The sequence below is a fragment of the Sinosporangium siamense genome (assembly GCF_016863435.1).
Classification (GTDB): domain Bacteria; phylum Actinomycetota; class Actinomycetes; order Streptosporangiales; family Streptosporangiaceae; genus Sinosporangium; species Sinosporangium siamense.
In genome coordinates this window covers 1-57,068 of sequence record NZ_BOOW01000023.1, presented here as the reverse complement: position 1 = coordinate 57,068, position 57,068 = coordinate 1, and the positions used below count along the sequence as shown (strand labels likewise).

Below are 57,068 nucleotides of genomic sequence, written 5' to 3'. Positions count from 1 at the left end.
CCTGCTGGCAGCGCTTGCCGAAACCGAATTCCATGATGCCGTAGGTCTTGTTACGAGCGCCTTGCCCGAGGAGACCGGCTTCCAATCGGTTGTAGAAACGGCCGAGGGTGCCATAGGCCGACCCGTGTGAGCAGCCGTTGTCGTAAGGGTCCCAGGAGATCCAGTCGACATACGCGTCGCCCGGATAGGACTCGGTGTAAATCAGATCGTCATTGGCGAAGCCACCCACCACATAGTTCCACGTGACGTTTGTGACTCCCTCCTTGACAAAAAGATCATGGATGTGTCGCCACATCGCCCGGTAACCCGCCAGCCACTCCTTTCTGAGCGGGGTGTTCCCCATCCATTCGACCTGGCTATCGATTTCGCTGGAAATGTCCAGGATGAGGGGGCTCGGGAATGCTTTGATCTTTTTCGCGATGGCCCGCAGCAGAGGGTCGAACCGGCCCGAGGCGACGTCGCGGGGGTGGAACCACTCACCGGTGAAATCCGTGGGAACGTTCGAGCCCGTGAACTTGACAGGCTTCGGCAGCGCGATGCCGTTGAACGAGGTGGGGCACTTGCCGAAGCATCCGCTGTCGAAAAGCAGGAAGAGGTCCCGGTCGCGGGCGAGTTCGGCGTCGCGCTTACTCGGCCAGCTCACCGTCTGGTTCGGCGGGGTGCCGATGATCTGGGAGAAGCTGTAGTAGCGCCGGAAGGCGTCGAACCGTCGCGGCACGGTGGTGGAGTTGAGTCGCGTGCCTTCGTGGACCGTGATGTCGGCGTTGCCCGACCGGTAGAGCCCCCAGAGTGCGCCGTCGCCGGGGCCGGGGGTGGGTCCGGCGGTGGGTTTACCCGTGGGCTGCGTGGTGGGCTTTGTGGTCGGCCCGGGAGTCGGGACGGTGGGTTTGGGGGTCGGCCCGGGGGTGGGCACGGTGCCGCCACCGCAGTCGGTCTTGTAGTTGATCGCGAGTTGGGGCGGCCGGTTGACCTGGCGGTTCTCCCGCGAGGCGAAGTCGAGGTGGGAGGTGCCCTGGTGGGTCACGGTGAAGGAGACCTCACCGTTGGCCCGGACGGCCTGGGAGACGTCGAACGCCGCCCAGGTGTTGCTCTGCAGCCCTTGGGCCGTGTCGAGTGCCTGTCCCACTGTGGGCCTGCTCGCCCACAGTGTGCCTTCGTTCCAGCTTCCCTGGCCCACCCGGCTGACCGTGGTGACCTCGTTGCCCGCGGTCGCTCTTCGCGGCCACAGGCGAAGCTGGGCGGTGATGTCACATGCCGCCGGTGGGAGGTTGGACACGGCGAACTTCAGCAGCGTACGGCGCTGCCCGCTCGACGTGCCCGTGCGTAAGTGCCACTCCTTTCCCTTGGCGACACGCTGATCGTGAGTGGTGACGTAGGTGTCCTCGCTCGCCGCTACCGTGAAGCCGGGTGCGGCCACGCGTTGTTCGGCTTTGGCTTCGCCCTCGGCGACCACTAGGGCCGCGACGTTGACGAGAGCCGTTGCGGTGACGCCCACGATGAGAAGACTGCGGCTGGCTCGCATTGCGCTCATCATCCTCACCTAGAGACTCATCGTGTAACTCCTTCGGGGCTAAGCATGGCGCACTACGTAGATCTCCACCTGTCAAGTGATGAAATGTCACGGCATTGGCCACATGTGGACGTTTGGAGACTCTTTACACCAAAGTCATGATCATTCTAGGCTCACGAAATAGGTCTGACAGGTTCGCGTTTGCGGGACAACCCGATGGGCGGATGGGGCGTCTGTTAGGCGTGGGGTGGGAGATCTTGATCGCGAGGCGAGGATGACCGCTGTTGCCGACGGAGAATTCCGTACGGATGTGTCCCGCGCGCCCTGGGACCACAATGAGTGGGAGCAGGGCTACGTGCTCAGTGCCGTTCTGGGCGATTTCGCCTGCTCAGTAGTGGCATTTGGTGGTCTCATAGCGATTCGCATGCTTACGTCCGTTTTCTACTGGCCGGAGCTGCCGCTAGGAGTCCTGCTTATTCTGTTCTGGCCGCTGGCGGTAGCCTTCGCCGGCGGCTACGAGTCGCACCGCGTCGGGGACGGCCCCGACGAATACCGCTCCGTGCTACGAGCGGCGGCCGCGATGGCGTCGCTCGTCGCCATCGCCGCCTATGTCACGCAGACGCCGGTCGCACGCAGCTACGTGATGATCGGCTTCCCGCTGCTCGCGCTCGTCGGCCTGCTCTTCAGGTACGGCTTGCGCAAGCGTCTCCATCGCCGCCGGGCCAAGGGCGAGTGCCTGCGGCGCGTGGTGGCCGTCGGCCACGCCGGCAGCGTCGCCGATCTCGTGCGCCAGTTGCGCCGAGAGCGCTACCACGGCATGCAGGTCGTGGCCGTCTGCCTGCCCAGGCTTCCGCTCGACTCGGAGGAGGGGATGGTCGACGGTGTCCCGGTCTACGGCGACTTCAGCGACGTCGCCGAGGTCGTGACGAAGGTGTCGGGCGACGCGGTGGCCGTGCTCGCCTGCCCGGAGCTCGACGGGATCGCGCTGCGGCGCATGGCGTGGCGGCTGGCCGAGACCGACACCGATCTATTCATGGCGTCGGCGCTCACGGACGTCGCCGGTCCCCGCACAAGTGTGCGCCCGGTGGCGGGGCTGCCCCTCCTGCACGTGGAGCACCCCGATCTGTCGGGCACCCGGCAGAACATCAAGGGTGCCTTCGACAGGTGTGTGGCGAGCCTGGCTCTTCTTCTGCTCTCCCCGCTTTTATGTGCGATCGTGCTTATGATTCGGCGCACGAGCCCGGGTCCGGCGCTTTTCACCCAGATTCGAGTGGGCAAGAACGGGCGCGAGTTCACGGTGTTCAAATTCCGCACCATGGTCGTGGACGCCGAACGTGTCAAACGTGATCTCGCGGCGCTGGACGAGGGCAATGGCGTGCTCTTCAAGATGAGGAACGATCCACGGATCACCGGGGTAGGTTCGTGGCTCCGGCGTTATTCTCTCGACGAACTCCCCCAGCTTCTCAATGTGGTGCGCGGGGATATGTCGCTGGTCGGGCCGCGTCCGCCGCTCCCGGCGGAGGTCGCGCAATACGGCACCGATGTGCACCGCCGCCTGGTGGTTAAGCCGGGCATGACGGGACTGTGGCAGGTCAGTGGGCGTTCGGACCTGTCCTGGGAGGAGTCGGTGCGGCTGGATCTGCGCTACGTCGAGAACTGGTCCCTCACGCTCGACCTGCAGATCCTGTGGAAGACATGGGCCGCGGTGATCCGCGGCACCGGGGCGTACTGAGGCTTATCAACCTCTTCGATGGCGCAATGGCGTTGGCGGCCCTTGGGGGCTCCGCCGCCCTTGCGCCATCGCTGTCCCTTTCCTCCTGGTCGGCCGTACGCATCACCCGTGGAAAGCGGCACCGTGGGTGAAAGATGCCCATAAAGGAGAAAGTGGTTGGCTTAAATTCAGTTACCTACTATGAAGTAGCTGAAATCACGCTATGCCCAAAGTTGGGTGATTATTCTAGGGATGCCGGTTACACGGGTGTCACAACCAGATGGTGGGACCTTCTTGCGATCGATGAGTGACGACGGCCAGGTGCCTGCGGCCGAGGCGAGTGAAGCACTGCGCGCACTGATGGGCCAGCTCTGGCTCCCCCCGGAACCCTCGGGCGAATGGCCGGTCCGGGTGGCCTTCGACCACGTGCCGCCCGATTACCGGGCCGTCGAGCGTTACGGCGTCACCCCCGACCCGGCACGGGCGAGGTTTCTGGTGCCCGTGGCCGGCAGCACGTCGGCCGCGGCCTCCGTGAGCCGCTACAACGGGCTACGCCCCCCCAAACTACGACTCTCCCGGGCACTGCTCGGGGCCGGATATCGCACCGGGCTCGCCCAGCTGCTCCTGCGCCGCCGCCTCGTGGTCTCCCTCCACGCGGACTTGCCAAACCGCCGCATCCCCGAGTTCGTCCCCACGGCTCACCTGGGCGGCATCCTCGGCGGGGCCCTGGTCGCCGGCATCAGCGTGCGCGAGCCCGACCCCAACCTCAAGCCGATCCTCCAGCTCTTCCACCGCGCCGACGGCAAACCCGCGGGTTTCGCCAAGGTCGGCTGGAACGACGCCACACGCACCCTCGTCACCCGCGAGGCGACATCGATGAACCTGGTCGGCGACGCCGTTCCCGTGCGGGTCCCGCGCGTGCTGCACCACGGCCCCTGGCAGGGCCGGATGATCACGGTCGTCGAGCCGCTGCCCCAGGGAGTGCGCCGCCACCCGGACCCCGACCAGCCGCTCGACCCGAGCATCCCCCTCGGCATCGCCGAGAGCACCGGCACCTTCACCAAGGAACTCGCCGACTCCACCTACTGGCACGAGCTCACCGACCAGGCCGCGGCGATGGCCTCCTCCGGCGCTCTCGGCGAGGACGTGCGCGCCACCGCGAAGGCGATCACGGCCGCGATGGACCGGATCGAGGCCGACCACGGCGTCACCCCGCTGCGGTTCGGCCGCTGGCACGGCGACTGGGCGCCCTGGAACGTCGGCCGGCACGGCTCCGACCTCTGGGTGTGGGACTGGGAACACAGTGCTCCCGCCGTACCAATCGGCTTCGACCTGATCAACTGGCGCTTCCAGGTGGCGGTCGCGATGCGCGGCCTCGAACTCGGCCAGGGCGTCGCCGACGCCTTCAGAGCCGCTCGCGAGGAACTGCCCGGCGTGGGTGTGCCGCCCGAGGCGAGAGAGCTCGTGGCCTGGCTCTACCTCTGTGAGATGTTCGTGCGCATCTGCCGCCTCCGGGCCGGCGGCGGTGGATGGCACGCCCGGATCTTCCCTGAGTCGATGCTCGGGGTTCTTGCTGGACTGCGTGCTTCGGCGTGAGACCGCGCCGGGAGAAGGTGGCCTCGTGAAAGTGCTTTTCGTCTGCTCGGGTGGTGGCCACCTCGGGCAGCTCTACCGCCTGCGTTCGTGGTGGCAGGGGGAGGATCGCCACTGGGTGACCTTCAAGCAGACCGACGCGCTCTCCCTGCTCGCCGAGGAGAAGGTGACGTGGGCCTACCACCCCACCACCCGCAACATCCCCAACTTATTACGCAACCTGTTCCTCGCCGTACGGCTCCTGCCGACCTATCGCCCCGACGTGATCGTGAGCACCGGCGCCGGCGTGGCCTACCCGTTCTTCCTGCTGGCCAAGCTGTTCGGCAGCCGCACCGTCTACCTTGAGGTCTACGACCGCATCGACACCCAGACCCTCACCGGCAAACTCTGCTATCCGCTGTCCGATCTGTTCCTGCTGCAGTGGCCGGAACAGCGGGAGATCTACCCCAAGGGCGTCGTCGTCGGGCAGGTGATGTGACCCATGCCCGCATCCGCCTTAGTGCTGGTCACGGTCGGCACCGACCACCACCCCTTCACCCGGCTCATGGACTGGATCGAACGCTGGCTCGACGGCATGCCGGGAGAGGTGCGCTGCGTGGTGCAGCACGGCACCTCCCGCCCGCCGCGCGGCGCCGAATGCCACGACATGCTGCCTTACGACAAGCTGCAGGCCCTCCTGCGCGAGGCGACGGCGGTCGTCTGCCAAGGTGGTCCCGGCGGCATCGTGGAGTGCCGGCAGGCCGGGTTGCTGCCGATCGTCGTGCCGCGTACGGCGAAGCACGGTGAGCACGTCGACGACCACCAGGTGAGGTTCACCCAGGTGATCGCGGCCCGCCACCACATCGCGCTCGCCACCGGCGAGGACGAACTCGTCGCCCACCTCAACGCCGCCCTGGCCGACCCCTCCCGCTACCGCGCCGAGCACGACGAGAGCGCCACCGAGGCGACAGCCGTACGCTTCGGCGAACTCGTCTGCGCACTCGTCGCCCGCCAGAAGCGAGGCCCCTTCCGCAGATGACACCGCCCCTTCGGGGAGAACGCGGAGAAGCCCCCGAGGTGAACACCTCGGGGGCTCCCTTGTAGTCGAGGAGGCGCTACGGCAGCGTCGCGTTGATGTTCATCGCGAAACTCAGGTCGACACTCCACTGGTTGTTCTGGTGCATCTCCACCGCGATCGTGTTGTTCCCGGCGACCAGCGCGGAGGCCGGCACCGTGAAGCGCACGGGGGTGCGTTCGTCGGCGTTGGAGGAGTAACCCACCAATGCAGGGGTGTTGTGAGCGATGGGACCTGCCGGGAGGTTCGTCCGGCCCACCTCGACCCCGTTGATGTAGACGACCGCGCCGTCGTCGCGGATGAGGTCGATCAGCAGCTCTTCATACTGCGCGGGGTCGGCGACGTTCAGCGTGGTGCGGAAGTAGGCGGTCCAGTGCCGCGGCGTGGTGCCCTCGGGCAGCGTGGTCGCCTCGTCGCCGTCGCCGTAGCCGAGCTCGCCGGGGCCGGACGCCCAGCCCGAGTCGTCGAACGAGGTGCCGGTCCAGGCGGTGCCCAGGTCGACCCCGTCGTAGACCCACTTCCAGCTCGCGCCGTTCTGCATCAGGTTGGCGGTGGCCTGAACCTTGAGGACGGGGGAGCTCGCCGACCGGTTGCCGGCGTCGTCGATGGCCCTGACCCAGTATTTGTGGGTGCCCAGCGGGTCGCTGTCGGTCCAGCTCGTGCCGCCGGTCCTGGCGATGACGCGGTCGTCGCGCAGGATCTCGTAGTCCGGCGCGCCCGAGGAGTCGTTCGCGGCGTTCCAGGCGAGCTGGTTGCCGCCGGAGGTGCCGGTCAGGCGGAAGTTGCCTGGTGTGGTCGGCGCGGTGCTGTCGGTGCCGCAGAGCCGGCCGAAGCCGCCGAGCCACTGGTAGCCACCGGACCCGCTGTCCCAAGAGCCGCGGTTCATGTCGCCGCCGAACCAGAGGCAGCCGTTGTCGTCCTTCAGCAGCTCCCAGGGGCCGTCGCCGCGGCGGGAGTCGATCGACGGGGCGAAGTTCGGGAGGTACTTACCGGTCTGCGCGTCCCAGGCGCCGATCCAGAGGATCTGGTGGGCGTTGGACCAGCCGGTGGTGTTGTCCCAGCTTGAGGCGTCGTTGAAGACGAACTCGGGGCAGTGGCAGGCGCCGTAGATGATGCCGTTGATCTCCTCGGACGCCTGCAGGTCGCCGCCCTGCCTGGTGATGTGGCCGGCGACACGCGTGAGGTTGTCACGGGTGTAGACCTGGAAGTCGTGCTCGGCGCCGCCCATCCAGACCTTGTCGCCCACCTCGCGGACGGTCTGGCGATAGTCGCGCGCCTGCGCCGCCGTGCTGGGCAGCCAGTTGCCGAGCCCGGGGACCAGCGCCGCGGGGGTGGCGGTGCTGATGACGGCGAAGCTGTTGGCGGGCTGGCCGTTGACGTTGGAGAAGCGTCCGCCGAAGTAGACCCGGTCGCCCTGCGAGCTGGCGTCGAGTTCGATGACGTTGGCGTCGAAGTGGGGGGTCCAGTTGGCGTCGGGGCGCCCGTCGGAGACCCTGACCCGCGCGGCCGCGACCGCCCAGACGGGGCTGCTCAGCGGGTTGCCGCCGCTCACGTGGTTGAACCCGCCGCCGATGTAGATCCAGTCGCCTTGGCGGTCGAGGGCCTTGACCTTGACGGGCAGTCCGCCGGCCCTGGTGAAGGTGGTGCGCCAGCCGGGCACGACCGCGCCGGTGGCCGGGTCGAGCGCCGCCATGCCGGCGGTGTTGGGCTCGCCGTTGACGTTGGTGAACTCACCGGCGATGACGACCTTGTCGTCGAGTGCCTGGATGTCCCAGACCTGTCCGTCGAGCTGCGGGAGGAAGCCGGACCGCCACTCACCGGTGGCGAGGTCGAAGGCCGCGAGGTATTGCTGGTTCACCTTGTCGGCTGGGGCGGGATTCGGGCCCTTTTGCACGTGGGAGAACTTGCCGCCGACGTAGATCGTGTTGCCGAGGATGCCGAGCGACTGAACCTCGAGGTTCTCCTCGCCGACGCCGCCGCCGACCACACCGGTCACGCCCCAGGAAAGGGGGGTGGTGGCGTTGCTGACCACCGGGGGCACCGTCGTCGCCGCCGTGCCGGTCTCGGGGATCGCGTCGTAGGTCGCGCTGGTGATGCGGGGGCGGATCCACACCTGGGTGAAGGGGATCGGGTGCCCCTCGGTGGTGTTCTGCCACAGGTAGCTGGTCGCCGAGGTGGAGGCGCCCGCCATGGTGGAGCCGTAGCTGAAGCCCTTCTTCCACCCGTGGTTGTTCCACTCGTAGGTGAAGATCCGCAGCGGGCCGTTCTGGAAACTCCAGTCGCGCGTGTTGCCCGCGCCGTAGTTTACCCCGTTGACGGTGACGGAGCTGAGCCCGTGCCGGGGGTTGGCGTCGAAGGTCCACGACCAGGCGTCGCGGTTGGCGAACCGCCAGCGGACCTCCTGCCAGGAGGTGCCGGTGTTGTTGGCGGCGCGGCGCAGCCGCACGCCGTCCTGCAGCGCGTCCACCCGGGTGCCGCCGAGCAGGGCGTCGACGGTGTCACCTGGCAGGGCCGCCGGAGCGAAGGCGCCGGTTCCCGAGGGGGAGTTGCGGATGACGCCGGGAGTGCGCTGCCCCGGGTAGTAGAACGTCCAGCCCTCGCGGCCACGGCCGAGCAGAACCCAGCCACCGCCGTCGGTGGTCATGTCGCAATAGAACTGCTGCGGGGCGATGAGCTTGGGCGTCTGGAGCCAGTAGACGCCGTCCGTGCTCGTGGGAAAGTCCTGCTTGATGGCCCAGCACGACAGGCCGGCCTTGTCGCTGGAGGTTCCGTCGCGGGCGACGGCGGCCTGTGCGGGTGCGGGTGGGGTGGCGACAATTGCCACACTGCTCAATAAGACGGATAAAGCTAGAGCAATGACGGCACGTCGAAGGGCGGACATGTGCTTCCCCCCAGGGAAAAAGGTGAATAGGGCCGATTGCCCGGATCAGATGCCGTGCACGGGCGTAGGGCCCCCCGATCTAAGTGAGGCAAAAGCTAACGTATGTTTAGTGCTTCCGTCAATGTGCCTCGGGGGATTTACTTCCTCTTGTGAGGAAACTGTCAGGATTCCCAGGGAAATGTCTGTTCGAGGAGCTCCGACAGCGCCCGGTTGTGCGGCCGGTAAAACTCGGTGAGCTCGGCTTTGGTTTCGGGATTCATGGGCGGGGCGGGGATGTAGTTATGCCGCTCCGCCTTCGGAAGCTCCCAGGCCGGCAGGCCGAGAAAATCGATCACGCGGGAAAAGGTCGCACGCTCGTCACGGTAAAGGTCCTCGGCTGCGATAATCAGGATGTTCTCACGCGGGAAAAGGCCGAGCCAGCGCTCGACCTGGGGAAGGTAGACGCCCCGGTCGCGATAACTGTGATAATCGTGGGCCTCGCTATAATAATACGGATCGGCAGCCATTTTCTCGTGTTCGCCGAGCATCCGGTCCGCCTCCGCGGCGAGCGCCTCGTCGAAGGTCAGCGGCTCGCCGCCTTGGTTCGCCCGCTCCCAGTAGTGCGAGTAGGCACGCTTCACCGGGTCCCGCAGTGTCATGATGATCTTCGTGTTGGGCATGCGGTCGAGCACCCGCTGCGCCACCGGCGGATAATACATGTAATACGGGCACGCCTCACCGGTCAACGGGCGCACACCGTATTTTTTCTCAAGTCTGTCGAGCTGCGCCTCTGTCGCGAAATGTGAGCGATACCACGCATCGCCCTTGGCGTAGTTCACGTAAAAGTACCAAGGGCTTTTGATCTCCCGGGACTCCGGATACATCGGCATGACCATCGGGTGCTGCACCAGATAGTTCCACAGGGAGGTGGTGCCCCCGCGCTTGGTGCCGATGATCAGAAAATCCGGTAGATGCCGCTGGCTAGCGGTTTGTACGGCATAAGCCCGCGTGGCCGCGTTGGCCATATCCTTGGCCCAGCGCGGGGACACATCCTTCACGCGGGCGCCCAGCCTCCGTGACATCATCACTCCTAGTCAGGTTTCCCGAAATGACGATTGCTTTATCCGCTTTACTTCCGCTTGCGGATGGCTTGAAGAAGTTCGTCGACGTGCAAGGATCTCCGGCCACGCCACAACGTCAGCCCGAATCCCGCACAAGCGACCACGAGATATGCGGCGAAAGCCCCTCCGGTCGGCTCGGCCGTGATCCGGAAGACGACCCCCACCACGCCGAACCAGAAGACAGCTCCCAGCGCCGGAAGCGCGAAGGTCCGCAGGCCGAGACGCAGGCGCAAGCCGTACCTCACCTGGACGGCCGCGGCGAGCGTGTCCACCAGATAGGCGGCGGCCCAGGCCACCGCCGCGCCCTCGATGCCGTAGACCGGCACGAGCAGCACGTTGAGCACGACGTTGACCGCCAGCGCCGCGATCTTGTTGTAGAGGCTCCACGAGCTCTTGCCGCCCATGAGCAGCACCGTCTGCACGTTGCCCGCCGCCAGCACGATCAGCATCGCGAGCGCCAGGATGGCGAGCGCGCCGTCGCCGCCGGTGAAGTCCTCGCCGAACAGCGTGAGCACCACCGGGCCGAAACACGCCAGGGCGAGATAGAGCGGCCACGAGGCTGCCACGACCCACCCGGTCGCGACGGCGTTGAGCCGTTCGGCGACCTTGTAGTCCTTTGTGGCCAGCAGCGCCGCGATCTGCGGCGCCACCGCGATGCGGGTCGCCGCCAGCACCAGGGTGCCCGAGGTGATGAAGCGGCTGGCGGTCGCGTAGACCCCCGCGTCGTGGTTGGAGACCATGGCGCCGACTACAAGCACGTTCAGCCACACGATGGCGATCTCGATCGTGGCCGCCACGCCGCGCGCCGCGGAGAACCCCCAGAACTCCCGCAGCACCGGCCGCTCACCGGGCTCGGCGGGAGGGTCGGGCGGCGCGCCGGCCTCCGCGCGGCGGAGCAGCCGCCAGAGCACGAACACCGCCGCGAGGAACGTGAGGCCCACCGGCACCGACCACGCGAGCATCACCGCGCCCGAGCCGAGGCCCAGCGCGAACACCGCGAGCGCCAGCACCGGCCTGGCCACCGGCATGGCCACGTTGATGACCGTGTAGGCGGTCAGATCGCCGAGACCGCGTGTGCCCGACAGCGCCACCTGCCGTCCCGCCGACACCGCGAGGAACGGCGCCGCGCAGTAGAGGAACAACACCGCCACGTCGTGGTAGCGGGGTTCGGCGAACAGCGAGGCGAGCCAGGGGGCGAGCGCGACGACCGCGGCCGCGGTGAGGGCGCTCAGCAGCAGCACCGGCACCATCGCCGACACCACGACCTTGCGCAGGGCGGAGATCCGGCCGAGCGCCTTGAGCCGCGCGGCGGTCCTGACCAGCCCGGTGTCCGCCCCGAGTTCGGTGATCTCGCTGAGGATCATGAAGATCGCGACGACGATGAAGAAGACCCCGGCCTCGGCCGCGCCGAGCGTGCGGGCCACCACCAGGGTGATCGCGAACCCGGCGGCGGCCGACAGGATCGACCCGGCCAGGGTGACGAGACCCGTCTTGGCGAAGGTCTTCAGTTCTTTGCCGCTCCCCTCCTCGGAGGCCGGCGCGGCTGTGGGCGTCGTCTCGGGCGCGGTCACCGCTGGCTCACCTTTGCGGAGGGGGATAAGGAGGAATGTCGTATCTCACGCAGGGCAAGAGCGCCGGCCAGGAAGATGATGACGAGCTGCGTGCTGTCCAGGCCGTAGTAGAAGATCATGAACGTCGCCATGGCCGGCACGACGTGCAGCCAGATCAGCCCGAGCTCCACCCTCCTCGTGCGCCACGCGAGCAGCACCAGGAAGGACGTGTAAAGGATCAGTGCCGGGAAGCCGAACGAGAACATGATGTTCCAGAACTGTCCCTGCGTGCCCACGGAGACGCCGATGGTCAGCGAGGGGCGTGGAGCGCCCCACCCGAGCAGCGGAGACTCAAGGGTCCGGGTGAACGCCTCGGTGTAGATGCCGACCCTGTCGTCGTTCGACCCGCTGACCTCGGTGCGCGAGGCGATGGAGTCGACGACTCCGGTCAGATAGGCCACGACCCCGCCCACAGCCATCACCCCGGAGATGGCGATGAGCCCGCCGATCTGTCCCCTGGCGGCGTATCGCAGCGCGGCGTAGAGCAGGCCGACCCCGACGGCGACCAGCATGCCCCGGTTAAGGGTGGCGAAGGCCGGGACGAACGAGGCGGCGCCCAGCACCGCGAGCACGACCCGCTGCTTCGGGGAGGCGCCGATCCGCATATAGAGCAGCACCAGCGGCACCATCAGCGCGTAGTGGCTGCCCCAGGCGTTGGTGTAGGGGAAAGGCGCGCTCGGCCGTACGAACGGCTGATCGGCCCCCCAGATCTCCTGCACCTCGGCGAACTTCGGGAAGAGCAGTGACGAGACCAGCTCGTTGGAGGTGATCGACCCCGGCAGCAGCCGCCCGATCGGGGTGGTGAAGGAACCCTCGGGGAACAACACGCCGAGATAGCCGCCGACGATGACGAAGGCCCAGAACACCACGACGAAGCCGGTCATCCTGCTCACCGGCAGCCGCTCGCGCGAGCTGTTGTAGACGTAGACGAACACGATGGTGGCGCTCGCGTACGCCATGATGCGGAACACGGCTCCGATGAGCCGCGGCGCGCTGTCGAGCTGCGTGCTGGCGAGGATCATGGCGAACATGAACAGCAGCCACAACCCGAAGCCGCGGGGCACGACGGTGTGCCCCCGCCGCGAGAGATAGCGAACCATGGGAACGGAGACCATGGCGCCCACAAACGGCGCCAGGCCGATCACCCACCACAACGGATACAGCACGAAGAGGGCCTGCAACGGCCACACCGGCAGTTCCCGTTGCCGCGCCGCCGGCGCGGGGGAGTTCTTCCCTTGACCCTCGGCTGAGGGCGCTATCTGCACTGCGTTCACGCTCGAGGTCTCAGATTCCTCTTCCGCGTGCGTTCAGGGCGCTGAGCACCCGTTGCCCGCTCGTCAGCCGCCCGGCGATCAGGAACGCGAGATAGGCGCGCCGTTCGCGGGGGTTGTGCTTGACCGCGCGCCAGCCCCACTCCCGGGCGTCGGCGTAGTTGCCGGCCGCCGCCTGGTAGAAGGCGATCTGGCCCTCGATGCGGGCCAGTCCGTGCGGTTCGGTGGCGAACTCGGGGTGTTTGTCCAGCAGGTGGGTGAGCGCGTCGGCGATCATCGGGAAGCGGCGGGAGAAGAAGGACCCCTGCCAGTTGATCGCCACCAGGGGTTCCCGCACGCAGTGGATCGGGCCCAGCTTGGCGATGCGCAGCAGCAGGTCGTAGTCCTCGGCGTAACTCCCCGGCAGGTCTTCGTCGACCGGCCCGACCTGGTCGACCAGCACGTCGCGCTTGATGATCAAAGTGGAGCCGTTGAGGGCGAACACACGATCCTTGAGCAGGTCCTGGAAGGTGACGGGCCGCTCGGGCCCGTAACGGGGGCTGGACGTGCCCTTGCAGCGGATCTCGATGCCGGTCCCGGCGGCGACGCCGCCCGCGGTGGCGAGGAGTTCGACCTGTGCCCGCAGTTTGCCGGGTAGCCATTCGTCGTCGTCATCGCAGAAGGCCACAAACTCGCTCTCTGCCATGGCCACACCCGTGTTGCGCGAGCCCGCGAGCCCCGGGGTGTTGGCGTTGACGGTGGTCTCATATGTACGGCCGGGCCGGGTGGCGAGGCCGAGTTCCACCGGCTCAGACTGGTCAAAAACGACAATTACCCGTATATCGCCGTCATATTCTTGATCAAGTATTGCGGTGACGGCTCTGCGGAGAAGTTCAAGGCGATCCCGGGTGGCGACCACGACCGTGACGGAGGGTGTGGAGGATTGGGGGGAGAAAGACCCGTTCAGTGCGTTGCTCCTTTCTGGGAGACCGCGCCGCTCTAGGCTAGGCTCGCTGGCCAGTTGTGGTTTTTCGCCCCCCTCTGGTAGGGGTAGCGATCAAACTTCATCATTATCCGCGACGAGGACGATAGGTGGTCTTTCGGTGCGTGGAGGCAGGATCCTCGTATCCTCACTTTCCTTAGGTTGTGTTCTATCGCTTTGCTCACTTCTCCCATTCGCCGCAGTCGCTCACGCCTCCCCGGTCACCGGGACGGAGCCGCCAGAGCGTCTCTTCGACATGGCGGACGACCGCATCGCTGAGGCCAGCGGGCTGGTGGTGAGCGGGGACGGTGAGCGTTTCTACACCATCCCTGACGCGGGAGGAGCCGCCGAGGTGTACGCGTTTGACGATAAAGGTGAAACTGTTGCGACACTTCGGCTACCCAGACGCGAGCTAAACGAGGACTGGGAGGACATTGCCCTGGTGAGAAACGACACCGGACCAGGGCATCTATACCTTGCCGACACCGGCGACGCCTGGTTTGTCCGCCGAGACCGAAACATGCCTTATCGCACGAAATTTCGTATGATTCGTATCCCGGAGCCGGCTTCCTCGGTGCGCGGGGAAACCCGGGTCACCCAGGTCACGACCTATCCTCTTGTGTACGCCGACGGCGAGTCGCACAATGTCGAGGCCCTGGCCATTCACCCCCGCACAGGCCAGGCGATCGCGATTGAGAAGACCGAAAAGCAGGCGAGCCCCGCCCCGGTCTGGATCGCACCCACGTCGCTGAGCACAAGCCAGGACAACGTGCTGCGCAAAGTCATCGACAACGTTCCTGTGCCGGGGGCGTCCGGGGCGGGTTTCTCCCCCACAGGCGACCGCCTCGTCGTGCGCAACGCCACCCACGCCTATGTCTGGTGGATCCGGAACAACGACGTGGTGGCCTCCCTCAGAGGCACCCCCGTCACGATCCAGCTGCCCGAGCAGCGGCAGGGGGAGGGCGTCACCTTCAGCCCCCACGGCGACGCGCTGCTCGTCAACTCCGAAGGGCCGCGGCAGCCGGTGTGGAAGGTGCCGCTCCCGGAGGACGCCGACGTCGACGACGCCGTGCCCGCGGGCATCTCACCCAGCCTCGCCGAGGGGACACAGCCCGTGAACGACAACGACACGCTGATGATCGTCATCGCCGCCGGCGCCGGGGGGAGCGGCCTCATGCTGCTGACCTACCGCGTCATCCGGGCACGCCGCACCTCACTCAGCCTGATGAGCAGAAGCGACCGCTGACCTCACTCGCGCCTGGCCTGGATCCGCCCGGCGACCCGCCCCACGACCGTCTGCGCGAAGCCGATGTGCGGCTCAAGCATGATGCGTCTGCCGTGGGCGATGGGCGTGGCACGGGTGTTCCAGCCGAACTCCGTGGTCAGGCCATGCGCGTAGCCCGCCCTCTCGGCGGCGTCGCGCGTGGCCTCGCTCACCGCGTCGGACTGGCCGAAGGGATAGGCGACCACACGGATCGGCACGCCGAGCTCCCCCTCCAGCGTCTCACGCGACTGGCGGAGGTCCTCGAACTGCGCCTTCGGGGACTCCTGGGCGAGTGTGGCGTGCCGCATCGTGTGCGACCCCACTGAGAAACCACGACTGACCAGCTCTTTTGCATCGTTCCAATCCAGGAACAGGCCGGCGTCGCCTGGCTCGCCCTCGGCGGCGAGCCGGTCGACCAGGTCGGCCAGCGCCTCCTCCCGCTCCTCGGCCGCCATCGTGCGCAGGGTGTCGGCGGCTCTGCCGTAGCAGATCCTGCCTGCCTGGCCCCGGGTGAACAGCCGCATGCCGCGCCACTCGATGCGCTCCTTCGAGCTGCGCTCGAAGGCCCACCCCGCGACCTCCCACCAGGCCCGGCTCTCGCGCGACAGCAGGCCCGGCACGAGAAAGAACGTTCCAGGCAGACCTAGCTTCTCCAGGATGGGTACGGCGAGGCGGAGGTTGTCGACGTATCCGTCGTCCCAGCAGAGCGCGACCGCGCGGGGCGGCAGCGGCCGCCCCTCACGGAGCGAGTCGAGTGCCTCCTCAAGCGGCACCACATTGGCGAACTTGCGCAGCCGCCGCAGTTGTCCCTCAAGGCCGGCCGCACCCGAGCCCGTCACGGGGAAACACCAGGTCGATTCGACGTTGTGCCAGCCGAGGACCGTCAGATGAGAGGACATCAGCCACCAGCTCCAAAACCATATCTACGTACTCGGTTGATCGTGTCGCGGGTCTCTTTGGCGCGTCTGCGCAGTCCGGGATGGCGCTTGACGAACGAGCGCGCCGCGCGGGGTGGAGCGTGCCATAACCGGTAAACGGCGGAACGCACCGACGGTGAGGAGATCCATCCCTCTGCCAGCGGGATGTGCGAGCTGGCGAAGAACTCCTTGTAGGGCTCGTTGCCCTTGCCGAGGTCGATGGTGGTCAGCCCGTCGTCCGCGGCGGCCTGGGCGAACCTCAGCAGCATGACCAGGCCGGGGGAGTATTGCGGGAATCCGTCGGCGTCGTAGGCGCCGAACCACCGCTCGTAGACGGTTGCCGACCGCAGCCCGAACTCCACCGCCACCGGGGTGTCGCCCGCGTAGAGCACGCTGAGCAGCCCGCCGTAGTCCTTGCCGTCGGTGCCGTCCACGGCGAAGCTCTCCTCGACCAGCCGCCGCACCCACGGCCAGGCGAATCGGTCGGAGGCCCCCGTGCGCCGATAGTGCGCGGACTTCCACGCCATCATCAGCTCAAGCATGGCCGGATCACGCGAGCCGTACTCAAGCCGGAGCTCACCGCGCTCGCGGCCCAGTTTGCGGTCCTTGCGCTCGACCGAGCCGATGGCCGACCGGGTCAGCGCCCGGCGTGCGTCGCGGTAAGCCGCGTAACCCTCGCCGAGGTCCATCACCGGCGAACCCACCCGGACGGCGTCCCGATCCCCCGGCCGCACCTGCGCGGCGAGCAGGTGGTCGAACTCGAACACCGACAGGGACGCCGCCCGCAGCATGTCGGACGGCGTGAGGCGGACACCGGGGCGGGCCACCACCCCCTGGCAGTCGGAGACCGACAGGCCGACGGCCCGCGCCACCCCGGAGCCGTGCCGCTCGTAGGGGAGGAAGCCCGCGATGCCCTCGTCGTCCTCGAAGACGGCGACCTCGCAGTGGGGCCTTACCCGGGCGATCGCCAGGGCGAAATCCGGTGCCAGGAACGGGCTGGCGAGCCCCCGGCCGTCATGTTGCCATGCCCGCCAGAGAGCCAGTTCGCCCTCACCGAGATCGCCCGGGACCGCTGTGGTCGCTCGCATCCCGCTCCTCAAACTCTTAACGGCGTGATGATCCATAGGGAGATCCCAAAAGATCCCCAGAGTGTTATCGCGAATGATCTTCAAAAGGTGACAATCGGCGGGGTGACTTTGCGATCATCAGGCAAAGGATGGCGAAAGGGTATTCTGGGGTGGCATTCGCCGCTCACCGAGATCGCTACGCCGACCGTGCTCTCCGTTGGAGCATGGCTCCCCCCAGACCTACGGATGAAGGGTTCCAGGGAACCTGATGAGCACGACGCCCCGCGCGGAAGCCATGGAGATCGCCGATTACGCCTCTCTTTTACGACGGCGTTGGTGGGTCATGGTCGTGGGGGCGGCACTCGGAGTAGCGGCGGCGGCGCTGGGGGTGCTCTACCTCCCCGACGTCTACACGGCCAAGGCGACGGTGCTCGTCACCCCGCAGAACCCCGACAGCCGCAACGCCGAGGTCAACCTCGACACCGAGATGGGGCGGGTGCGCGGCGTCGAGGTGGTCAAAAGAGTCCAGCAGCTCCTCGGCACCACCGACGGCTTCGAGACGCTGATCGAGCGGGTCACCGTCACCGCGCCGCGCGACTCCGCGCTCCTCGCGATCAGCTATCAGGCGCCGACCCCCGCGCAGGCCCAGGAGGGCGCCAACGCCTTCGCCAACGCCTACCTCACCCAGCGCCGCACCCGCGCGGAGTCCCGGTTCAAGAAACAGGTCAGCGGCTTGCAGGACCAGGTCGACAAACTGCGCGACCAGCTCGACCGCACGCCGGAGAGCAACATCGACGAGCGCACCCTGATCAACGGGCAGCTCCAGGCATATTCCTCCCGCCTCGCCGACATCCGGATCGAGGCCGCCGACGTCGCGGTGGGCGAGATGCTCTCCCTCGCCGCGCTGCCGAAGAAGCCTTCGTTCCCCGACCCGATGATGTTCCTGCCCGCGGGCCTGCTCGCCGGTGTGCTGTTCGGCGCGGCAATCGCGCTCATGGTGGACCGCGCCGACAAGCGGGTGCGCGCCGCCTCCGACATGCGCCGGGTGCTCGGCGCGCAGGTGCTGCTCAACCTCCCGCGCGGGCGCAAGACCGCCGCCCTCGGCATCCAGTCGGCACGCAGCCGCGTCGGGCAGCGGTTCCACGAGCTCTGCCACGCGATCACCGCACGGCTGGGCGACGGGCCCGGCAACCAGGTCGTCCTGGTGACCGGCGCCAGCGAGGGCATCGGCGCCAACGTCGTCGCGGTCAACATCGCCGCCGCGCTCGCCCGCACGGGATCGGACGTCATGCTCGTCAACGCCGACCTCGAGTCGGGGGTGAGTAGCGCGCTGCTGGGCGTGGCCGACCGCAAGGGCCTGTCGGAGGTGCTGCTCGGCACCTCAACCCTGTCTGAGGTCGAGGCGCGGGCGGCCATGCCGCCGTCGCTGCGGGTGCTGCCGCGCGGGCATGAGACCGAGCTGGTGGTCGACATGTTGCAGGGTGAGCGCATGTCCCGGCTCATCGACTCTCTGCGTGACCGGTCGCGTTATGTGATCATCGAGGCGCCTTCCACGTCGATGGGCGCCGACGCGCAGGCACTCGCCCAACTGGCGGATCTCGTGCTGATGGTGGTCGAGGTGCCGAAGACCCGCTTCTCAGACATCCGCGATGGTCTGCGGCAGCTTGAGCAGGTGGGGGCTGAACTGCCCGGCGCCGTGGTCATCCCGTGGCAGTCCGACGACAGCGTGACCGTCCCCCCTCCGGCCAAGCCCGCCGCCGCAAAGGAGAAGAAGAGCAAGAAGGCCAAGACCGACCGCGTCGACCAGGCCGTCGCCAAGAAGGACGGCGAGGAGATCGCCAAGGGCGCCGTCGGCGCCGACGAGGACGGCCTCAGCACCACCACCTTCCCCGCCGTCCGCAACGGCGACGTGTCCACGATCAAGGACCACGTCAAGAGCTGAGCGGTACGGCGAAGCCGGCCGCCGGCCATGGCCGGGCCGGGGGTGGCCGGCCTTCCACGGGGCGAGCACAGAGGGCGTGTACCGCTCACACCCCGGACCGCCGGACTCCGCCAGGTCACGGCGACAACCGTCCGGCTGCGCCGTATGCCCACTGCCCGGCTCTGCCGTACCCCACTGTCGCTCGGCTCTGCCGTACGCCCGCCGTCTGGCTCTGCCGTACGGCCCACTATCCGGCTGAAAACGCTCGAGGTCCGGCATGCGCTACCCGCATGCCGGACCTCGGACGGTTGGCTAGCTGATGCGCCAGGTGTCGCCTGACATGAGCAGGTCGCTCAGCCGGCCCGCGCCGCGTTCGGTGGTGGCGCGGTCGACCTGGGCCGCCATCTCCTCGTCGTAGGACGGCCGCTGCACGCTCCGGAACACCCCGATCGGCACGTGGGCGAACCACGGCTCGTCGAGGCGGGACAGGGCGAAGGCGAGCGACGGGTCGGGGTTGTGCGCGTCGTGGACGACGATCTCCGACTCGTCGACCGAGGCGCGGTCGACCACCTCAAGGGTGCCGTCGGCCCGGCGCCGCACCGCCTTGATCGCCGAGACGATCGGCTGCCCGTGCTCCAGGCGCAACGTGATGTCGTCCCGGAGGGCGGGGTCCTTGAGCGGCTCGAAGGCGTTGTCGTTGAAGATGTTGCAGTTCTGGTAGATCTCCACCAGCGACGTGCCGCGGTGTGCCGCCGCCTCGCGCAGCACCGACTGGAGGTGCTTGCGGTCGGAGTCGATGGTGCGGCCCACGAAGGACGCCTCGGCCCCGATCGCCAGCGAGATCGGGTTGAACGGCTTGTCCAGCGACCCCATCGGCGTCGACTTGGTGATCTTGCCGACCTCGGAGGTGGGGGAGTACTGGCCCTTGGTCAACCCGTAGATCCGGTTGTTGAACAGCAGGACGTTGAGGTTGACGTTGCGGCGCAGCGCGTGGATCAGGTGGTTGCCGCCGATCGACAAGGCGTCGCCGTCACCGGTGATCACCCACACCGACAGATCGGGCCGGGAGGCGGCCAGACCTGTGGCGATGGCCGGGGCGCGGCCGTGGATCGAGTGGAACCCGTAGGTGTTGAGGTAGTACGGGAAGCGGGACGAGCACCCGATGCCCGAGACGAACACGATGTTCTCCCGGCGCAGGCCGAGCTCGGGCAGGAAGCTCTGCACCGCCGCCAGGATCGCGTAGTCACCGCAACCCGGGCACCAGCGCACCTCCTGGTCGGACTTGAAGTCCTTCAGCGTCTGCTTGGCGTCGGTCTTGGGGACGAGGGCCAGGCCCTTCCCGTTGAGGGTCTCAGTCACTGTCGATCACGTCCTGGATCACGCCGGCCAGCTCCTCCGCCTTGAACGGCAGGCCGCGCACGCGGTTATAACTGATCACGTCGACGAGGAAACGCGCCCGCAGCAGCAGCGCGAGCTGGCCGAGGTTGATCTCGGGCAGCAGCACCTTGTCGTAGGCCCGCAGCACGTCGCCGGTGTTGGCGGGCAGCGGGTTGAGGTGGCGAAGGTGGGCCTGGGCGACCTTCCCGCCCGCCTTGCGCACCCGGCGCACCGCGGCCGCGATCGGCCCGTAGGTCGAACCCCAGCCGAGCACGAGCACCCGGGCGTCGCCCGCCGGGTCGTCGACCTCGAGGTCGGGCACGTCGATGCCGTCCACCTTGGCCTGGCGGAGCCGCACCATGAGGTCGTGGTTGTTCGGGTCGTAGGAGATGTTGCCCGAGCCGTCGGCCTTCTCGATGCCGCCGATGCGGTGCTCGATGCCGGGCGTGCCGGGCACCGCCCAGGGGCGGGCCAGTGTCTCCGGGTCGCGCTTGTAGGGGAGGAAGGTCTTGCCGTCCTCACCGTTGGGCTCGGTCGCGAAGTCCACCGAGATGTCGGGCAGGTCGTCGATCTCGGGCAGCTTCCAGGGCTCCGACCCGTTCGCGAGGTAGCCGTCCGACAGGAGCATGACCGGCGTGCGGTACTTCAACGCGATCCGTGCAGCCTCGATCGCGGCGTGGAAGCAGTCGCTCGGGGTGGACGGGGCCACGATCGGCACCGGCGACTCGCCGTTGCGCCCGAACATCGCCATCAGCAGGTCGGTCTGCTCGGTCTTGGTCGGCATGCCCGTCGACGGGCCGGCCCGCTGCACATCCACCAGGATCAGCGGCAGCTCCGTCATCACCGCCAGGCCCACGGTCTCGGCCTTGAGCGCGACACCCGGGCCGCTGGTCGTGGTGACGCCGAGTGCCCCGCCGAAGGAGGCGCCGAGCGCCGCGCCCACTCCCGCGATCTCGTCCTCGGCCTGGAAGGTGCGCACGTCGAACCGCTTGTGCTTGGACAACTCGTGCAGGATGTCCGAGGCGGGGGTGATCGGGTAGGACCCCAAAAACAGCGGCAGCTTGGCCTGCACGGAGGCCGCGATCAGACCGTAGGCCAGCGCCTGGTTGCCCGCGATGTTGCGATAGACGCCGGGGGCCAGCTTCGCCGGCTTGATCTCGTAGGAAACCGAGAACGCCTCGGTCGTCTCCCCGTAGTTCCACCCCGCGTTGAAGGCCGCGATGTTCGCCTTGGCGATGTCGGGCTTCTTGGCGAACTTGCTCTCCAGGAACTTCACCGTCGCCTCGACCGGCCGGTGGTAAAGCCAGGACAGCAGGCCGAGCGCGAACATGTTCTTCGCCCGCTCGGCGTCCTTCTTGGAGATCTCGAAGTTCTCAAGCGCCTTGACCGTCAGCGAGGTCAGCGCCACCGGGTGCACCCGCCACTCGGCGAGGGCGTCGTTCTCCAGCGGGTTGGCGTCGTAGCCGACCTTCTGGAGGTTGCGCTTGGTGAACTCGTCGATGTTGGCGATGATGTCCGCGCCGCGCGGCAGGTCGCCGAGGTTGGCCTTGAGCGCCGCGGGGTTCATGGCGACGAGCACGTTGGGGGCGTCGCCAGGGGTGAGGATGTCGTGGTCGGCGAAGTGGAGCTGGAAACTCGACACGCCGGGCAGGGTGCCTGCGGGTGCGCGGATCTCCGCCGGGAAGTTGGGCAGCGTGGACAGGTCGTTACCGAACTCGGCCGTTTCCGCGGTGAAGCGGTCTCCGGTCAACTGCATGCCGTCGCCGGAGTCACCGGCGAATCGAATGATCACGCGGTCGAGTTGCTGAACCTGCTTTGTCACAGCTCGGTCCTCCTCGACGCGATAGGGCGCCGATTATCGTGGCACGTTCTTAGTTCCATGCTAGATCCCTTGGGTTACGCGCTTGCGGGTTCACATTCCACTCAGCCGAGAATGCGACGTGCGCCTAAAGCGAGACTCGGCTCTGAAGCCTCGCCGGCTGCCGGGCTTGGCCCCGACCGGCGTGGGGACGCCCGGCAGCGGGGCATAGGGGTGCGTGGGCGGATTCCTACCGCGTGCACCGGAGGAACCGGGGTCGATGTCAGACATCGTCGGTCTGCGATCGGCGGGGGCGTCAGCGCTCGGTCACGACCGGAAGTGATTGGCGCGACACAGTCCCGACGCGAGCCGGCACAGGTCAACGTGCAGCCGGGCGAAGAGGACAGTAGGGGTCACGCTGTCCAACTATATGTCCCCCTTCCACCTCGTGGTGCGGGGGTGGCGTAAAGACCTTCCGTGGCAGGTCACAGCAGGACACCCAGTCAGTGGTCGTGCGATGTCCGCTACATACCGGCATGTAACCGAATTATGTTTCAGTGGCCAATGTCGTGTGTCGTGACGTTCACGGTGATCAACGGCTCACCAGATCGATTGAGAATCGTCCTCCGTCGGCGGGCCCGCCTGGTAGACCTCCCCCGGCTCCATCGGGCGGGAGCCGTACAACTCGGGGATCGTCACGAACGTGAATCCGCGGTCCCGCAGCCTGCTCAGGATAGTGGGCAGCGCCTCCACACTCGGGCTGTAGACGTCGTGCATCGAGATGACGGCCCCGGGTCTCGCGCGCTCCACCACGTCGTCGGCGATGGCCGACGGGGTCGACTTCTCCAGGTCGACGTTGTGCAGGTCGCCCGACACAACTGCGAGGCCCTGGTCGCGCGCCGCGTCGACGACCTTGTCGCCGGTCGAGCCGTACGGCGCGCGCATGATCGTGGGGCGCCGGCCGATCGCCGCGGCCACCGCGTCCTGGGTGCGGTCCAGCTCGTCGGCGATCTTGCTCGGGCTCAGCGCGCTGAAGGTGCGGTGCGACCACGAGTGGTTGCCGATCAGGTGGCCTTCGTCGTGCATCCTGCGCAGCAGCTCCGGATAGGCCACGGCGCTCGCCCCGACCGTGAAGAAGGTCGCCCTGGCCTTGTGCTCGGCCAGCGTGTCCAGCAGGCGCCCGGTGTTTTCGCCGGGGCCGTCGTCGAAGGCCAGCGCCACACATTTGGCCTCGCGGCAGTCGACCGTGCCCGCCCGGTTGCTCACCGCCGGGGGGTGGTTGTGCTCGGCCGCCTTGACCGCCTCACTGAGCGAGGTGTACGGCAGGCTCGGCCGGGTCGCCGAGTCCCGCATCACGGCCTCCCTGGCCTGGTGCCCGGCGGGGGAGAGCAGGCTCTTGACCTTGTCGAAGGGGACGGCCGCCGCCACCCGGCCCATCGCCCCCGAGGCCACCTGGTAGTCGTCGAACTCCACCACGAGATCGCCCCGGTGGTTGAACGTCAGCGAGTCGAAGAGCGACTTGTCGGATGTGACCGCGTCGAGGTCCACATAGTCGGTGCGTGCCCCGAACGCCCCGCGCACGTGCTCGGCGAGTGCCCCGAGATCGGCGGATTCGGCGAGCAGGTCGGTCGAGTCGAGGGGGCGGCGTGAGGCACGGTCGTACCAGATCGTCCGGTAGGAGTTCGTCCAGCCCGATCCAGTGAACTCGCCTGTACGCAGCCGCACGCCGACGACGGCGGCGGAGAAGGCGGCGAACCGCCAGTCCACGTTGAACTCGGGGTAGGGGATCCGGTTGGCCTGCGGGTTCCGGTCGCTGAAGGCCTGGAGCCGGCCCGTCACCTCGTCCCGCAGGCGGTCGTTGAGCGCCCGTGCGCCTTTAAGGACGGGGTAGGTGATGTAGACGTGGCGTCCCTTGTGCTCTTCGGTGATGGTGCGCGTGCTGAGACCGTCGACCCGCCCGGGGTCGACGGCGCCGGTGATCGTGGGATCCGAGGGGATGGTGGACTCGGGCTCCGCGGGGGAGGCTGTCACGCCATATGCGACCGAGGTGATGGCGATCAGCGCGAGCCCACCGATACCCAGTAGCTTGCGCATGTCTGCCAGGTTAAAGGGGCAATATCGCTTTTTGCCGGGCCTTGAAGGGATGGAAAGTTAATCTTTCCCCGATAGGGGCAACCGCCTGCACACTTGCGGACCGGCGTTTTGCAGAGGTCACCACGCAACCCTCACCGGTGGCCCTCACGTGACCTTCATGCGACCTTCACACGGCTTACTCGGTGTGGTGACGGTGCTTATCTCCATGCCCTTCCCCAGGAGGCGGGGGAACGGCGGCGGACGTGACATTTGGGCCCGCGAGGTAGACCTTCCCGGGTTCCATCACCGCATTTCCGTACAGCTCCGGGACGGTGACGAACTTGTAGCCCTGGTCGGCGAGGGCGCGGAGCATGCCGGGCAACGCCTCCCGGGTGGGCCCGTGGGTGTCGTGGAGCAGCACGACCGATCCGTTCCTGACGTTCTCCGTCACAAACCCCTCGACCGTCGCGGCGTCGGCGTCCTTCAGCTTGTGCGTGTTCACATCGCCGATCACCACGGCGAGGCCCAGGTTCCGGGACACCGTGATCACATTGTCGTCGACCTCGCCGTACGGCGGGCGCAGCAGCGTCGGCCGCTGACCGAGGGCCGCCACGACCGAGTCCTGGGTGCGCTCCAGCTCGTCGAGCACCTTGCTCTGCGGCAGGGAGCTCAGCGTGCGGTGCGACCAGGAGTGGTTGCCGATCAAGTGGCCTTCCTCCCGCAGGCGGCGCAACATGTCGGGGTGCGCCGTGGCACTCGGGCCGGCGGTGAAGAAGGTCGCCCTGGCGTCATGGCGCTTCAGCACCCCTGCCACCTCCGGGGTGTACTTCCCCGGGCCGTCGAAGGTGATGGCCACGCACTTGGCCTTGGCGCAGTTCACCGATCCGGCGCGTGAGCTCTTGGCGGCGGGGAACGCGCCGTCGGGGCTGAAGACCTGGCCGGCGTCTCGCCGGGCGGGCACGGGATGCGTGGCCTGCTGCCCGATTCGGGCCTCCCGGGCCCGATGCCCCGTGGCCGAAAGCAGCTTGGCGATCTTGTCGTGGTCGACGGCGAGGGCGACACGGCCGGTCACGGCGTCCGATACCTGGTAGTCGTCGAACTCCACCACGAGGTCGCCCTTCCGGTTGAAGACGAACGAGTCGAACACCATGGGGTTCCCCACGATCCGCGCGCCGTCGATCCGCGAGCTCTTCCGCTCCATGCCCTCGGCGCGCACGATCTTCGCGAGCTCCCCGAGCGCGCCGCCCTGCTTGAGGAGGTCGGCGGAGCCCATAGGGGTCCGGGTGGTCTTGTCGTACCAGAGTGTGCGCTGGGAGTTGATCCACTTCCCCTGGGTGAGCTCCCCTGTGCGGAGCCTGATCCCGAGAACGGAGGGGGATTGGGCGACGACGCGCCAATCCATGGTGAACTCCGGGTAGGGAGCACGATCGGCCCGAGGGTTGGCTGTGGTGAAGCTGCCGACTTGACGGGCTATCTCGGCCTTGAGTCGTTCATTGAGAGCGGGTGCGTCCTTGAGCAAGGGATGGGTGATGTGGACGTGTCGTCCGTTGGTCTCGTCGGTAATGGTGTGTGAAGTGAGACCGGGCACTTTCGCCGGATCGACATAGTTGATCAAGGTGGGGTCTGAGGAGACAGGGCGACTCGCGTTCTCCTCTGACCGGCCCGTTGCGCCATAGGCCACTGCTGACAGGGCTACCAGCGCTAGGCCGCCGAAACTAAGCAGTCTGCGCATTGAGCCACCGTAAGCGGGAAAAAGCCACATTTGCCGCCCCTTGAGGGGAAGGGTGATGAGCCTTTGACTCCAGAGAGTGATATCTGGGTGACGGCGGCACTCCGAGTTAAGATTCGCCCATGAGCTCCTACGTCCTCGTGGTCGCCCTGCTCGCGATCGGTGTGGCCGTTTTCACCGGGGCTATCCTGATCAACCGGCTGCTCCGGCCGACGAACCTGACAGCGGACAAACTCACCACCTACGAGTGCGGAGTCGACCCGGTCGGCGCGGACTGGGCACAATCCCAGATCCGTTACTACGTTTTCACCTATCTTTACGTGATCTTCGCGGTGGACGCCGTCTTCCTCTTCCCCTGGGCCACGGTGTTCGCCCAGCCGGGGTACGGCATGGCCACGCTGGTCGAGATGTTCGTCTTCCTGGCCGTCATCGCACTTGGCATCGTCTACGCGTGGCGCAAACGCGTACTCGCCTGGACCTGAACACAGGAGGAGAATGCGGGATATGGCGGATCTCCCGATGCCCACAACCCGCGTAGGCCCACTGTCCAGGCTCGCGCCCAAACCCATGCGCTTCATCCTCAACTGGGGGCGGCGCTACTCGCTCTGGGTGTTCAACTTCGGCCTGGCCTGCTGCGCCATCGAGTTCATCGCGACGTCGATGAGCCGCCACGACTTCATCCGCTTCGGGGTCATCCCCTTCGCCAACGGGCCCCGGCAGGCCGACCTCATGATCGTTTCGGGCACGGTCACCGACAAGATGGCCCCCGCGGTCAAACGCCTCTACGAGCAGATGCCCGACCCGAAATACGTCATCTCCTTCGGAGCCTGCTCCAACTGCGGTGGACCGTACTGGGACTCCTACTGCGTCACCAAGGGGGTCGATCAGATCATTCCGGTCGACGTCTACGTCCCGGGGTGCCCGCCCCGGCCCGAGGCCCTCCTGCACGGCATCGTCAAACTCCAGGAGAAGATCGCCGCCGAGAGTCTCGGCGAACGTTACGCCGGGGACCGGGCATGAGAGCCGCGCTTGAGGAGAAGTACGGCTCCCGCGTCGAGGTGAGCGAGGCCTTCGGCCAGATCACGGCGGAGGTCGCGCCGGACGACTGGCAGGCCCTCGCGGAGTTCGCCCGGAACGACCTCGGCTGTGTGTTCTTCGACTGGTTGACCGGGGTCGACGAGCCGCCGGAGGGCTTCGCCGTCGTCGCCCACGTATACGATCCGGCCCGCCACCGGCACCTGCTGCTCCGCACCCGCGTGCCGTACACCGCCGCCACGCTGCCCACCCTCACCGGCCTTTACCGGGGGGCCGACTGGCACGAGCGTGAGACGTTCGAGATGTTCGGGGTGGAGTTCGAGGGGCATCCGCATTTGGTGCCGTTGCTTCTCCCCGACGGCTTCGAAGGTCACCCGCTGCGTAAGGACTTCGTGCTGGCCTCCCGGGTTGCCAAACCGTGGCCGGGGGCGAAGGAACCCGGCGAGTCCGGGCACGGCTCGCCCAGCCGCCGCAAGACGCTGCCGCCGGGGGTGCCCGCGGACTGGGCCCGCCCCGCGATCAAGCCCACCGCCGAATCAGCCACCGAATCCGCCACCGAAACCACTGCCGATCCCGCTGCCGAGACATCTGTGGAGAATGGGGACGAGCGTGGCTGAGGTCCTCGACCTTGTGCTCAGACTCGTGTTGATCCTCGCCGTCTTTCTGGTGTTGCCGTTGATCGTGGGGCAGACCGAGCACAAGGTCATGGCCCACATGCAGTCGCGCCTCGGCCCGATGTACGCCGGGGGCTTCCACGGCTGGGCCCAGCTCATCGCCGACGGCGTGAAGTTCATGCAAAAAGAGGACGTCGTCCCGGCCGCCGCCGACCGGCGAATCTTCTCGATAGCCCCGGCTGTCGCGCTTGTGCCGTACCTCGTCGTGCTGGCCGTCATCCCCATCGGTCCGGGGCTGGTGGGCACCGACCTCAATGTCGGGCTGTTCTTCGTGCTCGCCGTCATGGGCGTCGGGGTGCTCGGGTCGATCATGGCCGGGTGGTCCTCGGGCAACAAGTTCAGCGTGCTCGGCGGCATGAGGTCGGCGGCGCAGCTCGTGTCCTATGAGTTGCCGCTGGTGCTCGCGGCCTCCTCGGTCGCGATGGCGGCGGGCACGCTGTCGCTCCCCGGCATCGTCGAGGCGTGGGAGTGGTGGTGGTTGCCATGGCAGGCCATCGGGCTCGCGGTGTTCTTCATCGCGGGGCTCGCCGAGCTGCGCCGGCCGCCGTTCGACATGCCGATCGCCGAGTCGGAGATCATCATGGGGCCGATGACGGAATACACCGGCATTAGGTTCGCCCTTTTTCTCCTTGCGGAGTATGCCGGGATCGTGGTGTTGTCGGCGCTCACGACCGTGCTGTTTCTCGGCGGCTGGCAGGGGCCGCTGCTGCCCGGCCCGGTGTGGACTCTGATCAAGGTGTTCGCGCTGGCCTTTGTGGTGATCTGGGTCCGGGTGAGCTACCCGAGGCTGCGTGAGGACCAGCTCCAGAAGCTCGCCTGGCTCGGGCTCGTTCCCCTCGCGTTGCTCCAGCTCGCCATCACCGGGGTCGTCAAGGTCGCTTTGGCGTGATGGGGGTCCGGTCGGGACTTGGTAGTTCACGATCGCCCTCATGTGCGACATGATGAGGAATGTGGCGCGTATACCCGGAGAAGGGCTGGCCAAAGGGTTGGCTGTGACCCTGCGGCACATGGTCAACAAGTCGGTGACCCAGCAATACCCCGAGGTCCAGCCGGAACTGCCTCCTCGCAGCAGGGGTGTCATCGCCCTGGTCGAGGAGAACTGCACCGTGTGCATGTTGTGCGCGCGTGAGTGCCCCGACTGGTGCATCTACATCGATTCCCACAAGGAGACCCTGCCGGCCCCCGAGGGAGGCCGTCCCCGGGCCCGCAACGTCCTCGACCGGTTCGCGATCGACTTCTCGTTGTGCATGTACTGCGGGATCTGCATTGAGGTGTGCCCGTTCGACGCGCTGTTCTGGTCGCCCGAGTTCGAGTACGCCGAGCACGACATCCTCGATCTGCTTCACGAGAAGGAGCGGCTCGGCTCGTGGGTCGAGACGGTTCCACCGCCGCCCGCGCACGAGGTGGGCGCCGAGCCGCCCAAGGAGATCGCCGCCGCGGAACGCCCCGCCCGCCCTTCCACGGGGAAGACGGCGGAGGCACGGCCCCGCCGCACCGAGCCGGCTGACCGGACGCCCGGTCCGGCGGCGGAGTCCGCGCCGCCACGCGAAGCCGGGGCTGCCGGCGAGGAGCGGCCACGACGGATGGCTGCCCGCGATGTCCGGGCGATCCGGCCGCCGGGCGCGCTGCCCAAGAAGCCGGAGCCCGAGGGGGCGCCGCCCGAAGAAGCGGAGCCTCGGAAACCGGAGGCGCCCGAATCGGGCACCGGGGGCGAGGAACCTCCCAAGTCCGCAGCTCGGCCTGAACGTCCCGGTCCGGAGGAGCGACCACGGCGGATGACGTCGGCGAACATCCGGGCGATCCGGCCGCCGGGCGCACTGCCCAAGAAGCCGGAACCCAAGGAACCTGAGCCCGAAGAACCGGAGTCCGCAGAGCCGGAGTCGCGGAGACCTGAGGCGCAGAGACCGGAGAACGGCAGAGGTGACGAACCTCCTGAGCGTCCGGGGTCGCCGGATTCGGGGGACTCCACGTCGTGAACGAAGCACCCTCCTATCTGTCGCCCACCGGGCACGAGATCGTATTTCTGCTGCTCGGGGTGGTCGCGGTGGGAGCGGCGCTGCTGGTGGTGACGACCAGGCAGGTCGTGCACGCAGCGTTGTGGCTCGTGGTGTGCCTGGGGGCGCTCGCCGGGTGCTATCTGGTGTTGACGGCGGAGTTCGTGGCGTGGGTCCAGGTTTTGATCTACGTGGGCGCCGTGGTGGTGCTTCTCCTGTTCGGCATCATGCTGACCCGGGCTCCGATCGGGCGGTCGGCCGATCTCAACAGCGGTAACCGGGTGGTGGCCGCAGTGGTGGCGCTTGCCACTGCCGTGGTGCTGGTGACCGTGGTGGCCGATGGGTTCCGCCACGCGTATGTGGATTTGTCGCCCGCAGGGCCGGTCAAGCAGGGGACGGCGGAGGCGGTCGGGGCGGCGGTGTTCCGCTATTGGGTCCTGCCGTTCGAGGCGCTCTCGGTCTTGCTGCTCGCCGCGCTCATCGGCGCGATCGTGCTCTCCCGCACGGACATCAGGGGGAGATAGATGCACATCCTCTACCCGGTCGTGGTCTCAGTCCTGCTGTTCTCGATCGGGATCTACGGCGTGCTCGCGCGACGTAACACCATTTTGGTGCTGATGTCTGTCGAGCTGATGCTCAACGCGGTCAACCTCAACCTGATCGCGTTCAACGTCTGGCTGGAGGATCGGCTGCTGGGCGGCCAGGTCCTGTCGTTGTTCGTCATCGTGATCGCCGCCGCCGAACTCGGGGTCGGGCTCGCGATCGTGCTCGCCGTCTTCCGTAACCGGCGCACCGTGGACCTCGACCGGCTCCGCGACCTGTCCGAACCCGAGCCCGAGCATGAGGGCCGCGGGGACGGGGCCGCGGCGAAGGAGGGGGTGGGGCGATGATCGTTGTGGCGGCTCTCGCCGTACTTCTGCCGTTTCTCGGAGCGGTAGGCGGGCTCCTGGGGCCGAGGTCGGTGCGGTGGGCGGCCTGGGTGGCGGTCGTGCCGGCGGCGGTGTCCGCGGTGCTCGCCGCCTGGCTGGCGATCGGCCGAGCGCGGGTGTCCGGCACACTCACGTTGATCGAGACGGGCTCTCTGCCGATCTCCGTCGGGCTGGACGTGACCGAGTTGTCGGCGTTGACCGGGGTGCTGGCCACGGTGGTGGCTCTCGCCGTACAGGTCTATTCGGTGGGATATATGCGCTATGAGCGGCGTTATCGCTCCTACAGCGCCTTTATCAGCCTGTTCACCAGCGCCATGCTGCTGGTGGTCTACGCGGCCGACCTGATCGTGCTCTACGTCGGCTGGGAGATCATGGGGCTGTGCTCCTACCTGCTGATCGGGCACTGGTGGGAAGATCGGGCGAACTCGCGGGCGGCGGTCAAGGCGTTCCTGGTGACGCGCCTCGGCGATGTGGGGTTCCTGTTTGGGATCTTCGTGCTGGGCTTCGGCGCGGGCAGTTTCCGCATCGACGACATAATCACGAGATTTCCCGAAATGTCGCCCGCGACGCTTACCGTCGGCACGCTGCTCCTCCTCGCCGGCGTCGCCGGCAAGAGCGCCCAGGCCCCCCTGCACACCTGGCTCCCCGACGCCATGGCCGGACCCACCCCCATCAGCGCCCTTATCCACGCCGCCACCATGGTCGCCGCCGGGATCTTCGTCGTCGCCCGCCTCTTCCCCGTCTTCGCCGCCGCCCCCGGCACCCTCACCGTGCTCGGCGCGATGGCCGCCCTCGGCATGCTCGGCGCGGCCCTGGCCGCACTCGCGCAGGACGACCTCAAACGGGTGCTGGCCTACTCCACGATCAGCCAGCTCGCGATCATGGCGGGCGCCCTGGCCGCCCGCGACGCCGACGCCGCGATCTTCCACCTGCTGACGCACGGCGCGTTCAAGGCACTGCTGTTCCTCTGCGCCGGACTTGTCATCCACCGGGTCGCCACCAACCTGATGAGCGGGATGGGCGGTCTGCGGCGCGTCATGCCGATCACGTTCGCCACCATGACGGTCGGCTTCGCCGCACTCATGGGGCTGCCCCCGGCCAGCGGCTTCTTCAGCAAGGACGCCGCGCTCGCCGCCATGGGCGAGGCCGCCCGGGGCGGGGTGCTCAACACGATTTTTTACGGCACAGCCCTCTTGACCGTCGCCGTCACCGGGGCCTACGCGACCCGCGCGTGGTTGCGCACCTTCTTCGGCCCGCCCGCCGTCACCGCCGACGATCATCACACCGGGGAGGGGCCCGCCACCATGCTCTGGCCGGTCGTCGTGCTCGCGGTGCCCGCTCTCCTGCTCGGCTTCGCCGTACTCACCCCGCCGCACCTCGGCACCGCCGTCCTCAGCGTCGCGTTGTCGCTTCTCGGTGCGGGCGTGGTCTACGCCGTCTGGCGGCGTGACCGGGTGCGGGACCCCGCGCGCCTGCTCGGGCCCCTCCGGGTGCCCTTCGAGCGGGCGTTTTATGTGGACACGGTGTATTCCACGCTGTTCGTACGCCCGGTGTGGGCTTTGGCCCGCCTCGTCGTGCGCACCGACGACACGGTGGTGGACGGCGCGGTGCGCGGCTCCGGACGCACCGCGCAAGGCATGTCGGGTCTGCTGCGCTTCGCCCAGAACGGCAACGCGCAGGTCTACGTCAGCGGCCTCCTCGCCGGTCTGCTGGTCATCGTGATCGGGGCGGTGGTGCTCGGATGACAACGTGGACCGGGTGGTTGACGGTCGCCCTGCTGGTGATCCCCACCCTCGGGGCCGCCGGGCTGTTCGTCCTGCACAAGCCCACCGAGAGCGCCTTGAAGGCATATGGCGTGATCGTGTCGGGCGCGGCCCTCCTGCCCGCCGCGGCGCTCGCCCTGACCTTCGACTACGGCGACGCCGCCGCGATCCAGCACGAGCTGAACGCCCCCTGGATCCCCGGCCTCGACCTCCGCTTCCACCTCGGCGTCGACGGCATCTCGCTCCCGCTCGTCGTGCTCACCGCCCTGCTGACCTTCCTCTGCTTCGTCTACCTGCTCGGTGCCCGCGCGGTCGGACGCCGCAGGGAGCTGGTCTTCGCGCTGCTCGTGCTCGACATCGGCATGATCGGCACCTTCCTCGCACTCGACCTGCTGCTCTTCTTCGTGTTCTTCGAAGTCGTGCTCATCCCCATGTACTTCGTGATCGCCATCTGGGGCGGCCCGAGGCGGCGCGCGGCGGCGGTGAAGTTCATCCTCTACACCCTGCTCGGCTCCGTCGTGCTCCTCCTCGGCCTGCTGCTCATCTGGTCGCAGACCGGGACACTCGACATTGTCGCCCTCGCCGGCGCCCACGGCGCGGGTCTGCCGCGCGGTGTGCAGATTGTCGCCTTCATCGCCGTCGGGGTGGGACTGGCGGTCAAAACCCCCATGTGGCCGCTGCACACCTGGCTCCCGGACGCCCACACCGAGGCCCCCACCGTCGGTTCCGTCCTTCTCGCCGGAGTGCTGCTCAAAATGGGCACGTACGGCTTCGCCCGCATCGCCATCCCCGTGCTCCCCGACGGCGCCCACGCCGTGGCCCCCTGGCTCGGCGCCTTCGCCGTCGTCGGCATCGTCTATGGCGCACTCGCCTGCCTGGCCCAGCGCGACCTCAAACGGATGATCGCGTACTCTTCCGTCGGCCACATGGGCTTCGTCCTGCTCGGCTTCGCCACGCTCACCCCGGTCGGCATCAACGCCGCCCTGTTCGGCAACATCGCCCACGGCTTGATCACCGGCCTGCTCTTCTTCCTCGCCGGCGCCATCAAGGACAGGTACGGCACAGCCGACATGTCAGCCCTGGGCGGCGGCATGCTGGGGCGTCTGCCGTACCTCGGGTCTTTGCTCACCTTCGCGTGCATCGCCTCGCTGGGATTGCCGGGACTCGCGGGGTTCTGGGGGGAGATGCTGGCCCTGCTCGGCGCCTTCCAGCCGGCTCCCGGGTTGTCGCGCCCGCTGTTCCTCGTCTTCATGGCGGTCGGCGGCCTCGGCACGCTTCTCACCGCGGCGTATTTCCTGGTCATGCTCTCCCGGGTCACCCATGGCAGCCCGGGGCCGCTCGTTCCCACCGACGGCACCGATGTCCGGAAATATGAGTACAGCGCTTGGGTGCCGCTGGTTCTGCTCATCCTCCTGTTCGGCCTGTGGCCGAAGGCCCTCCTGTCGATCACCGACCCGGCGGTGCAGACCCTCCTGGGGGCGCGATGACCTCTGTGATCCAGTCCATCGACTACTTCGCCATCGCGCCTCCGCTCGCCCTCGCGCTCACCGCGTGCGTGGTGCTGCTGCTCGACGCCTTCCTGCCCCGCGGTCCCCGCGTTCGGGGGACTCTCGGGCTCGTCACGCTGGCCGGAGTGCTCGCCGCCCTCGCCCTGCTCGTCGCCCAGGCGGTCCGCGGCCAGACCCTCGCCACGTTCTGCGTGCCGGCGCCGGTCGCCTGCTCCTACGTCGTCGACCACATCACCCTGATCTTCGCCGGTCTGGCGCTGGTCGCCGGAGTAGTGGTGATCCTGCTGTCGATGGAGGAGTTGGCCGGTGGGGAGATTCCGGTGGGGGAGTGGTACTTCCTCCTGCTCTGCACCCTCGTGGGGGCGATCACCCTGCCCGCCTCACGCGACCTCGTCATGCTCGTCGTCGCCCTCGAACTCGTCTCGCTCCCGGTCTTCGTCCTCACCGCCCTGCGCCGCTACGACGGACGTGCCTCCGAGGCGGCGGTCAAACTCTTCCTGGTCTCCGTCGTCTCCACCGCGATCATGCTGTTCGGCGTGTCCCTCATGTACGGCGTGAGCGGCACCCTTCACCTGGCCGGCCTCCAGCAGGGACTCGTGGGCAACCCCCTCGCCCAGACCGCCGTTCCCAGCGCCGCGCTGGTGCTCATCATCGCCGGATTCGCGTTCAAGGTCGCGGCTGTGCCGTTCCACTCATGGGCCGCCGACGTCTACGAAGGCGCCTCCCTGCCCGTCGCCGCCCTGCTGTCCGTCATCTCAAAGGCCGCCGGATTCGCCGGGCTCATCCTCGTGCTCGTCGTCGCCCAACCCCTCACCTCGGGCATCTGGGTGCCCCTGGTCGCCGTGATCGCCGCGCTGACCATGACCGTGGGCAATCTGCTGGCCATGCGGCAGGCTCATGCCGTACGCCTGCTCGCGTGGTCGTCGGTCGCGCAGTCCGGCTACATCCTCGCCCCCCTCGGCGCCGGGCCGGACGGCGCCGGGGCTGCGGTCGTCTATCTGGTCTTCTACGCCGCCATGAACCTCGGCGCGTTCGCCGTCGTCATGCTCGTCTCCCGGGCCGACTCCCGGCTCGGCGGCGGCACCTTGCAGGACTATCGGGGGCTGATCTTCCGCAGCCCCGCCGCCGCGCTGGCCCTCGCCTTCTTCCTCGTCTGCCTGGCCGGCCTGCCCCCCGGCCTCGCCGGGCTCTTCGCCAAGGTCGCGGTCTTCCGCGAGCTCGTCGACGGCGGCGTGGCGTGGCTCGCGATCGTCATGGCGATCAACACGGTCGTGGGACTCTACTATTACGCCACGTGGACCGCCGCCCTGTTCTCTCCCGCGCCGAGCGGCGCCCCCGAGCTGCCCCGGGCACGGTCGGCGCAGGTCGCGGTGGGCGTCGCCATCGCGGTCGTGGCCACCGTGGTGTTCTCCGTGTCCCCGCAGCTCGTGTTCGATGTCGGGTCGCTCTCCGCTCTGGGGTAACCACACCGGGGAACGTTCTTTCGCCGGACGAACGTTGTAGACCATGAATCCGTACCTCGAAGGGGGGGCAATGCACCACAACGGCCTGCGCACCGCCGTGCTGCTGGGCGCGATGTCCACCCTGATCGTCGTGGTGGGCACCTGGCTGGGTGGTGGGTTCCTCGCCCCTTTCGCTCTGCTGGCCGCCCTCGTCACCATCGTCGTCGCCTACTTCTTCGGCGATCGGGTCGCCTTGACCGCCCTGCGGGCCAGGCCGGTGAGCGAGGTCGAGCAGCCCATGCTTTACCGCATAGTGCGTGAGCTATCCACGGGAGCACGGCAGCCGATGCCGCGCCTCTACATCTCACCCACCATGCAGCCCAACGCCTTCGCGACCGGACGGAACCCCCGCAAGGCCACCATCTGCGTGACATACGGCCTTATGAAAACGTTGGACGAGGCTGAGCTTCGCGGCGTGATCGGTCATGAACTGTCCCACATCTACAACCGGGACATCCTCATCTCCTCCGTCGCCGCCGCCCTCGCCACAATGATCACCTTCGCCGGCTGGGTGGCCGCCTTCTTCAGCGGCGACGACGACGAAGGCCCCGGTTTTATCGGCGCGCTGCTCATGATGGTGCTCGGCCCCGTCGCCGCCGGCGTGATCCAGACCGCCATCTCCCGCACCCGGGAATATCAAGCCGACGAAAGCGGCGCCCTGCTCACCGGCAACCCGCTCGCCCTCGCCTCGGCCCTCCGCAAGATCGAGATGCGCGGCCGAGACCTCCCCCTCCCCGAGACCGGCCGCCTCGCCTCCGCCGCCCACCTGATGATCGCCAATCCCTTCCGCGGCCGCGGCCTCGGCCGCCTCTTCGCCACACACCCCTCCACCGCCGAGCGGGTAGCCCGCCTGGAGCGCATGGCGGGCTACCGGCGTTAGTCGGGGAATGGCTAACTGCAGGGGAAGATGAGGTGTCCCTTCGGATGCCGACGCCACCGGGGAGGCTGAAGGTTGTGCCGGGCTTTCGCCGTACATTGAACCGGTTGGACTTGGCGACAAAAGAGAACCGGCCGCGAGGGGTTGAGGCTCGCGGCCGGTCGGGAAATTTTCGCTTCGTCACTCGCCGGGCAAGCATCAAGTTCAGAGCTTGCGCGGGGATGTGGAAGGGGCCGGGGCGTCACTCGCCCGGCAACCACCAGGTCCAGAGCTTGCGCGGGATGCGGAAGTCCAGGACATGACTCGTCTTCCACGGGATGCGGAAGGCCGTGTTGTCACTCGCCGGGCAACCACCAGGTCCAGAGCTTGCGCGGGATGCGGAAGGAATCACGCCGCTCCGTCACTCCGGAGTCCGCATGGAGAGTGCGGCGGGAGGCCGCCGTGATCTCCTCCTGGGAGTTTGACGTGGTCGTCCACATCGTGAGGGTCTCCCCACTGCCCCAGGTCACGAGCTTGGGCGTCTCACTCTTGTGGAGCTCGATGGTGAGCGCCGGGGAGATCTCGTCGGTGGCCATGTTGTAGACCCGCATCTTCGGCTTCATCCCCGCCCGGGGCCCGGTGATCACGAGCGCGACCGTGACCCCGTCGTTCGCCAGCGCGATGGGCGAATTGTTGGTCACCACCTGAGGCACGACCCGGCTCTCGTATTCCGTGCCGTTCGAGCTGTAAACCACGAATTCGGTGGTGTTGTCGTCGGTGCCGCGAGACACGAGCAATCGTGCACCATTCTGACTGAATCCGTGCACAGTGACATCCGGCGGCAGTTTGACGGTCGTGCGGCGGAGGAGATCCACGATGAGAGTGGGCTGCGTGGCCTTCTCATCAAAATAATCGATGGCCAGATAACGCCCGTTGGGGGAGAAGTGCATATCCAGGTCATTCATCCCCAGCCCCCTGGGGAGTGAAGCCGCCCCACCCGGCAGAGGCGAGACGGACCCGCTGGCGATATCTCGTATTACGAGTTTGCCATCCGATTTACGGAAATAATTGACTAGCCGCCCATCCCCGCTGACCTGGAACTGCGTGACCGCGTCCCGCACGACCGTCCCGCTCGCCAGCTTCGGCAGCACCTGAGCGTCGGTGAGCTTGACCTCCCGCCCGGTGGAGGTCGTCAGCATCCACGGACCACAAGGGAAGTCGTTGTCCTTGTCCTTCACGCACGACTTAACCCACGCATAACGCACAGTCTCCTTCGGGGCGGGTGTGGCCCCCGCCTCCGCTGGTGCAGTGAACAACGTCGTGGCCGCCGCCGCCAGCAGGGCCAGCTCTTTGCGCATGGTGGTTCCTTTCGTTGTCCCGCGTCGTCCAGATGAACGCGAGCTTCCCACGAAAGGCCGAGCCGGGAACGGCCATCGACTAGTTTATTAGGTCCCCTCTTAAAAATGATGGGAGAGAAAAGGGTCAAGGGCACAGGAAGAACGGTTTGAATCCCGATTCCGCCATGTGCCCCGGACATTTACCCTATTCCCTGGGTGTATCTCTAACGAGGAGATAGAGGCGCTCGCTAGCGATAGTTAGTAAATTGCAGGGCAATGTCCAGATCCTTGCCCTTAAGCAGGGAGATGACCTCCTGGAGGTCGTCCTTCTTCTTCGAACTCACCCGGAGCTCGTCCCCCTGGATCTGAGCCTTGACCCCCTTGGGCCCCTCATCGCGAATGATCTTGGAGACCTTCTTCGCGTTGTCCTGGTCGATGCCCTCCTTGAGCGCGACGCCCAAGCGGTATTCCTTCCCGGACAACTTCGGCTCCCCGGAGTCAAGGATCTTCAGCGAGAGCCCCCGCTTGACCAGCTTCTCCTTGAACACGTCGAGCACCGCCAGCGCCCGCTCCTCGGCGTTCGCCTTGATCTCGACGTCCTTCTGCGCGCCGACCCACCCGATGCTCGCACCGGTCCCCTTGAAGTCGAACCGGTGTGCGATCTCCTTGACCGTCTGATTCAGCGCGTTGTCGACCTCCTGCCGGTCGATCTTGGAAACGATGTCGAACGATGCGTCAGCCATACATGACCTTTCCGAACACGGACCACCAAACTCCCGGCGCCCCCAACCCCGCCACCCATTCCACGGCCACGAAGCCGGCACCCGGCCACCCGCCGCACCACACCGCCACGGGCCCTGATCAGCCTAGCTACGATCCACCCCCCACGGCAGCCGCGCACAACCCCAGCCCAATGTCCCCACCCACCCCCCAAGCCCCATCCGCCGATGTCACGCCACGCCCAGAAGTCCGCTATTCTTCTACCTGTCGCCAAACAAGCGACACACCCAAGGCAGGTTGCCCGAGTGGCCAAAGGGAGCGGTCTGTAAAACCGTCGGCTCAGCCTACGATGGTTCGAACCCATCACCTGCCACCAGCAGTAACAGCAGATCAGAGGCCCTCCGGGGCCTCTTCTGCGTTTCGGGATCATGCAGCCAACGGAGGCTAGATGCAGCCGGATATGACTGTTCCCGGAATATATCCGGAATGGATCATGGGCTGTCTGCCCAGCTAGAGCGCCATGATCCGGAACAGACTCGGCGTGTCTGCCATCCCTGAAACGGAGAAGGGCTCCGGAGATCATCCGAAGCCCTTCAACCCAGAGGCCGATCACGCCGTGAGCGCCGCCTAAATGCGCTGATTCACGATCTCTTCCTGTCCGTCGATGCACTTGGCGTAGACCCTGAGCAGAACGTCAACACCATGCCCCGCCCGCTTGGCGACCTCAGGGGCCGACACGCCACCGTTGAGCCAGAGCGACACCGCCGCGTGCCGCAAGTCGTAAGGACGTTGCGCCAGCGGCGAGGCGACCTGAGCAGGAGACAGAGCCAGCTTCCGCGCCTCTTGCCAGACTTCGGTGTAGGCCGTCGAGGCGACCACACCATCCCGCTCGCTGCGAAACAGCCGTCCGTCCGGAGCGACGCCAAGCTCTGCGATGTGTTGCCGAAGGATCTTCACCAGTTCGGGAGGGATGGGCACGACTCGCACGTCATTCGCCGCCCGGTGCTTGAGCCCGCGAACCTCGTGAGCGTCTCCGCTATCGGTCCACCGCCTGTTCACCTCCGGCCGGGAAGCGTCGAGAGTAAGCCGTCCCCACCCCTTGAGGGGCAGATGGCAGTTGTCCAGCCGGAGGCTCACCGCCTCAGCCGGTCGAAGCGCAGCGAAGTACATGCAAGCGAACATGGCCATGAGCCGCCGGCCACGCTTGATCCTGCGTTCTCCGACCCGCGCGACCGCTGAAAGAAGCTCCCGAGCCTGAAGCGGATTGACGACTACCCTGGGGTCAACGGCTTCGGTCGTCTTCGGAGGCTTCCACTTCACCCGGTGGAGCGGGTTTGAATCCAGCTCTTCCAGCTCCACGGCGTACTCAAGCACGTGATGAACCACAGCGCGCTTCCGCTTGATCGTGTTCGCCGCGGCTTTCGTACCATCGAGCTTGAGCGTGAGCGAGTCGAGCGCCGGGCGGATCACCTTGGTCGCCGACAGTGCTTTCACGTCTAGGGAGGCGGCTTCCAGCCACCGGAGAGCCTTGGCGACATCAGCCGGAGGATCAGGCCGCATACCCTCCGGCATAAGGACGTACTTTCTGAGAGCGCGACGCAGAGCCACGGTTTCCGGCCGTCCCGGCTTGTCGCTCGCTAGGGCAGGGAGGACCGTGGCAAGCGCGTCCGACATGCTGTCGCGGCTCTTGGGCGCTGCATGCGCCACTTCATGTCCACGTAAGCCAGGGCGAATTTGTAGAACGTACGAGCCTCCTTCGCCTTCACCATCGACATCGGAAGCCCCGCCGCGATGTCGAACGCCTCCCCGTTCTTCGCCGCCTGACGGAGGACCGAGAGCCAGTTTTTCGCCTGAGCCGATTTCTCGAACGTCTTGGACTTCTCGCGACCCGCGACGGTATACAGCGAGAGAGCGGCGACCAGCCGCAGACCGCGCCCGCTCTCCTCGTCCGCCTGCTCGGAAAGCATGTGCGGGGTCCGGGGTCCCCCTTGATCGACAACCGCCAGCCAGGCCGTGACGCCATCGACACGAATACACACCGTGAAGTGGCCGCCAAAATCACCGCTTCGCGTGTGGCGGACGGCGTTGGTGGCCAGCTCCCTCACGATCAGCTCTGCGTCGTCCAGGCTGGGCCACCCCTTCAGGAAAAGGGTGGTGAACCGCCGGGCCTCACCGATCGCCACAGGGGAGCTTAGGAAGGTGCGGGATATACGCCAAGGTGGCATGGCGAGTTCCGATGTCTAGGGGGCTATACACGCGTCCCGCAAGCGTAAGAGTGACCCTAGAACTATCTCAAGGTATTCGACGCATAAATGCGTCAAATCTCAGAGGCGGGCAGCCAAGGTGCGATAGTCGGCACCGATACGCCCGAGAAGCTCCCGCAGCTCCTCGCCGTACACCGCCACCCCCGCGAACGCCTCGAAGGTCTCCAGGTGCACGGCAAGCTCCCCGACCTCCGACAAGGTCAGATCACCCGTCAGGCTCTCCACCACACTCACCGAGTCGTCATAGACGGTGAACCCGTGCAGCGGAAACACGGGTGCCCGCACCGACCACGGAACCACGCCCACACTCACATGAGCCAGCGTGGCCACCTGCAACAACCGGTCCAACTGCGCCTCCATAAGCGCCGGCGGCCCCGGCCACGTACGAACGGCCCCCTCGGTCAGCAGGAACGAGAACTCACGCCCCGCCTCGAACAGCACGGCTTGCGCCTCAACCCGCACCGCCGCAGCCTTGGCCGCGTCCTCCTCTTCGACCTCCCGCCCGATCGACAGCGCCAGCCGCGCGTACTCCCCGGTTTGCAGCAGCGCCGGGATCATTGCCGATTGAAACGACACCACCCGCCGAGCAGCCCGCAGCCGAGCCGCGTTCGCCGATTCCCGCCCGGCAAGCCCGCCCTTGAGCCGTGCAACCTCATCCCGAAGCCGCACAAGCAGCCCGTCCAACTCCGCCCGCCCCGCCTCATCGAGCCCAAGCGCCTCAACAAGCCGATCAACCGTCTCCGGCACCGGAAGAAGCCGCCCGGTCTCAATCCGGGACACCGTCGGCTGAGCCACCCCGGCCCGCAACGCCAGCTCTTTCCCCGTCAGCCCAGCGTTCTTGCGCAGCCGCCGCAACAGCTCACCCAGCGCCCGCAGGCGATCCCGACGATCCTCCACACAAGCGTTCTACCAGCAGCCCGCCCATCCAGCGCCGCACAGTCCGGATCACTGCCGAATTGTTCTCATGGGGTATCAAGGGCGGCGCTGCGCGCCGCCGTGCGGCCCGCCGCCTGCCGCCGGCCGGGCATGCGGCGTGGGCGCCGGTCCCGACCGGCGGCAGCTCTGGGCCGCGCCGCTGTACACCTCGCACGGAACCCGTTGCCTTGCCTTTGCCACGCCTCCGCACCGGGATCGCCCTCACGATCGCCTGAGGGTGGTTGATCTCCGTGCGTGGTCGGGGGCGATCGCCAGTCCGGGACTTCGTTCCTCAGCCCCGGCCTACCGAGCGAGCACCTCTCCGCGCACGTAATCACTGCACGTAATCACTGGACGAAAGGAATCAGGGGTTCCGTTGCCCCTCAATCCACGGTTTGGTTTCGAATCAAACCGCCATATGTGCCCCTCATGACCGCCAGATCACGCCTGACCTGCGAAGCAAGAATCAGAACAGGCTTCCTTGAAATGGTTTGGCGATCCCCAATATTAGCCTGCCTAACCAAAATTGTTTAGGACATCTAAATCAACCAAATCGGCATCATTTAGAGACTCTAATTCAAACTTTCGTCCGACATGATGATTTAAGTTCTAAAACCAAGCGAACGAAGCCTGATCAAAGACGTCAGACACGTGAGGCTCAAGCGCGAGAAGCGGGAAGCCGCACAAGCAAGTCATACAAGTGAGCCCCATGCGGCAACTACACGCTCATACCAGCAGGTCAGGAGCAACGGGGGGGTAGCAGACACTTCAACACAGCCACGCTTATGCACTTAGTACACAGCAAATTTGCACAACAACACTAGTGGCTTTAACATAACAAATCACCGCCCGGCCTCCGGCAAGAGCATCCGAGCGGTGATTTGGCTACGCACTCACGAAGGAGCACGTCATGAGGACTATACCCCCCGAGAACCACCCTCTCATCGCCCTACTGATCATCACGGCACTAGTTGTCGTGCTTGTTCAGGCTGGCCAACAGGCCGTTGAGGTACAACAGATGGTGACTGCCGTAGCTGTCATTCTCGCTATGTACATCGGCCGCGTGACGAGTCACAAGGGATAGACCACCGGCCACGGCCAGTTGTCTGGATGACTGGCGTCCCCCCTTCCAGCAGCTCAGCCGTGCCGCCGAACCCTCTGATCTAGTTGCAGCCTTAGTCGCACAGGATTGACCAGACACGTTCCACCTGGTCCAGCCGGGCCAGGTGGAACCATCCTGAACGCCCCCCACTCCGCACTTCCGGTGCGGTTTGGTTCTGTACCGCTCCGCAGGTCGGGGCAGTCTGCAATCTTGAGGGACCTCGCCCCTCAACTCCGGTCCACCGCGTAGCGACACCAAAGCCGCCAGTAGGCTCTCCCCATCCGGTCTCCCCCACCGCAACAGCCGACACTAGTTGCCTCTTGACCATGCAGGCAGCTTGAGCGCCGTGCAATAGCCATGCAATTAGCCGAGGTGAAGAGGGGACAGGCCAGGCCACTAGTGGACTCATAAACGCGCAGGTCGGCACCACCGCAGGCCGTGATCCATGCGCTTCCCAAGCTGACAGTGCACCCCCAGCCCTTGGGGCGCAGTTCAGCTTCGCCGCGCATCCGCTCTCCGCTCGTCGTGCAGCGCCCGGACCGTGCTCCCCAAACCCGCCGCCTGACCTCTGCCACGCCGCCGCACCGGCATCACACTCACGATCGCCTGATGGTGGCTGATCTCTGTACATGGCTGGGGGCGATCGGCAGTCCGGGACTTCGTTCTTTAACCCTGGCCTATCGAGTACCCAGCAAATCGCCGTTACTGTATATCCGTAGACGTGCCAACGGCCTCTCAACGCCAACGTCACAGAGCGCTACAAGTCTTTGGGACTGAGCGACCCCTTACAGAGAGCGATGAGACCGCAGGTTAAATCAGCAGCTCCGCCCAGCTCTAGATCGTCAGCCCATCGGGGGAGCTACCACTTCTGGTCATCGAGAACACGATTCCAAATCTCGATGAGCCCATCTTTGTCCCTCTCCCACTCATTCATCACGGCCGCTGCCTCCGCAAACCTTCTATCTGAGACATGTTCCATAATCAGACGGCGCTCAAAACCCGTGATATTTATGGTGCCAGTGGTCGCAACATCGACTACGACTTTTCTATGTTCATTTAAAGCCGTCCTGATCTCTTCAGAAAATAGAGTTTGAGTAGTCTTCCTCTTTGTATTATGGCGACGAGTATAGTAGCGAACGCGAGCCGCGAGGCAAGCACCTTCACCGATATATACCATCGATCGGCTATCGACTGAGATAGTAAGGCGGTACACTCCAGCACCAGCGGGCACTGATGGAGGCGGCCAAATATGAAATAACTCCTGACTTCCCGGGAGGAAGCTCGCGGTCATCTCGCCGGCACGTCTCCACCTTAAAGCGAGTTCGACACCTACACTTTTGGGAGTTCTCTTCACATAGATCAAGATAGACACCTACACCGACAGTTTGCCTCCAGCGAGGGGCCCTGGCTCCCGGTGATCGTCAAGCCGCCGGAATATCAGCATGCGCGTGCCCGCTGCATGCCCGTCAGGGAAGGGGGCGAGAGGGACTCGTGGGGAAGCTCGCGGTCCTACAAAACTAGGAACTTGCCCGAGGAGAGAAAGGCTCATTGAATCCTACGCCGGGCCTTGACCGTTTAGAGCGGCTTTCCATCGACACACCAGCTCAGTCGACCTTCACGCTGTCCGACGGCGGGGCCTATTTAAGGGCGGCGCTCCACACCGTTAGGCGCGCGGCGCGCACGGATCTCGACCTTCCAGGCTCCCGCTCTCCTATGACTTGTCGCGAAGACGGTCCCGGAGCCTGAACAGCTGGACCGGATCCGTCACCCGGGCTATCGCTTCCCGCCCCAGGTCCGTGATTCGCCAAATCCTAGTGCGCTTGTCGATCCAGCCTTCAGCTCCCAACCCGCTCTTCGCCGTGGAAACATCCGAGGTCAGCCGCTGAAGTCCATGTTCATACTGATCCTTCCTGTCCGAGCTCGGGTCGAGTTCAATGCCTATTGGGGGAAACTCGCGCCGCATTCGGGCATCTACCTGGTGGGACCGAAGCCCTTCCTCGCTAGAGATGAGAGTGAGAATGCCGTAGAGCAACTCTGCCCCACGCTCTTCCGAGAAGATGTTGTTACGCCTTTGCCTCACGCTTTCTCCAAAGTGAGTAGAACGAGACTCGGCGAGCACAGCAGGCTCGCCTGTACGAAGCTTGACAAGAAAAGCCTCCGGCGAAGTGCTCCGAGGCCGGGAAGTGTCACCGTGCGAGCTTGAGGTTCGCGAGAGGCCGAGGCCGAAGTTTGATCGTCTCACCTGCCATCGCCTCAGGACAAGCCAGGCAGGCCGCGGCTACGAGGACAAGGTCGCTCGTCCAAGGGGTGCTCCACATTGACCTTGCGTGCCGAATGCGCGCTCCCGGAGGTGGGTCGACGGCCCCCCTTCACAATTGCGAGCAGCGGTTGCCTCAGTACAGGCAGGCAGCCTGATCATCGTGCAGCCGGGGTGGAAGTATGCCGCCAGTGTCGCCGACGAGGTGCAAGGCGACACCACCGCATGCCATGATCCATACGCTTCTCAAGCTGACAGCCCTGAGGTCGCCTTCACGATCGCCTGACTATGGCTGATCTCCGTGGAGCGGCGGGGCGATCGACGATCTATGCTGCATTCCTCGGCACGGCTCACCGAGGATGTGATTGCTGTCGTCAAACGCAGGCATGAGTTGGTTGGCGCGGTGTACGTCTTCCGTGATCCGGAAAGTACGCGGAATGATCTTAGGGGCAGGCATGCCCTCGGACGGCTGCGCAGCAGGTCAGAGGCAGTGAGCGGCTGTTTGGAGGAATCCCCTGTAAAACCGTCGGCTCAGCCTACGATGGTTCGAACCCATCACCTGCCACCAGCAGCAAGAAGAGCCCTTCACCAGCGGAAACGCGGTGAAGGGCTCTTTGTGTTGGCGTCCGACTGCCTACGGTTGTCGGCGGCTTTCTGCGACGTGTCGCGGCAAATGCACGGCCAGGTCCTCATCAACGCTGGGTCGCGTCCAGGATCCGACACATGGCCTTTCCCTCCTGCCGTGGATGCACTTGGCATAGACCCGTAGGAGGAGATCCATGCTGTCCCGCCCGCTTGGCGACCCCGGGGGCCGGCACGCCACTGTTGAGCCTGAGCGACACGGCCGCGTAGAGCTGGCGGCTGCGGCTGTTGTCGGTGAGAGATGCGCGCGTTCGTCAACTCTGGTTGACGTGAGGGTGGCGGTCAATCTAAGTTGACGCCATGGAATGGGATGAGAGCTCCGAAAGCAACGATGTCCCGACGCCGGTGATGGTCGATGTAGGCGACCACGTGCTCTGCGTACAGGTCCGCGGGAAAGGTCCTACCGTGGTTCTCGAGTGTGGCGGCTCAGGCCAGGGCATAGGCGGCTGGGGAGAGAACTTAGAGCGCATGCTGGCCGAGCGGGCCACCGTGGTGACCTACGACCGGGCCGGCGTTGGCCGCTCCGGCGGATCGCAGGCCCGTACTCTCGCAGAGATGGCCGATGACCTGCACCGACTTCTTCACGCCCTGCATCTTGAACTGCCTGTGGTACTCGTAGGCTGGTCCTACGGTGGGCTCGTCGGCCAGTTGTATGCCACCCGCCATCCCGGTGACGTGGCGGGACTGGTCTTCGTGGATCCGACCGCCGGCGGAACCCCGCCAGGCTCGGCACTCGTACGCAACCTGTGGTTCCTTCTTATCCCACGGCTGCTGCGCCTCCGTGCGATGTTCGGCGGCGCCAATGCGCAGTCGCTGCGCGAACTGGCCGTCACCCTGGCCGGGATGCAGAACGCCATGCGCGAGGTCCAGCAGGCGCGTCAGGAGAGCCGAGTGCCGCCCGTGCCCATCCGCGTGATCACGGCAGGCCGACGGCCGCGGATGCCCAAGGCGCAGCTAGACCATCTCAATGCCGACCATCATGCCCTGGCCGACCAGTCCCCGCAGGGGCAAGTGGTGGTCGCCGAGCGGGCCGGCCACCAGATTCCACTTGAGCAACCCGAGATCATCAGCCAAGCGGTCGACGAGGTGCTGGGCCTGCTGCCGAACTCACAGGACGACCTGAACGTGTAGCTCGGATTCTCCGGCAAGGCTCCCCGCGATCGCCATGCCGTCCTTGGCCGCCATAGATGATCTCCATAAAGTGGCGGGACGATCGACTATCTATTCTGAGCCGGATGCCGCCATGAGTCCCCGTCTGGCGCTCCCCACGCCCAGGCTCTCGGATCGCGTTCGTACGATGCGGTTCATGCAGCGGCTCGCGCTCTTCGACTTGGACAACACGCTCGTGAACCTGGACGAGGCTTTCCGGGTGTGGGTGGGGGAGTTCGTGGACGAGCATGGTCTCGGATGCGAGGCGGCTGGTTGGCTGATCGGTTTGGACGCAGCCGGCTACCCCCATCGCGAGGTGTTCTTCCGCAAGGTCCGCGAGCGGTTCGCCTTGTCCCAGTCGGTCGATGAGTTGTGGAGCCGATACCGCCGGCGGATGCCGTACCTGGTCCGATGCCGGCCCGAGGTGACGGATGGGCTGTCACGACTTCGCGCGATGGGATGGAGGGTCGCCATCATCACCAATGGGACCCCCGACAACCAGCTTGGCAAGATCAAGCAGACGGGCTTGGCCGAAGCTGTGGACGCCTATGTGCTCTGCGGCCTTGAGGGTGTCCGTAAACCTGAGGCGGCCTTGTTCGAGATCGCAGCCGAGCGCTGCGGCAGGACTCTCGCCAAAGGCGGTTGGATGATTGGTGACAACCTCGCGGCGGACATAGCTGGCGGACGTGCGGTCGGCCTCCGGACGGTCTGGATCGACCGGGGAACATGGCGGGATCACGAGCACGATGCGGATCACGTTGTAACCGACGTGCTTCAGGCGATGGAAATCCTCGAAACCGAAGGGTAGCCGGTCCGTTTGTGATCTTGCTGTGCTGGGATTCGCCCTTGCCGCTTTATGACAATGCCGCGAGCTTGAAGGCGCGTTGATAGCCCCCTTGGGTCAACGGCTTCAATCGTTTCCGAGGGGGTTTCACTTCACACTGGCCACTTCGTGCCGGTATTCGCTATCGCTGCCCAGCCAGGAAAGGCATGTTTGGTACGGCAGAGCCGTGCATTAGCGAATACGTGAATGTGGCGGAGGACTGCGTCTCCTGGCGGGGCGTGGCCCGTGTGGGCAGCAAACCCCGCTGGTTGCGATTCGTGTCCGTGCTCCAATGGGGATGCAGGACCTGGACTCTTGCCGCTAGTGTCCCAGGATGGATTTCGAGGACGGTTCCGCTCACCTGCCGGGCGACGGTGAATGGCTTTCCGTCCTCGCCTTAGGGGCTCTGGTGCTACTTCTACCCACACTCATCTGACTCGCCATGGTGTTTCTGCGCCGCCCGAAATAGGGCGCCCGGATTGTATCGCGTCGCTCTGTCTTGGGGCCACGTGTTTCACCGCGATGCGCTTGTCTCGGCCTCACTGCAGGTGATTCCACAGAACAGACATTCTGCCGCTTTCCCATATTCCGCCATGGTGGCCGCGACAAATTGGCCTGGTCGATCAGGCGAAGCGAGACCCCTTCAGGATGTCACCGATGAACGAAGATGGGCCCGCCAGGAGCGATGAGACCGCTAAAAGAGCCCAAAGCCCCGTCGGTCAGCCGTGGCTCTCGTCGATCACGCAGAAGCGGTTGCCCTCCGTGTCCGCGAGGACGATGAAGTCGGCGTTCTCCGGGTAAAGGTCCCAGTCGACCCGGGTGGCGCCCAGGGAAATGAGACGGGTGACCTCGGCGGCCTGTTCCGCGGCGTCGTCGGCATATAGGTCGAGGTGCACTCGGGGGTGTGGCTGGATCGGGGTTTCGCTGAGGCCGAGGGCCAGGGCGGGCGCGTGGCCGGATGGGTCGACGAGGACGGCCCACTCGGGGTCGTTGTCCTCGTCACGGTGGACATAGCCAAGGGCCCTGATCCAGAACTCGGCGGCACGGCGTACGTCGGAGACACCTAGAACGGTTGTTCCTATTCTCAGCATGGCTTCATTGTTGCAAGTCCGAGGGCCCCACCACAGGCGACCGGGCCGCCTGTGGTGGATGGGCCGTGGAGCTCCTCACTCGGGCTGGAGCACCTTGTCGATGATGTAGACGGTGGCGTTAGCTGTCGTGATGTTGCCGCAGGTGACCTTGGCGTCGTTGACGGTGATCTCGCCGTTTTCGTTCTTGGTGATGAGTTCGCCGCCGTCGATGGTCTGCAGTGTGCCCTGCTTGAGGTCGTCGGGTGTCTTGCGGCCCTCGACGACGTGATAGTTGAGCACCTTGGTGAGTTTCTGCTTGTCGCCGAGGAGTTGTGAGAGCTTGTCCTTGGGCACCTTCGAGAAGGCCTCGTTGGACGGGATGAAGACGGTGATGTCCTTCGCCTTGTTCAAGGTTTCGGTCAGGTCGGCCCGTTTGACCGCTGCGGCGAAGGTGGTCAGGGTCGGGCTGCTGGCCGCAGCCGTGACGACGGGCTTGCCGGCCATGTCGCTTAGGCTGCCGGGGCCCGAGCTCGGTAGCGACTTGCAGGCGGGGCCCACAGGCGGCACCACGGCGCCGGGTGTCGATGGTGTGGCCGGTGTAGCCGGTGTGGCCGGTGTGGCACCGGGCGATTCGGTCATACCCGGACTCGGGCTTTCCGGCGACATGGTTTCGCCGGGGCTCATGGGCGCCGGCGTCTCGGGCTGGGTCGCTCTGAGGAGCTCGGGGGGTCGTTGGAGGAAGGGTGCGGCTGCTGCCTTGTTGCTCATTGTGGTCGTGGTGCCGGCCGTGCCGCAGGCCCCGGTGAGGGCTGCCGCGGCGAGCGCGGACGCGAGTAGTGCGGTCCTGTTCATTGAGTTGTTCCCCCCGTTGATGTCGACCACGATGGGTCTGCTGTCGCACCTGGGCATATAGGACTTTCGCCCGGCAAGGTGGATATACCCACCCAAAACAGGCAAGATGGTCATGCTCGATACGCATGATGCGTGTGTCGTGTACCGCAACAGGTGGGATTCGCCCTAAGGTGTGCCGTCATGGAGAGGCACTGGGTCGGCCCGGGGGGATATACGATCACCCCCGCGCTTCGGGCTGGGCGCCAAGTGCTCCGTATTCGTCGGCATGGCTGGCTCGTGGCGGACTGCGTGTCGGTCGAGCAGGTGTCCCGTTTCGTGGACCTCGCCGATCTCTGTGAGGTCATCCCCCTGCCCAGACGGGATTCAGACCGATGGATGGCCGTTACATAGCAGTCGGATAGCCGAGAAGTGCCCCCCCTTAGCGTCACCATCGCGAGAAGGGGGATAGAGATGAAGAACTTCGCATCGATCCTTGTGCTTGGCCTGACACTCACGGCCTGCGGCACGGGCGTCGCGGCTGTGGGAGAGCACGGCACACCGACAAAAGGCCCGGCCACCGTACGCGTCTGGAACCTCCACGGCAACGAGCGAGGCCGGGCCGATCAGCGCCCGGCGAACCTGGTCCTGTCGGAGTTCACCTCCATGAACGGCCTCCGCTGGAGCACATGGGGCCCGGACCGGGCGGTCGGCAACGGCAAGGTCAGCGGCACGTGGTGCCTGCCCGGGTGCGCTAGCCGGCCATACGCCGCGACGGTGACGCTCAGTGACGTCCGCAGGGGCTATTTCACCAGATTTGAGGTCGGGGGCACCTTCCCCCGCCCAGAGCGCCGGGCCGACACCCTCACCGGCACCCTGCCAACCCCGTGAACACCGCGTGAGCACCACATCAGAGCCCCTGGAGGTCGTTCGGCGGCAAGGTGCCGGCCTCTGCCGTACATCGCGTAACCTGCACGACCGGCGGTGGTGCGATGAGGCGCCTGGGGGGCTTCGCGGCGCTTTTGGTGCTGGTCGGCGCCTGTGCTCCGGCCGAGGGCGTGCGAGTGGAGCGTACGGCGAAGCCGGCCCCGACCCGGTCCGGGCCGGTATACGTGGTGGCCTACATGGCGACACCCTCCAGCGCCCGGCAAGCCTCGCCCTGACCGAGTTCTCCTCGATGTCGAAGATCCGCTGGACCTCCTGGGGAGTGGATCCGGCGGTCGGCCGCGGCGAGTTGAGCGGCATGTGGTGTGTGCCCGGATGCGAGAAGGACGGCTATCCCGGAACGATCACTCTGAGTGATATTCGCTGGAAGGGACGCACCGGCTACTACGCCCGATCCACCGTCGAAGCCCCCGGGCGGCCGGTCGCGCTCAAGCCGACGGAGCTCAAACTGCTGCTGGAGTTCGGCCCGGATCGCCCAGGGCGACCTGGGCGCCCGCGTGGGGCGGGATGGGGGCGACGAGGTGGCCGCCGTGGGGGCGGCGCTCGATCGCATGGCAGATGCGCTTCAGGCGCGCCTCACGGCCGAGCGGCGGGTCACCGTGGACATCGCCCAGGAGCTGCGCACCCCCGTCGCGGGTCTCGTCACGGCGGCGGAGCTGCTGCCTCCCGGCCGCCCCACCGAGCTTGTGCGGGATCGTGCCGCCGTGCTGCGGCACATGGTGGAGGACATCCTGGAGGTCGCCCGCCTGGACGATCCGGACGTGCGGCCCACGCTGGAGCGCCGGACGCTTTCCACGCTTGTACGGCGGGCCCTGGCGGCCGCGCGTGCCGACGACGGCGTCGAGCCGGTCGTGGCGGCGGATGCCGAGGTCGTCACCGACCCGCGCCGGGTGGAGCGGATCCTGGCCAATCTTGTGGGCAACGCCGTACGCCACGGCGCCGCCCCCGTCACGGTGACCGTGGACCGGGCGGGGGTGGCGGTGCGAGATCACGGGCCTGGGTTTCCGGAGGAGATGCTCGCGATGTTGCGGGAGAGCGGGCCGCGGCGTTTCGCCTCCGGCACCGCGGCCCGGGGAGTGGGCGTCGGTCTGGGGCTGACCATCGCCGCAGGTCAGACCCGTGTTCTTGGGGCGCGCTTGACCTTCGTCAACGCCTCGGAAGGAGCGGGGGCGGAGGTCTCGCCGCGACTGCCGGAGGAGCGGGATGCCGTGGGATGCGGATGATTCGCACATAGGCCGGGCCCGGTGTATGGTTACACCTGTCCGCAAGACGGACGAGGCCCCGTTAGCTCAGTCGGCAGAGCGTCTCCATGGTAAGGAGAAGGTCTACGGTTCGATTCCGTAACGGGGCTCCGATCCCAAGGTCCTGCGCCGGATTATCCGGTGCGGGCCTTTCTCATTAGTCCCGATGAGTGCATGCTCATTGGGTTGGTTTTTTGGTGCGACTATTGATTTACGGTCTTCGGTGTTCTTGCGGCATACTTGAGAGCGCCTGCACCCGCCCCGGCGGGGCCAAGCGTGTGCGAGACACTCGCTTGGGTCAGGTATCCTTTCGTGGCCGGTCTAGTTCGCCGGTCCAAGGCGGAGTAGCTCAGTCAGGCAGAGCAAGCGGCTCATAATCGCTGTGTCGCCGGTTCAAGTCCGGCCTCCGCTACTACCCTCCTCAGCCACCTCGCAAGGGTGGCTGGCGTGGGTTTGTCCCTGTCCCAGACGTAGAAAGGCACTCCCACGTGGCTGCCACCGACGTTAGGCCGAAGATCACGCTGGCCTGCCAGGAGTGCAAGCACCGCAACTACATCACGCGGAAGAACCGGCGCAACGACCCGGACCGGCTTGAGCTGAAGAAATACTGCCCCAACTGCAAGACGCACCAGCCGCACCGCGAGACCCGCTAGGTTCCCCTGCCGGCCCGGCCTTCCGGCCGCGCCGTGCCGCCCCGCGCTTGGGCCCTGTGGGCCTGTGAGGCGCCGGGACCACCCACACCTGGAGGGGTGTGTGGGAGCGTTGCGAGCTGCATGCTTCCCGCAACCGTCGCGCTGGACGCGTTTGTCGCAGCAGCATTAGCAGTTAGTCACGCACGACCGGTGTGCCCATGACGGCACTCCGGTCTGTCGTGTTTCCACGGCATTCCCGCGGGCTTGTTCCCGCCCTATCTGCGGTGCCGCACAGCGCTCTCCCGGCCGGGCCGATCGTATAGCCGGCCCCGCGTGCCGCCGTCGTGCACCACGAGTCGCCCTGGCGGTGGGCAAGGGTTCTTTTGGGCCCCGACGGCCGAATCTTGTTCTGTTACCGTCGGAGCCACTAGCCCCTCTCAACGTCATGTCTTGCGTTAAGGAGCACAGGCACGATGGTGTTGAATCGCGATTTCGTCGGACGGACCTATGCGCCGTCCGCGCCCTATGAGGTCAGTCGCGTGAAGATCAAGGAGTTTGCCGCGGCCATCGGCGACAACAACCCGCTATATCGGGACGTCGAGGCGGCGCGGGCGGCCGGTCACCCCGACGTCGTGGCCCCGCCGACCTTTCCGATCGTGTTCTGCCTGCCCAGCGACGCACTCCTCGACCCCGAGCTGGGGCTCAACTACGCCATGGTGGTCCACGGCGAGCAGCGGTTCGAATATCAGCGCCCGATCGTCGCCGGTGACGCGCTGGTCAGCACGTCGACGGTGACCACCATCCGCACGGCCGGCACCAATGAGCTGATCACCATCCGGATCGACGTCACCGACGCCGACGGCAAACTCGTCTGCACCGCCTACAACACCATCATCGAGCGCGGAGGTGCGGCGTGACCGCGACGGCCACGATCAACTACGACGACGTCGAGGTCGGCCACGAGATCCCCGCGGCCGACTACCCCGTGCGCCGGATCAACCTTGTGATGTATGCCGGGGCTTCGGGGGACTTCAACCCCATCCACTGGAACGAGCGGTTCGCGAAGACCGTCGGGCTGCCCGACGTGATCGCCCACGGCATGTTCACCATGGCGCAGGGCGGCCGTTTCATCACCGACTGGGTCGGCGACCCGGGCGCGGTGGTCGACTACGGCGTCCGGTTCTCCTCCATGGTCGTCGTGCCCGACGACGACAAGGGCACGCTCATCCAGGTGAGCGGCACGGTCGAGAAGAAGCTGGAGCACCGGCGTGTGCTTGTCGCCCTGACCGTCCGCTCCGGTGGCACGCGGGTTCTGTCCCGTGCTCAGGCGGTTGTGCAGCTCGCGTGAGCCACGGAGGAGAATCACCCAAGCGCGCCGCGAATCCGGTGTAGAGCGTTGGATGACCGTTTCTTCCGTCCCCAACCCATAAGCTGGCACGGCTGGACGGGGTACGGCTGCTAGAGGACACGGATGGCTGACCGGAAAAAGGATGTACGGCTCGCGCCGTACACCACGTTGAGACTGGGCGGGCCGGCGCGGGCCTTCGCGGAAGCGGAGTCGGCTGAGGCGCTGGTCCGCATGATCGCGTCGGCCGACGCGATCGGCGAGCCCGTGCTCGTGCTGGGGGGCGGGAGCAACCTTGTGGTCGCCGACGACGGCTTCGACGGGCTGGTCGTCCGTGTGGCCTCGCGGGGCGTCGCCGTGGACGAGGCCGGCGACATGGTCCTCGTCACGGTCGAGGCGGGTGAGGACTGGGACGAGCTGGTCGAGCGTGCCGTCAGGGAGGGCTGGTCGGGCATCGAATGCCTGTCCGGGATTCCGGGTCTGGTGGGTTCCACGCCGATCCAGAACGTCGGGGCTTATGGCCAGGATGTGTCGCAGACCATCGCGCGTGTCCGGGTGTTCGACCGGGAGAAGGCCGAGCTCATCGACCTGGACGCCGAGGAGTGCGGGTTTTCCTACCGGTTCAGCGCGTTCAAGGCCGCTCCGGAACGACACGTTGTGGTGTCCGTGACGTACGCGCTGGAGCGTTCGCACCTGTCCGGCCCGATCGCCTACAAGGAGCTCGCCCTCATGCTGGGCGTCGAACTCGGCGACAGGGTGCCCCTGGCCGCGGCCCGCAAGGCGGTGCTCGCCCTGCGGCGCTCCAAGGGCATGGTGCTTGACGCCCGGGACCCGGACACCGTCAGCGCGGGGTCGTTCTTCACCAATCCCGTCTTAACCGAAGATCAGGCGATGGAGCTTGAGGAGCGTGCGCCGGGTCACCCACGTTGGGATATGTCCGACGGCACGGTCAAGGTCCCGGCGGCGTGGCTCATCGAACGCGCCGGTTTCCCCAAGGGGTACAGCCGGGGCGCGGTGCGCATCTCCACCAAGCACACCCTCGCCCTCACCAACCCGGGTCTTTCCGCCTCCGCGCGCGAGCTGCTCGACCTGGCGCGGGAGGTCCGCGACGGGGTGCACGTGAAGTTCGGCGTCACGCTCGTCAACGAACCGGTCATGGTGGGACTGACCCTCTGACCGCCTGAGCGGGTTCTTCAACGACGCTGCTCCCGCCTGCCGACCATGGCAGGCGGGACCAAGCGCCACATGCGTGCAGGGCCGTACGGTCGCCCGGCGACGGGACCAGGCGTGCAGGGCCGTACGGTGGCCCAGCCTCGGGACCAGGCGCGCAGGGCCGTACGGTGGCCCAGCCTCGGGACCAGGCGTGCAGGGCCGTACGGGTATCCGGCGTCAAGGCCGGGTGTTCAGGGCCGTGAGGTGATCTGCTGGACCGCCCAGGAGTTGCCGTCCGGGTCCTTGAAGAACAAGAACCCCACGTTGTTCAGGTCGTCGTCCTGCGGCCCCGCAGGGCGGAAGCCCGACTCGCCGGCCACCTGCACCTCGCTTGTCTCGACGCCGCGCCCGACGAGCTCGGCGTGGGCCTTGCGCAGGTCGTTGACGACGAGTTGCAGTCCGCGCAGCGAGCCGGGCTCCATGTCGCTGAGCTGTGTGCCGATGACGACCGAGCAGCCCGAGCCCTGCGGCGTGAGCTGGACGACGCGTGGACCGCCGGGCACAACGGTGTCGTGGTCGACGTTGAAGCCGAGCTTGCCGGCGTAGAACTCCTTCGCACGATCGATGTCGGAGACCGGGACCACGACGACTTCCAGCGTCCAGTTCATTGGGTTTTCCTCCCTATGTGCACCTTCCACACCGCGATGTGACCCTCGCACCGGAGGGGCGGGTGAAAGCAGTTTGATATGCCTGTGTGCGGGGGGCTCAGCGGTCGGCGAGCACCTCGTCGAGCCTGGCGAAGCTCTCCGTCAGGCCCCGCTCCATGGGCGACTTGAGTGCGAGGTCGCGCACCTCGCGCGAGGGGTAGCGCACGATGCTGACCAGCGTCGTCCCGCCGTCCCGCTCGACGAACTCGTGGGTCACCACGGACTCCCCGGCGACCCACTGTTCGTCGTAATACTCCGTGTGGACCAGCCGCCGCGGGGCGTCCACCTCGCGGTAGACGCCGCGGATGCCCATCTCCGTGCCGTCCGGCCCCCGCGACACGAAACGCCAGGCGCCGCCGACGCGGAGGTCGACCTCGCACACGACGAGATTCCAGCCGCGGGCGCCGTGCCAGCATTTGAGCAGCTCAGGCTTGGTCCACGCGTCGAAGACCAGGGTCGCTGGTGCGTCGAACGCTCTGGTCAGCATGATTTCGTCGTCGGCGGGCGTCGTCACCTGGAGCCGGTCATTCATGATTTCCCCCCGGCCGCTCGATCTCCGCGGCCTGTTGCCTTTGCACCTCGCCGAGCAGCTGGTCGAGGCGTTGATAGCTCTCTTCCCAGAAGTCGCGATAGTTCGCCAACCAGTCGGTCGCCACCCTGAGCGGCTCGGCCCGCAGCCGGCACGGCCGCCGCTGCGCCTGCCGTCCGCGGGAGATGAGCCCGGCCCTCTCCAGCACCTTGAGGTGTTTGGAGATCGCCGGCTGGCTCATGCTGAACGGCGCCGCCAACTCGCGCACCGTGGCCTCTCCGGCTGCCAGCCGGGTGAGGATGGCCCGGCGCGTCGGATCGGCCAGCGCCGCGAAGGTCGCGTCAAGCTGGTGAGGGTCGGCGAGTTCATAACCTGTTAGTTTCATAACCTTCTGGTTTTCTATCCAGCTCCCGCCGGGATGTCAAGCCGGGGGTCGGGGGAACACTTCTGAGCGCGGTGCTGTTACCATCCAAGTACCGAAGGGGAGTAGTCCCAATCGCGTGATCGACATGCTGGCACGCTCTGCGTGCCCGGTCGCGCGGGCCTTCACGGGCGGACGAGACCTTCGGCCTGGCAGTCATAGACACGTTGTGCGTGCACAGATTGTGTGCGTGCGGTGCTGCCGGGCCGAAGTCGCGTGCCCGAAGATCCCCCTCGGTTCCGCTTCCGGTCCGGTCGCACAGCGGCAGGAGAGGCGACCTTGGAAGCGTTCTGGATCAGCCTGGTGGTCATTTTCGTGGCCGAACTCGGCGATAAAAGCCAGCTCATGGCACTGACCTTCGCCACCCGATTCAAGGCCTGGCCGGTGCTCGCCGGCATCACCATCGCCACGACCGCCGTGCACCTGGTCAGCGTGGGCATCGGCGGCCTCATCGGCGACTGGCTCCCCACCACCGCCATCAGCATCGTCGCCGGTGTGGCCTTTCTCGGCTTCGCGCTCTGGACCCTCCGCGGCGACAAACTGACCGACGAAGAGGCCCGCAAGGCCCAGACCACCACAAGGTCGGCGCTGATCGCCGTCACCGTGGCCTTCTTCCTGGCCGAACTGGGCGACAAGACCATGCTCGCGACGATCACCCTCGCTACGCAGCACGGCTGGTTCGGTACCTGGATCGGCTCCACGGTCGGCATGGTGGCGGCCGACGCACTGGCCATCGTGGTGGGCCGCATGCTGGGCAAACACCTGCCCGAAAAGATCATCCGGTACGGCGCGGCCGCGGCGTTCGCCGTGTTCGGAGTGATCCTGATCGTCGAGCCGCTGCTCTGAGAACCGGAGCGGGGCCGGTGAGCCCAGTGCCAACCGGCCCGCGCC

Annotated in this window: 51 protein-coding genes and 3 tRNA genes (1 of these 54 running past the window's edge); 30 read left to right on the top strand and 24 right to left on the bottom strand. The window is 66.5% G+C overall.

The annotated features are described in order from the left end of the window. Positions 1-1,531, bottom strand: the 5' portion of a protein-coding gene (locus Ssi02_RS18305) for a CBM96 family carbohydrate-binding protein (protein ID WP_204027010.1). It extends 158 nt beyond the left edge of the window; only the first 1,531 of its 1,689 coding nucleotides appear in the window; its start codon is at positions 1,529-1,531; its stop codon lies beyond the left edge, outside the window. Positions 1,532-1,820: 289 nt separating this feature from the next. Between Ssi02_RS18305 and Ssi02_RS18300 the strand changes: the two genes are divergently transcribed. The 4 genes from Ssi02_RS18300 (at position 1,821) to Ssi02_RS18285 (ending at position 5,832) form a co-directional block, all read left to right on the top strand. Further along, complete coding sequence (locus Ssi02_RS18300; protein ID WP_373870168.1) at positions 1,821-3,242, top strand: sugar transferase; 1,422 nt, start codon at positions 1,821-1,823, stop codon at positions 3,240-3,242. A gap of 273 nt (positions 3,243-3,515) precedes the next feature. Next, positions 3,516-4,817, top strand: a complete 1,302-nt coding sequence (locus tag Ssi02_RS18295) for a hypothetical protein (protein WP_204027006.1) — start codon at positions 3,516-3,518, stop codon at positions 4,815-4,817. A 25-nt stretch (positions 4,818-4,842) separates the two neighbouring features. Further along, positions 4,843-5,292 (top strand): PssD/Cps14F family polysaccharide biosynthesis glycosyltransferase, encoded by a 450-nt coding sequence (pssD, locus tag Ssi02_RS18290; protein ID WP_204027004.1) that lies wholly within the window; start codon positions 4,843-4,845, stop codon positions 5,290-5,292. A gap of 3 nt (positions 5,293-5,295) precedes the next feature. Beyond that, positions 5,296-5,832 (top strand): glycosyltransferase, encoded by a 537-nt coding sequence (locus Ssi02_RS18285; RefSeq protein ID WP_204027002.1) that lies wholly within the window; start codon positions 5,296-5,298, stop codon positions 5,830-5,832. A 76-nt stretch (positions 5,833-5,908) separates the two neighbouring features. Here the strand turns inward: Ssi02_RS18285 and Ssi02_RS18280 are convergent, their stop codons facing one another. The 5 genes from Ssi02_RS18280 to Ssi02_RS18260 form a co-directional block, all read right to left on the bottom strand. Beyond that, a complete protein-coding gene (locus tag Ssi02_RS18280; RefSeq protein ID WP_204027000.1) occupies positions 5,909-8,692 on the bottom strand; it encodes a fibrinogen-like YCDxxxxGGGW domain-containing protein in 2,784 nt (927 codons plus the stop codon). Between the two features lie 218 nt (positions 8,693-8,910). Beyond that, positions 8,911-9,810 (bottom strand): sulfotransferase, encoded by a 900-nt coding sequence (locus Ssi02_RS18275; RefSeq protein ID WP_204026998.1) that lies wholly within the window; start codon positions 9,808-9,810, stop codon positions 8,911-8,913. 47 nt (positions 9,811-9,857) lie between these two features. Continuing rightward, complete coding sequence (locus Ssi02_RS18270) at positions 9,858-11,420, bottom strand: lipopolysaccharide biosynthesis protein (protein ID WP_204026996.1); 1,563 nt, start codon at positions 11,418-11,420, stop codon at positions 9,858-9,860. Then, positions 11,417-12,733: an O-antigen ligase family protein gene (locus Ssi02_RS18265; protein ID WP_204026994.1), complete on the bottom strand. Its 1,317-nt coding sequence runs from the start codon at positions 12,731-12,733 to the stop codon at positions 11,417-11,419. Before Ssi02_RS18265 ends, Ssi02_RS18270 begins: the two co-directional genes overlap by 4 nt. A gap of 10 nt (positions 12,734-12,743) precedes the next feature. After that, positions 12,744-13,676 (bottom strand): glycosyltransferase family 2 protein, encoded by a 933-nt coding sequence (locus tag Ssi02_RS18260; RefSeq protein ID WP_275410706.1) that lies wholly within the window; start codon positions 13,674-13,676, stop codon positions 12,744-12,746. Positions 13,677-14,235: 559 nt separating this feature from the next. Here Ssi02_RS18260 and Ssi02_RS18255 point away from each other — a divergent pair. Beyond that, entirely contained in the window at positions 14,236-14,937 is a 702-nt protein-coding gene (locus Ssi02_RS18255) for a hypothetical protein (protein WP_204026990.1), read from the top strand. 2 nt (positions 14,938-14,939) lie between these two features. Here Ssi02_RS18255 and Ssi02_RS18250 read toward each other — a convergent pair whose 3' ends face one another. Both Ssi02_RS18250 and Ssi02_RS18245 read right to left on the bottom strand, forming a co-directional pair. Continuing rightward, the gene (locus Ssi02_RS18250; protein ID WP_204026989.1) at positions 14,940-15,854 is read right to left on the bottom strand and encodes a polysaccharide deacetylase family protein; all 915 of its coding nucleotides are present in this window, start codon (positions 15,852-15,854) and stop codon (positions 14,940-14,942) included. Beyond that, positions 15,854-16,960, bottom strand: a complete 1,107-nt coding sequence (locus tag Ssi02_RS18245; protein ID WP_204026988.1) for a GNAT family N-acetyltransferase — start codon at positions 16,958-16,960, stop codon at positions 15,854-15,856. The genes Ssi02_RS18250 and Ssi02_RS18245 overlap by 1 nt, the downstream gene beginning before the upstream one ends. 247 nt (positions 16,961-17,207) lie before the next feature. On the opposite strand from Ssi02_RS18245, the gene Ssi02_RS18240 reads away from it, so the two are divergent. Next, entirely contained in the window at positions 17,208-18,881 is a 1,674-nt protein-coding gene (locus tag Ssi02_RS18240; RefSeq protein ID WP_204026987.1) for a tyrosine-protein kinase domain-containing protein, read from the top strand. 291 nt (positions 18,882-19,172) lie between these two features. Here the strand turns inward: Ssi02_RS18240 and Ssi02_RS18235 are convergent, their stop codons facing one another. From Ssi02_RS18235 to Ssi02_RS18220, 5 genes are all read right to left on the bottom strand, one after another. After that, the gene (locus Ssi02_RS18235; RefSeq protein ID WP_204026986.1) at positions 19,173-20,219 is read right to left on the bottom strand and encodes a 2-oxoacid:ferredoxin oxidoreductase subunit beta; all 1,047 of its coding nucleotides are present in this window, start codon (positions 20,217-20,219) and stop codon (positions 19,173-19,175) included. After that, a complete protein-coding gene (locus Ssi02_RS18230) occupies positions 20,212-22,059 on the bottom strand; it encodes a 2-oxoacid:acceptor oxidoreductase subunit alpha (protein WP_204026985.1) in 1,848 nt (615 codons plus the stop codon). Before Ssi02_RS18230 ends, Ssi02_RS18235 begins: the two co-directional genes overlap by 8 nt. 303 nt (positions 22,060-22,362) lie before the next feature. Then, a complete protein-coding gene (locus tag Ssi02_RS39820) occupies positions 22,363-22,452 on the bottom strand; it encodes a putative leader peptide (protein WP_373870159.1) in 90 nt (29 codons plus the stop codon). Between the two features lie 183 nt (positions 22,453-22,635). Then, the gene (locus Ssi02_RS18225) at positions 22,636-24,129 is read right to left on the bottom strand and encodes a polysaccharide deacetylase family protein (RefSeq protein WP_204026984.1); all 1,494 of its coding nucleotides are present in this window, start codon (positions 24,127-24,129) and stop codon (positions 22,636-22,638) included. Positions 24,130-24,304: 175 nt separating this feature from the next. Beyond that, the gene (locus Ssi02_RS18220; protein ID WP_204026983.1) at positions 24,305-25,723 is read right to left on the bottom strand and encodes a polysaccharide deacetylase family protein; all 1,419 of its coding nucleotides are present in this window, start codon (positions 25,721-25,723) and stop codon (positions 24,305-24,307) included. Between the two features lie 236 nt (positions 25,724-25,959). On the opposite strand from Ssi02_RS18220, the gene Ssi02_RS18215 reads away from it, so the two are divergent. From Ssi02_RS18215 to Ssi02_RS18165, 11 genes are all read left to right on the top strand, one after another. Beyond that, positions 25,960-26,319 carry an NADH-quinone oxidoreductase subunit A gene (locus Ssi02_RS18215; RefSeq protein ID WP_204026982.1) on the top strand — a complete coding sequence of 120 codons (360 nt, stop codon included), beginning with the start codon at positions 25,960-25,962 and terminating at the stop codon, positions 26,317-26,319. A gap of 37 nt (positions 26,320-26,356) precedes the next feature. Further along, entirely contained in the window at positions 26,357-26,857 is a 501-nt protein-coding gene (locus Ssi02_RS18210; RefSeq protein ID WP_204026981.1) for an NADH-quinone oxidoreductase subunit B, read from the top strand. Next, positions 26,854-27,489 carry an NADH-quinone oxidoreductase subunit C gene (locus Ssi02_RS18205; RefSeq protein ID WP_204026980.1) on the top strand — a complete coding sequence of 212 codons (636 nt, stop codon included), beginning with the start codon at positions 26,854-26,856 and terminating at the stop codon, positions 27,487-27,489. Before Ssi02_RS18210 ends, Ssi02_RS18205 begins: the two co-directional genes overlap by 4 nt. After that, positions 27,482-28,435, top strand: a complete 954-nt coding sequence (gene nuoH / locus Ssi02_RS18200) for an NADH-quinone oxidoreductase subunit NuoH (protein ID WP_204026979.1) — start codon at positions 27,482-27,484, stop codon at positions 28,433-28,435. The genes Ssi02_RS18205 and nuoH overlap by 8 nt, the downstream gene beginning before the upstream one ends. A 103-nt stretch (positions 28,436-28,538) precedes the next feature. After that, entirely contained in the window at positions 28,539-29,522 is a 984-nt protein-coding gene (locus Ssi02_RS18195; RefSeq protein ID WP_239129014.1) for a 4Fe-4S binding protein, read from the top strand. Continuing rightward, positions 29,519-30,064 (top strand): NADH-quinone oxidoreductase subunit J family protein, encoded by a 546-nt coding sequence (locus Ssi02_RS18190; RefSeq protein ID WP_204026978.1) that lies wholly within the window; start codon positions 29,519-29,521, stop codon positions 30,062-30,064. The genes Ssi02_RS18195 and Ssi02_RS18190 overlap by 4 nt, the downstream gene beginning before the upstream one ends. After that, a complete protein-coding gene (gene nuoK / locus Ssi02_RS18185) occupies positions 30,065-30,430 on the top strand; it encodes an NADH-quinone oxidoreductase subunit NuoK (RefSeq protein WP_204026977.1) in 366 nt (121 codons plus the stop codon). It abuts the gene before it with no gap. Beyond that, complete coding sequence (locus tag Ssi02_RS18180) at positions 30,427-32,214, top strand: NADH-quinone oxidoreductase subunit 5 family protein (protein ID WP_204026976.1); 1,788 nt, start codon at positions 30,427-30,429, stop codon at positions 32,212-32,214. The genes nuoK and Ssi02_RS18180 overlap by 4 nt, the downstream gene beginning before the upstream one ends. Continuing rightward, complete coding sequence (locus Ssi02_RS18175) at positions 32,211-33,719, top strand: complex I subunit 4 family protein (protein WP_204026974.1); 1,509 nt, start codon at positions 32,211-32,213, stop codon at positions 33,717-33,719. Before Ssi02_RS18180 ends, Ssi02_RS18175 begins: the two co-directional genes overlap by 4 nt. Continuing rightward, positions 33,716-35,203, top strand: a complete 1,488-nt coding sequence (locus Ssi02_RS18170; protein WP_239129013.1) for an NADH-quinone oxidoreductase subunit N — start codon at positions 33,716-33,718, stop codon at positions 35,201-35,203. Before Ssi02_RS18175 ends, Ssi02_RS18170 begins: the two co-directional genes overlap by 4 nt. A 70-nt stretch (positions 35,204-35,273) precedes the next feature. Continuing rightward, positions 35,274-36,122 carry a M48 family metalloprotease gene (locus Ssi02_RS18165; protein ID WP_204026972.1) on the top strand — a complete coding sequence of 283 codons (849 nt, stop codon included), beginning with the start codon at positions 35,274-35,276 and terminating at the stop codon, positions 36,120-36,122. A 332-nt stretch (positions 36,123-36,454) separates the two neighbouring features. On the opposite strand, the gene Ssi02_RS18160 is transcribed toward Ssi02_RS18165, so the two are convergent. Beyond that, positions 36,455-37,456 carry a WD40 repeat domain-containing protein gene (locus tag Ssi02_RS18160; protein WP_204026970.1) on the bottom strand — a complete coding sequence of 334 codons (1,002 nt, stop codon included), beginning with the start codon at positions 37,454-37,456 and terminating at the stop codon, positions 36,455-36,457. 227 nt (positions 37,457-37,683) lie between these two features. Beyond that, positions 37,684-38,178 carry a YajQ family cyclic di-GMP-binding protein gene (locus tag Ssi02_RS18155; protein WP_204026968.1) on the bottom strand — a complete coding sequence of 165 codons (495 nt, stop codon included), beginning with the start codon at positions 38,176-38,178 and terminating at the stop codon, positions 37,684-37,686. 268 nt (positions 38,179-38,446) lie between these two features. Between Ssi02_RS18155 and Ssi02_RS18150 the strand changes: the two genes are divergently transcribed. Then, positions 38,447-38,531: transfer RNA gene (locus Ssi02_RS18150), tRNA-Tyr, on the top strand. Positions 38,532-38,782: 251 nt separating this feature from the next. Here Ssi02_RS18150 and Ssi02_RS18145 read toward each other — a convergent pair. The 4 genes from Ssi02_RS18145 to Ssi02_RS18135 form a co-directional block, all read right to left on the bottom strand. Further along, positions 38,783-39,829, bottom strand: coding sequence for a tyrosine-type recombinase/integrase (locus Ssi02_RS18145; RefSeq protein ID WP_239129012.1), 1,047 nt, complete (start codon positions 39,827-39,829; stop codon positions 38,783-38,785). Then, on the bottom strand, positions 39,793-40,338 hold the full coding sequence (locus tag Ssi02_RS38775; protein ID WP_239129011.1) for an ATP-binding protein: 546 nt from the start codon (positions 40,336-40,338) through the stop codon (positions 39,793-39,795). The genes Ssi02_RS18145 and Ssi02_RS38775 overlap by 37 nt, the downstream gene beginning before the upstream one ends. A 141-nt stretch (positions 40,339-40,479) precedes the next feature. Continuing rightward, the gene (locus Ssi02_RS18140) at positions 40,480-41,316 is read right to left on the bottom strand and encodes a helix-turn-helix domain-containing protein (RefSeq protein WP_204026966.1); all 837 of its coding nucleotides are present in this window, start codon (positions 41,314-41,316) and stop codon (positions 40,480-40,482) included. Positions 41,317-43,295: 1,979 nt separating this feature from the next. Continuing rightward, positions 43,296-43,799, bottom strand: coding sequence for a hypothetical protein (locus Ssi02_RS18135; protein ID WP_204026964.1), 504 nt, complete (start codon positions 43,797-43,799; stop codon positions 43,296-43,298). 1,836 nt (positions 43,800-45,635) lie between these two features. Between Ssi02_RS18135 and Ssi02_RS18130 the strand changes: the two genes are divergently transcribed. Together Ssi02_RS18130 and Ssi02_RS18125 are read left to right on the top strand one after the other, a co-directional pair. After that, positions 45,636-46,466 carry an alpha/beta fold hydrolase gene (locus tag Ssi02_RS18130; protein WP_204026962.1) on the top strand — a complete coding sequence of 277 codons (831 nt, stop codon included), beginning with the start codon at positions 45,636-45,638 and terminating at the stop codon, positions 46,464-46,466. 175 nt (positions 46,467-46,641) lie between these two features. Beyond that, on the top strand, positions 46,642-47,292 hold the full coding sequence (locus Ssi02_RS18125) for an HAD family hydrolase (protein ID WP_204026960.1): 651 nt from the start codon (positions 46,642-46,644) through the stop codon (positions 47,290-47,292). Positions 47,293-48,026: 734 nt separating this feature from the next. On the opposite strand, the gene Ssi02_RS18120 is transcribed toward Ssi02_RS18125, so the two are convergent. Both Ssi02_RS18120 and Ssi02_RS18115 read right to left on the bottom strand, forming a co-directional pair. Then, the gene (locus Ssi02_RS18120; RefSeq protein WP_204026958.1) at positions 48,027-48,398 is read right to left on the bottom strand and encodes a VOC family protein; all 372 of its coding nucleotides are present in this window, start codon (positions 48,396-48,398) and stop codon (positions 48,027-48,029) included. 75 nt (positions 48,399-48,473) lie between these two features. Further along, positions 48,474-49,229 carry a fasciclin domain-containing protein gene (locus Ssi02_RS18115; protein WP_204026956.1) on the bottom strand — a complete coding sequence of 252 codons (756 nt, stop codon included), beginning with the start codon at positions 49,227-49,229 and terminating at the stop codon, positions 48,474-48,476. A gap of 450 nt (positions 49,230-49,679) precedes the next feature. Here Ssi02_RS18115 and Ssi02_RS18110 point away from each other — a divergent pair, with 450 nt between their 5' ends. The 9 genes from Ssi02_RS18110 (at position 49,680) to Ssi02_RS18070 (ending at position 54,544) form a co-directional block, all read left to right on the top strand. Then, positions 49,680-50,096, top strand: coding sequence for a hypothetical protein (locus tag Ssi02_RS18110; protein WP_204026954.1), 417 nt, complete (start codon positions 49,680-49,682; stop codon positions 50,094-50,096). Positions 50,097-50,197: 101 nt separating this feature from the next. Continuing rightward, a complete protein-coding gene (locus Ssi02_RS18105; protein ID WP_204026952.1) occupies positions 50,198-50,368 on the top strand; it encodes a hypothetical protein in 171 nt (56 codons plus the stop codon). A gap of 135 nt (positions 50,369-50,503) precedes the next feature. After that, positions 50,504-51,373 carry a sensor histidine kinase gene (locus Ssi02_RS18100; protein ID WP_275410704.1) on the top strand — a complete coding sequence of 290 codons (870 nt, stop codon included), beginning with the start codon at positions 50,504-50,506 and terminating at the stop codon, positions 51,371-51,373. 55 nt (positions 51,374-51,428) lie between these two features. Further along, positions 51,429-51,501 (top strand) — tRNA-Thr (locus Ssi02_RS18095). A 228-nt stretch (positions 51,502-51,729) separates the two neighbouring features. Then, positions 51,730-51,803: transfer RNA gene (locus tag Ssi02_RS18090), tRNA-Met, on the top strand. A 76-nt stretch (positions 51,804-51,879) separates the two neighbouring features. Further along, a complete protein-coding gene (gene rpmG / locus Ssi02_RS18085) occupies positions 51,880-52,044 on the top strand; it encodes a 50S ribosomal protein L33 (RefSeq protein ID WP_093169131.1) in 165 nt (54 codons plus the stop codon). Positions 52,045-52,496: 452 nt separating this feature from the next. Beyond that, on the top strand, positions 52,497-52,940 hold the full coding sequence (locus Ssi02_RS18080) for a MaoC family dehydratase N-terminal domain-containing protein (protein WP_204026949.1): 444 nt from the start codon (positions 52,497-52,499) through the stop codon (positions 52,938-52,940). Then, the gene (locus Ssi02_RS18075) at positions 52,937-53,371 is read left to right on the top strand and encodes a MaoC family dehydratase (protein WP_204026948.1); all 435 of its coding nucleotides are present in this window, start codon (positions 52,937-52,939) and stop codon (positions 53,369-53,371) included. The genes Ssi02_RS18080 and Ssi02_RS18075 overlap by 4 nt, the downstream gene beginning before the upstream one ends. Positions 53,372-53,494: 123 nt before the next feature. Continuing rightward, on the top strand, positions 53,495-54,544 hold the full coding sequence (locus Ssi02_RS18070; RefSeq protein WP_204026947.1) for a UDP-N-acetylmuramate dehydrogenase: 1,050 nt from the start codon (positions 53,495-53,497) through the stop codon (positions 54,542-54,544). A gap of 227 nt (positions 54,545-54,771) precedes the next feature. Here Ssi02_RS18070 and Ssi02_RS18065 read toward each other — a convergent pair whose 3' ends face one another. The 3 genes from Ssi02_RS18065 to Ssi02_RS18055 all read right to left on the bottom strand — a co-directional run bounded on the left by Ssi02_RS18065 (position 54,772) and on the right by Ssi02_RS18055 (position 56,141). Continuing rightward, positions 54,772-55,188, bottom strand: a complete 417-nt coding sequence (locus Ssi02_RS18065) for a VOC family protein (RefSeq protein WP_204026946.1) — start codon at positions 55,186-55,188, stop codon at positions 54,772-54,774. A 97-nt stretch (positions 55,189-55,285) separates the two neighbouring features. Further along, entirely contained in the window at positions 55,286-55,759 is a 474-nt protein-coding gene (locus Ssi02_RS18060) for an SRPBCC family protein (protein ID WP_204026945.1), read from the bottom strand. Then, positions 55,752-56,141: an ArsR/SmtB family transcription factor gene (locus Ssi02_RS18055; RefSeq protein WP_204026943.1), complete on the bottom strand. Its 390-nt coding sequence runs from the start codon at positions 56,139-56,141 to the stop codon at positions 55,752-55,754. Before Ssi02_RS18055 ends, Ssi02_RS18060 begins: the two co-directional genes overlap by 8 nt. 315 nt (positions 56,142-56,456) lie before the next feature. Here Ssi02_RS18055 and Ssi02_RS18050 point away from each other — a divergent pair, with 315 nt between their 5' ends. After that, positions 56,457-57,023 (top strand): TMEM165/GDT1 family protein, encoded by a 567-nt coding sequence (locus Ssi02_RS18050; RefSeq protein WP_204026941.1) that lies wholly within the window; start codon positions 56,457-56,459, stop codon positions 57,021-57,023. Positions 57,024-57,068: the final 45 nt, after the last annotated feature.

Coding starts and splice junctions, on each gene's coding strand:
- Ssi02_RS18285 (WP_204027002.1), top strand. CDS start 5,296: ATGCCCGCATCCGCCTTAGTGCTGGTCACGGTCGGCACCGACCACCAC.
- Ssi02_RS18275 (WP_204026998.1), bottom strand. CDS start 9,810: ATGTCACGGAGGCTGGGCGCCCGCGTGAAGGATGTGTCCCCGCGCTGG.
- Ssi02_RS18255 (WP_204026990.1), top strand. CDS start 14,236: ATGATTCGTATCCCGGAGCCGGCTTCCTCGGTGCGCGGGGAAACCCGG.
- Ssi02_RS18250 (WP_204026989.1), bottom strand. CDS start 15,854: ATGTCCTCTCATCTGACGGTCCTCGGCTGGCACAACGTCGAATCGACC.
- Ssi02_RS18245 (WP_204026988.1), bottom strand. CDS start 16,960: ATGCGAGCGACCACAGCGGTCCCGGGCGATCTCGGTGAGGGCGAACTG.
- Ssi02_RS18240 (WP_204026987.1), top strand. CDS start 17,208: ATGAGCACGACGCCCCGCGCGGAAGCCATGGAGATCGCCGATTACGCC.
- Ssi02_RS18225 (WP_204026984.1), bottom strand. CDS start 24,129: ATGCGCAAGCTACTGGGTATCGGTGGGCTCGCGCTGATCGCCATCACC.
- Ssi02_RS18215 (WP_204026982.1), top strand. CDS start 25,960: ATGAGCTCCTACGTCCTCGTGGTCGCCCTGCTCGCGATCGGTGTGGCC.
- Ssi02_RS18210 (WP_204026981.1), top strand. CDS start 26,357: ATGCCCACAACCCGCGTAGGCCCACTGTCCAGGCTCGCGCCCAAACCC.
- Ssi02_RS18205 (WP_204026980.1), top strand. CDS start 26,854: ATGAGAGCCGCGCTTGAGGAGAAGTACGGCTCCCGCGTCGAGGTGAGC.
- nuoK (WP_204026977.1), top strand. CDS start 30,065: ATGCACATCCTCTACCCGGTCGTGGTCTCAGTCCTGCTGTTCTCGATC.
- Ssi02_RS18180 (WP_204026976.1), top strand. CDS start 30,427: ATGATCGTTGTGGCGGCTCTCGCCGTACTTCTGCCGTTTCTCGGAGCG.
- Ssi02_RS18175 (WP_204026974.1), top strand. CDS start 32,211: ATGACAACGTGGACCGGGTGGTTGACGGTCGCCCTGCTGGTGATCCCC.
- Ssi02_RS18170 (WP_239129013.1), top strand. CDS start 33,716: ATGACCTCTGTGATCCAGTCCATCGACTACTTCGCCATCGCGCCTCCG.
- Ssi02_RS18165 (WP_204026972.1), top strand. CDS start 35,274: ATGCACCACAACGGCCTGCGCACCGCCGTGCTGCTGGGCGCGATGTCC.
- Ssi02_RS18160 (WP_204026970.1), bottom strand. CDS start 37,456: ATGCGCAAAGAGCTGGCCCTGCTGGCGGCGGCGGCCACGACGTTGTTC.
- Ssi02_RS18155 (WP_204026968.1), bottom strand. CDS start 38,178: ATGGCTGACGCATCGTTCGACATCGTTTCCAAGATCGACCGGCAGGAG.
- Ssi02_RS18145 (WP_239129012.1), bottom strand. CDS start 39,829: ATGTCGGACGCGCTTGCCACGGTCCTCCCTGCCCTAGCGAGCGACAAG.
- Ssi02_RS18130 (WP_204026962.1), top strand. CDS start 45,636: ATGGAATGGGATGAGAGCTCCGAAAGCAACGATGTCCCGACGCCGGTG.
- Ssi02_RS18125 (WP_204026960.1), top strand. CDS start 46,642: ATGCAGCGGCTCGCGCTCTTCGACTTGGACAACACGCTCGTGAACCTG.
- Ssi02_RS18120 (WP_204026958.1), bottom strand. CDS start 48,398: ATGCTGAGAATAGGAACAACCGTTCTAGGTGTCTCCGACGTACGCCGT.
- Ssi02_RS18115 (WP_204026956.1), bottom strand. CDS start 49,229: ATGAACAGGACCGCACTACTCGCGTCCGCGCTCGCCGCGGCAGCCCTC.
- Ssi02_RS18110 (WP_204026954.1), top strand. CDS start 49,680: ATGAAGAACTTCGCATCGATCCTTGTGCTTGGCCTGACACTCACGGCC.
- Ssi02_RS18105 (WP_204026952.1), top strand. CDS start 50,198: ATGAGGCGCCTGGGGGGCTTCGCGGCGCTTTTGGTGCTGGTCGGCGCC.
- Ssi02_RS18080 (WP_204026949.1), top strand. CDS start 52,497: ATGGTGTTGAATCGCGATTTCGTCGGACGGACCTATGCGCCGTCCGCG.
- Ssi02_RS18070 (WP_204026947.1), top strand. CDS start 53,495: ATGGCTGACCGGAAAAAGGATGTACGGCTCGCGCCGTACACCACGTTG.
- Ssi02_RS18065 (WP_204026946.1), bottom strand. CDS start 55,188: ATGAACTGGACGCTGGAAGTCGTCGTGGTCCCGGTCTCCGACATCGAT.
- Ssi02_RS18060 (WP_204026945.1), bottom strand. CDS start 55,759: ATGAATGACCGGCTCCAGGTGACGACGCCCGCCGACGACGAAATCATG.
- Ssi02_RS18055 (WP_204026943.1), bottom strand. CDS start 56,141: ATGAAACTAACAGGTTATGAACTCGCCGACCCTCACCAGCTTGACGCG.